Here is a 41,319-nt window from a genome sequence, read left to right as displayed (position 1 = left end):
ACTTAACACCTCATCGGGCACTACTTGATTCTTTTCTTTCATGAGCTTCTTCATTTTGCAAATGTATAAAATAAAAATACGAGACTCTAACTTGAATCCCGTATTTCCATTTACACAAAATATTTTATAGTGCCATTCCTAATCGTATTTTCCATATTTTTTCTATAATACATATTGCAAACTCTTATAAAAAAACAAGCCACCCTCATTTACAATTTAAGGGCAATCCAAAATCTTTGACAAGACTTTCTTTCCATCAACAAATGTCTCTACCAAAATCTTTGATGGTCTTAAAGAATTACCTTCATAAAGCAAACGTCTTGTTGATGTTACTACTTTATTCGCAGCTAAAGCAGTTTCTATTATATCCTCTTCTTGCTTTTCCAAAGTTCTCCAAGCACCACCACTACGTTGCCAAGCATTATCCATTGGAACTAAATTTATTAGCTCATTAATTCCTCCTTTATTCCGCTGAAAAATATGTCCTGCATCATCTACATCTGTTCCACGTCCTTGCTTAAACTGTTGAACATAATTTCGCCTTCCACTATCCAAATTTGTCTTCATCGCCATATCCTTTGTATATACAGCTTTACCAAATGTCGTTCTTTTTAATCCATCCACTTCAAAGACATATTTTCCATCATCTATTACATAAGTTTTATTAGGCAATAGATAATCTAAAAATATATTGGGGGATTGCTGTACAGCATCTTGCGCACAACCTGAATATGCCTTTATCGTATTACCCTTAATAAGTATAGCTGTATTAGAAGCTTCCGGACGTGTATTTCTTATTATAAGCTCTCCTTTATCCCCAATTTCACAAACGAATTTATTCCAATAAGGATCTTGCAAAGGTCCTCCATTCTCCATCATTTCCTTCTTTATCAAATTATAAACATCTGGATGCTTTTGCATCAAATAATTCAAAGCTTCATCTCCTTCTTTACGAGCTATTATTTTCACATTACGATATAAACCTATATTGGTTTTTGAAACCGTCTCCAACGACTTTTTCTCTGCATTATTTCCTCTTAAAGCCTTCTTATATTCAGACTTATCCATCCGCTTTTTTGCCAAACTGAACCTAGTTCGAGATACTTTAGGCATAACTTTCTTATTGCCATATTCAAAAAAAGATTCAATGCCTTCTTTCCCAAAATGTTCCATCATTTTCTCTCGAACTTCTTTTTTAAAAGCATGATTCACAACAGATTGTTCCACAGAATGGCGACCATAATTTTTCATTTCTCTTTTGAAAGCTTTTTCCATACTTTCTTCTGCCACATTCTTGCCTACTGTCTTTACTATTGAACCAACCTGAGAATACACAGGCAAACAAACAAAAGAAAACCATACTACGATTACTACCATTCCTCGAATACTCTTCTTCATAAGGCTAATGCTATTAAATTAAATAAGACTTTATTACTACTATCAATTCTGCTCAGAACATCTTGTTTCATTTTTTGTAGATACGCCGTACCTATATTATGACTCATTTCTTCCACGCAAACAGAAAGCAACAGTTCTTCTGGCTCCACAACTTGGTTTTCTATATCTTTATATATAGTATATACATCATAAGTGGTATTCCCTATTTCATAAAGAATCGCCCCCACACCACCTGTAACTATACCTACAGCAATAGGAGCCGCATAATCTTTTATTAGCTCCGTAGTCATAGCTATCTTCTCTCCAGAGGTAAAAGAATCGACCTGATTCAAAATATTAGTTGATATATTTATGGAGATTTGAGAAACATCCATATTTAATTCTTTCTCCACATTTCGTCCTGTAACGGTATGGAAATACTCTTTTTGAAAAGTACAAATGCTATCTAAATAAGCCTGAACATACTTATTTAAATGCTCATTGTAAGATTGCGGACGAATATTTTCTTTCCACAACTTCTCAAATTTACTACGATCTTTTCCTACAAAAAATTCTAACTTCCTATAATTCAAAAAACCTCCTGCATATTCATCTATCAAGTTTTCTATATCTGCCGTAAGCATGGAATCTAACTCAAACTCTATCAAAGGAAATATCTCATCCTCAAATAATCGCTTTTGCAAAACTGTATAATTCACAATTTCGGCTTGAATATCTTGCAAATATTCATTCCGAACGCCTTGAAAATAAGCTTCCATAACACCTTCTAAAGGGGTTGATCTGAGTGAAGCATTAATATTTTTCAACTCTTTATAGTTACAAGCTGCAATCGCCGGGAATATAGAATCCCTATAAAAAGAATCTAAGAAACTATATGTCTTTCTATTTTGAGCATAGAAATAGGCTCCTCGTTCTGGAGACATATTCAAAAATTTCTGCATTGCATTTTCCCTAGAAAATGAAGGTTCTTGTTCTCTACTCCCACAAGATATCAGTAGCATTGAAACAAACAATAAAAGTAACAACAATTTCCTCATTTTTTTAAACTTCTTCTCAGCACATTTACGTGGTTTTATTACAATTATAATTCTTAGTTTTCGGAGGCAAAAGTAAAACAAAAACATAAGAACAGGACATTCAAAAATGGTTCATTTTGGTTCACGAACAATAAAATAAGTCATACCCACAAGCACCCTAAGCATACTGATTTACCAACATAATCTTCCAGAATACCCAGAAGACAGAAACGGAAACGAACAGCTTCGTACCAACTCCCTACCTGCTCCCTACCTCGTCCAAACACATAGATACGGACCAGGTACGGACGAGGTACGGACAAGATACAAACATAACAAGAACATGCCCTCAACATTTTTCACTACACCAACCTTCCCCTCCTCTTTCTCAAAAGAAGAAAAACAGAAAAGAAAACGAAAGCCATACAAAAAAGTTACCGAAGAAAGCCGTATTTTTGCCGCTACAAAAACTAAAAGCACTTATAAACTATGAAGTTTCACCTCACCCTTTCAACCGACCTCCACTCATGCTGTCCCGAATATCGTGGCGCAGCCGTATATGCAGAAGTTACCAACACACCTTATTCCGAAGGACTTTGGCAGGAGATAGACGCTTTTACTCAAACCTTGCGCGTCTCGGAAACAGCCGACAGCATTAAACAGCATCCTGCCATAGCCGCCACGCGCGAAGCCTATCGTCGCCTGGGAAAAGACCCAAGCCGCTATCGTCCCTCGGCTGAAGCCCTGCGGCGTCGGCTGTTGCGCGGACTGGAACTGTACAGAATTGATACGCTGGTGGACTTGATAAACCTTGTCTCGCTGCGCACTGGTTACAGCATCGGCGGCTTCGATGCGGACAAGATTCAGGGCACGGACCTCTGTCTGGGAGTAGGCCGGGCGGGCGAACCGTTCGAAGGCATCGGGCGGGGGACGCTCAACATCGAGGGATTGCCAGTGTTTCGCGACGCAGTGGGGGGCATAGGCACGCCCACCAGCGATAACGAGCGTACCAAAATGGACGTCGGCACACGGCGCATACTGGCTATCATCAACGGATATGACGGGGATGAGCAGCGGTTGAACGAGGCGGCCGGGATGACGCAGGAGTTGCTAAGGAAGTATGCGGAATCGGACGGGGGGAAGGTGCTGCTATTTGGATAACTATACTTCTATACCGTTCCGGCGCAAGATGTCCAGCAATTCGGCATCGCTGATGTTGTCACGCTCCGACTTGTCATAGATAGTAATCAGCTTGACTTCAGTATTTGCTTGGGCAAGAATAACGGTATAGGTAATTACCCGGGCCCCGCCGCTTTTCCCCTTCCCTTTAGAGGTGATTGCCAAACGGACCTTGCGCAGACGATGGCCTAACTCTGTGCCCAGAAAAGGATTTAAGCGTAGTTCTTCTCCCAGTTTGGTTAAATCTGTCTTCAATGACCTGTAACGCTTAGATAGTCTTTTCAGTTCCCGAAGGAAATCTGGGGTAACAGTAATTTTACAATTCATTGAGCGCTTCTTCTAAGGTCTTAAACTCCAGTTTTCCTTCCAAGTTCAGCTTTAACTCTTTACAAGCCTGGTCGAAGTTGGCCAGGATTTCTTCTTTGGTCATGTAGGGTTCCGCTTCTTCGGAGGCCACGGCAGGGGCTGGCTGGGATGTGGCATACTCCTGCGTCTTGCGTTCTTCGCGGCGCAAGAAGTTCTTCAGTTTTTTCAGGATATGGACGTCGTTGACATTGAGCACGTCGCGGATTACTTCATTTTGCAGGGATTCCAACGTCATGGTAGTCATAGGGCAAGATGCTTAGAGATTGTTTGTATTCCAATGCTTAGTGTTTGCAAAGATAGGAGATGCAATCCTTTTCTCCAAACCTCCGCATAAAAAAACGGGAGGCCTCCGCACGAAGTATGCAAACCTTTCACTACCTTTGCGGAAAATAGCACAGAAAACGAACTGAATGATAGAAAAACTGATTGTACTCGAAGACATAGACCCCGTCATTTTCTACGGCGTAAATAACGCCAACATGCAACTCATCAAGGCACTCTACCCCAAACTGCGCATCGTGGCACGGGGCAACGTCATCAAGGTGCTGGGCGATGAGGAAGAAATGTGCGCCTTCGAGGAGAATATCATCAAACTGGAGAAATATTGCGCTGAATATAACCAACTGAAGGAAGAAGTCATCATCGACATCATCAAAGGCAACGCCCCACAGGCCGAAAAGAGCGGCAATGTCATCGTGTTCAGCGTCACGGGAAAGCCTATCATCCCCCGCAGCGAGAACCAGCAACGCCTGGTGGACGCCTTCCGCGAGCACGACATGGTTTTTGCCATCGGCCCGGCGGGTTCGGGAAAAACATACACCGCCATCGCCCTGGCCGTACGGGCATTGAAGAACAAGGAGATCAAGAAGATTATCCTGAGCCGCCCCGCCGTGGAGGCAGGCGAGAAACTGGGCTTCCTGCCGGGCGACATGAAGGAGAAGATTGACCCCTACCTGCAACCTCTTTACGACGCCTTGCAGGACATGATTCCCGCCGCCAAGCTACAAGAATACATGGACCAGAACGTCATACAGATTGCTCCGCTGGCCTTCATGCGCGGACGGACGCTGAATGACGCCGTGGTCATTCTGGACGAAGCGCAGAACACGACCTCTGCCCAAATCAAGATGTTCCTCACCCGCATGGGCATGAACACCAAGATGATTGTGACGGGCGACATGACACAGATTGACTTGCCGTCGTCGCAGGTGTCGGGGTTGGTACAGGCCATGAAGATATTGAAGGGAGTCAAAGGCATCTCCTTCATCGAACTGAACCAGAAGGATATCGTGCGACATAAATTAGTCACCCGCATCGTTGAGGCCTACGACAAGTACGAGAAGGAGCAGAAGGCGGAACGGGAGCGCAAGAAAGAAGAAACCATAGCTAAAACAACAAGATATGAAAGCATTAACTAAAACAGACTACAACTTCCCCGGACAGCAATCTGTCTACCACGGGAAAGTACGCGACGTGTACAACATCAACGGTGAGAAACTCGTCATGGTGGCTACGGACCGCATCTCGGCCTTTGACGTCATCCTGCCCAAAGGCATCCCCTTCAAGGGACAGATACTGAATCAGATTGCCGCAAAGTTCCTCGACGCCACGACGGACATCTGCCCCAACTGGAAGCTGGCTACGCCCGACCCGATGGTGACCGTAGGCGTGTTCTGTGAGGGATTCCCCCTGGAAATGATTGTGCGCGGCTACCTCTGCGGCTCGGCCTGGCGTGCCTATAAGAGTGGCGTGCGCGAAATCTGCGGCGTGCGTCTGCCGGAGGGCATGAAGGAGAACCAGAAATTCCCCGTACCCATCATCACCCCGACGACGAAGGCCGAAATCGGCGAACACGATGCCGACATCTCCAAAGAGGAAATCCTGGCGCGCGGCCTCTGCACGCCCGAGGAATACGCCGTGCTGGAGGACTACACCCTGCGCCTCTTCGAGCGCGGTACGAAGATTGCCGCCGAGCGAGGACTTATCCTGGTGGATACAAAGTATGAGTTCGGCAAGCACGACGGACAAATCTACCTGATGGATGAGATACACACGCCCGATTCCAGCCGCTACTTCTACAGCGAGGGCTACGAGGAGCGTTTCGCCAAGGGCGAGCCGCAACGCCAGCTCTCGAAGGAATTCGTGCGCGAATGGCTGATGGAGAACGGCTTCCAAGGCAAGGAGGGACAGCAGGTGCCCGAGATGACGGACGACATCGTCCGCGGCATCAGCGACCGCTACGTGGAGCTGTACGAGCACATCACCGGCGAGAAGTTCGTGCCGCAGGACACGGAGGACATCGCCGCGCGCATCGAACGGAATGTAACGAATTATCTCCATCAGTAAGCCCCGGCCGAATCCCACGGACGGGCTGTGACCGACACCCACTCGTGGGGCCACTTTATACCCCACGCGTGGGGTGTGATGGTGCCCCACGAGTGCCCCTTGCTGATACCCCACGCGTGGGGTTTGAACCCCGCTCAGAAGTACTTCTGGAGGGGGGTATGCGGAGAGGTCGGAGGCCTGTACCTCGAATACCGGGATTCATGAGTTTGTAAACAAATATCATTATTGCAATGGACTATCCTCAAGAGAAAGTCAAGCCCTACGGACAGGAGGGCAAGAAGGTGGAGCAGGTGGAGCGTATGTTCGACCACATCGCCCCCGCCTACGACCGCCTGAACCACCTCATGTCGCTGGGCATCGACCGCTCATGGCGGCGCACGGCGCTGAAGTGGTTGCGCCCCCACCGGCCGCAACAGATGATGGACGTAGCTACAGGCACGGGGGACTTCGCCCTGCTGGCCTGCCGGATGCTTCGGCCGCAGTCGCTGGTGGGCACGGACATCTCGGAGGGCATGATGCAGGTGGCACGCCGCAAGGCACGGGAGGCGGGACTGGACGAGCGCATCAGCTTCCGCCGCGAAGACTGTGAGGCGCTGACGTTTGCCGACGCCTCGTTCGATGCCGTCACCGTGGCCTTCGGCATCCGCAACTTCGAGCACCTGGACCGCGGCCTGCGCGAGATGTGCCGCGTGCTTCGTCCCGGCGGTCACCTCGTCATCCTCGAACTCTCCACGCCCGACCGCTTCCCCATGAAGCAACTCTATCGGATTTACTCACGGCTCATCCCGCTGATGGGCCGCCTCGTGTCGCACGACCGCAGCGCCTACACCTACCTGCCGCAGAGCATCCGCGCCTTCCCGCAAGGCGAGGTGATGAGCGAGAGCATCCGCCGCGCGGGCTTTTCGGACGTACGGTTCCGGCGGCTGACGTTCGGGGTCTGCACGCTGTATATGGCGACGAAATAACCCTAAGAATCACACCTTTAACTTTCATCATACACACTATGGACAAATACGGTTTAATCGGCTATCCGCTGGGCCACTCCTTCTCAGTGACCTACTTCAACGAGAAGTTCCAGTCGGAAAACATCGACGCAGAGTATGTCAACTTCGAAATCCCCCGCATCGAGGACTTCCCCGAGGTAGTGACGGAAAACATCAATCTCTGCGGCCTCAACGTCACCATCCCCTACAAGGAACAGGTCATCCCCTACCTGGACGAACTCGACCCGGACACGGCCAAGATAGGTGCCGTGAACGTCATCAAAATCATCCGCCAAGGCAAAGCCAAGGTGAAACTCGTGGGCTACAACTCGGACATCATCGGCTTCACGCAGTCCATCGAACCCTTGCTGCAACCCCATCATAAGAAGGCATTGCTGCTGGGCACGGGCGGCGCCTCGAAAGCCGTCTACCACGGCCTGGCCAACCTGGGCATAGAGAGCACCTATGTCTCGCGCAGCAAGCGGGACAGCGAAACATTGACCTACGCCGACCTGACGCCTGAAGTGATGGCCGAGCACACCATCATCGTCAACTGCACGCCCGTGGGCATGTACCCCAAAGTAGACTTCTGCCCGGACATCCCCTACGAACTGCTGACGCCCCAGCACCTACTCTACGACCTGCTATACAATCCCGACGAAACCCTCTTCATGAAGAAAGGCCGCGCCCAGGGCGCCACGGTGAAGAACGGACTGGAGATGTTACTCTTGCAAGCCTTTGCTGCCTGGGAGATTTGGCACCGCTAACCACAGAGACAGGTATGAAGCACAAAAGACTCCTTGTCGGCATCCTCGCCGGGGTGCTGATACTCATTGTTGTGCTGTTTGCCGCAGGCTACTTCATGGTGGACTACGCCCTGAAGCCCGGCGAACTGACCACCCGCAGCCGTAACATCAACGGTTCGTGGGAGCAGATGCGTCACGACTATCCCGAACTCGGTCCGTGGCTGGACAGCCTGCGCACGGTCGATGCCCTGAAAGAAACCTATATAGAAAATGAACGGGGCGAACGCCTCCACGCATTCTACGTTCCTGCCGCACGCCCCACGCGGCGCACCGCCCTCATCATCCACGGCTATACCGACAATGCCATCCGCATGATGCCCATCGGCTATTTGTACAGCCGCCAACTGGGTTACAATATTCTCCTGCCCGACCTCCATGCCCACGGCCTGAGCGAGGGAGATGCCGTCCAGATGGGATGGCTCGACCGGCTGGACATACAACGCTGGGCCAACGAGGCGCGTCAACTCTTTGGCGACAGCATACGAACTGTGGTACACGGCATCTCGATGGGGGCGGCCACTACGATGATGTTCAGCGGAGACGTGGAGCGGATGAACGTCCAGCCCCCTCAATGCTTCGTGGAAGACTGTGGCTATACCTCCGTGTGGGACGAGTTCAAGGGGGAACTGAAGAACCGGTTCGGCCTGCCCGCCTTCCCTTTGCTCGACATCGCCTCCCTGTTCTGCCAATGGCGATACGGTTGGAATTTCCGTGAGGCATCCGCCTTGGAGCAAGTCAAGCAATGCACCCTGCCCATGCTCTTCATCCACGGCGATGCCGACACCTTTGTACCCACGTGGATGGTACATCCGCTCTACGAGGCCAAGCCCGGCCCAAAAGAACTGTGGCTGGTGCCCGGAGCCGAACACGCCGTGTCCTATAAGGAGAATAAAGAGGAATATACGCGGCGGGTAAGGAATTTTGTGGAAAGATATATCCGATAACTCCCGCAAAAGCCGTATCTTAGCCGCCGAAACATCAAGAAGAGACTGCATGAAACGAATTATACCCCTGCTCATCCTATGGCTGTGCCTGCCTCTCTGTGTGCGGGCACAGCAAACCATCTATACGCCCGACAACTTGCCCAAGGTGCATATCCAGAACAAATACCGCTATCTGTGCGACCCCGCAGGCATCATCAGCCCCGCCGCCACGGACAGCATCGACCGCATGCTCTACCGCCTGGAGCAGCAGACGGGCATCGAGACCGTAGTGGTTGTAGTGCCCTGCATCGGTGACATGGAATGCTTCGACTTCTGCCACGAACTGCTCAATTCGTGGGGCGTAGGCAAGAAGGGAAAGGACAACGGGCTGGTCATCCTGCTCGTCACTGACCAGCGCTGCATACAGTTCTACACAGGTTACGGCCTGGAAGGCGTGCTGCCCGATGCCATCTGCAAGCGCATCCAGACGAAAGACATGATTCCCTACCTGAAAGACGAACGCTGGAGCGAAGGCATGGTAGCGGGTATCCGCGCCACGTGTGCCCGTCTGGATGGTTCGATGGAAAACGACAGCAGTACGTCCGAAGACGGAGACTTGGGAACCGCCGTTGCCATCATCTTTGCCTTCATCCTCTTTGCCATAGCTATCAGCATTGCAGCAGCCCGACGCAAGACACGTTGCCCCCGGTGCAAGAAACATACGCTGAAGCGTGCCAGCAGCCAGGTGGTCTCCTTCCACAACGGCGTGAAGACGGAAGAAGTGACGTATATCTGCCGCAACTGCGGCCACGTCGTCAAGCGCCGCGAGCGCCACGGACAGGACAACAACCGCGGGCGAGGCGGAGGCTGGGGAGGCCCGGTCATCTTCGGCGGAGGATTTGGCGGAGGATTCGGAGGTGGCGGAGGATTCGGAGGCAGCTTTGGCGGCGGAAGCGGAGGAGGCGGAGGAGCAGGCTCCAGGTTCTAAATGAAGAATTAAGGAACGGGAATCTTTCTCTTTTCAGCCATAATGACTACATTTGCAACAGGAGAATAAAAACAATAGCGATATGACAACAGCAGAATTGGACAGCCACAAGATGATTCTTGTACGGGAAATCATCAATCACTTCAATACGGAAGAATCCTTGCAAAAATTGGCTGAGGCTTGCAGCATCATCCGCAAGGAAGAAGAGTCTGAAGCATACCATGCTATACCAGAACCATTATTTCAACAGCTGATGGATATAGCTGAAGAGCAAATCAAAACCGGTCAATATCTCACGGACGAAGAACTCTTAGAAGATATGAAATCATGGTAATATATTGGTTGCAACAGGCAAGAGACAGCTTGCGGGAAATTTACAAATTTTACAAAGCTACCGCAGGAAAGGAAGTAGCGGAAAAAATAAGGACTGAGATTTACCAAGAAACCAGATACCTGCTTATATTTCCTACGATTGGAAGCCGGGAAGAAGGAACACCATACCGATACCTTATCAAAAGACACTGTAAGATTTTCTATTCAATAAGGAAAGAGCGTATTTTCATTGAACTGATATGGGACACCCGACGAAACCCCGAAGTGTTACAGCAATTATTAAACAATAATCCCAATAAATAATAAAGTATGAAGAAGACATCTACCATTATCATCATCGTCGTCATTGCCGTACTGGCCATCTGGGCCGTAACGGGTTACAACGGACTGGTATCAATGGACGAGAAAGTAAGCAACCAGTGGGCCAACGTGGAGACACAGTACCAGCGTCGCGCCGACCTCATCCCCAACCTGGTGAACACCGTCAAGGGCTATGCCGCCCACGAACAGGAGACACTGGAAGGCGTCATCGAAGCCCGCAGCAAGGCCACGCAAATCAAAGTAGACCCCGCCGACCTGACGCCCGAGAAGCTGGCTGAATATCAAGCCGCACAAGGACAACTGGCCTCGGCTCTGGGCAAACTGCTGGCCATCACCGAGAACTATCCCGACCTGAAGGCCAACCAAAACTTCCTGGAACTGCAGGCCCAACTGGAAGGCACGGAGAACCGCATCAACGTGGCACGCAAGAACTTCAATGACGAAGCAAACAAATACAACACCGCCATCCGCCGCTTCCCCCGCAATATCCTCGCCGGATTGTTCGGCTTCGAGAAGCGCGCCTACTTCGAGGCACAAGCCGGAGCGGAGACGGCACCGACGGTGGAATTCTGAACCGCTCCGCATGGATTATCCGGCAAATAACCGTATCTTTGCGTAATGAGAAAAGAATTTGGGAAATGGCTGATGGACATCGCCAAATACGTGCTGACGGCTGTTATTATTTCGACAGCCTTCAGCGGTATGGGTGAAATATGGATGTACGTCATCGCCGGAATTATCGTAACAGCTACCGTCGGTCTGGGCCTATGGCTCATACGGGACAAACAAAAAGAGGAATGAAATATATGAGCAACAATGAAATTGGCTTTCTCATCATGTGCGGCACCATCATGCTGATAGCCATCACAGGCTTCCTTTATTTCTACATCAAAGACAAGAAGGAAGAGCGCCGCCACGCCAACTGACTCCGTCAACAGTCATAAAAGAACCGGAAACCCCGCCATCGGGCGAGCTTCCGGTTTTTTTGCCCTTACCTTACAGAGAATACTCAGCGGATGAAGTTCGTGCGCAACGGTTCCTCCACCCCGCGGGGGAAGTCGATGCCTGCCTTCCGTCCCGCCTCGATGCAGCGCAGGAGCCACGCCATGTTGCGGCCCAGCGTGCGCATGGTCTGCAGGCCTTCGAGGTCTTGGCGTACCTCGTCGGGCGTATTGCCGTGCACCATGTTCCAGTATTGCGAAGATACCACGGGCATGGAGCTGATGGTGAAGTATTTGTTCAGTTGGTCGAAGGTGGCCGTAGCACCTCCGCGCCGACAACTGGCAATGGCCGCAGCCGGCTTCCCGGCAAACACGCCCCGGCGGTTGCCCGCATAGAAAGCACGGTCCATGAAAGAGGTAATGGCACCGCTGGCCGAAGCATAGTGCACGGGCGAGCCGAACACAAAACCGTCCGCCGTGGCCGCCTTGTCCAGAAACTCATTCACCACATCATCGCGGAAGCAGGCTTTCTTCTCCGCACAACTGCCGCAACCGATACACCCGGCCAGGGGCTTCACGCCCAACCACACGATTTCCGTCTCCACACCCGCCTCGCGCAGCGTCGAGGCCACTTCTTCCAAAGCCGTATAAGTGCAACCCGTCTTGTGCGGGCCGCCGTTCACTAAAAGCACTTTCATAATCAGTCAGTCATAAATTGGTTTAGTCCCGCAAAGGTACGGAATATCCGGCAAAGCGTCAAGGGATGGGAAAATCGCTGATTATGCGATACCCCGCAGCCCGGATTTTTTTATGCATCACGCCAGCTTTCCGCCAGCATCACGCGTGTTACCGATTTGCATCACGCCAGCTTTCCGCCTGCATCACGGGTGTTACCAATTTGCATCACGCTAGCTACCTTTCTGACATCACGCGTGAAAGCCTCCGGACATCACGCCTATTAACAAACCAAAACACGCGCGATGTCAGAACCCTTTCACGCGTGATGTCAGACGCTCTCTGCACTGACTCTCCGGCAACAACACAAATCAATCATTTTGATGGATAAACTGCCCAACACTTTATCCATCAAAATAAGAAATGAAATCGTATTTTCCGTACATTTGCACCGAATTAAATAAAAAGACATGCTACACACCCGACAAGAACAAATGGAAGCCTTTGGACGCTTCCTCGATATTCTCGACGAACTGCGCGAGAAATGTCCCTGGGACCGCAAACAGACCAACGAGAGCCTGCGGCCCAACACCATTGAAGAAACCTATGAACTGTGCGACGCCCTGATGCGCGACGACAAGACAGACATCTGCAAAGAACTGGGTGACGTACTGCTCCACGTAGCCTTTTATGCAAAAATAGGTAGCGAAACGGGCGATTTCGACATGAAAGATGTCTGTGACCGACTGTGTGACAAACTTATCTTCCGCCACCCGCACGTCTTTGGCGACGTCAAGGCCGAAACCGCCGGACAGGTGTCTGAGAACTGGGAACAACTGAAACTGAAAGAAAAAGGCGGAAACAAGACCGTGCTGAGCGGAGTGCCCGCCGCCCTACCCTCGCTGATCAAAGCCTACCGCATACAAGACAAGGCACGCAACGTGGGCTTCGACTGGGAAGAACGCGAACAAGTATGGGACAAGGTGAAGGAAGAGATACAAGAGTTCCAGACCGAGGTGGCCCACATGGACAAGGAGAAGGCCGAAGCCGAGTTTGGCGACGTGCTGTTCAGCCTCATCAACGCTGCCCGCCTCTACAAAATCAATCCGGACAATGCTCTGGAACATACCAACCAAAAGTTCATCCGCCGCTTCAACTACGTGGAAGCGCACTCCATCAAAGAAGGCAAAAACCTGCACGACATGTCCTTAGCCGAGATGGACAAGCTTTGGGAAGAAGCCAAAGCACAAGAAAAAGACATATAAACAGACAAGAACTACTCCCCCGACGGGCAACAGAAAAGCCGGAGATGCGTATGCGTCTCCGGCTTTTCTGCTTTATGCCATGCAATCCGTGCCCGGCCCGCCTACTTGACAAGGTTGGCGATGGAGGCAGCCATCGTTCCCAACGAAGCGAAAGATGTGGCGTAGCCCAGGACGTTGGAGAGGACGGCACTGCTCCGCTTCTTCTTGTTCGGCACCACAATCTCGCAACCGGGCTCTATCTGGCCGCGGCCACTACCCTTCACTTGCGCCACCTGACCGTTCATGTAGATAATGAACTTCTTGCTCTTCTTCGCGTGCTGGCTGTAGCCACCGGCCTGACCCAAATAGTACTTCACCCCTTCACCCTCGCTGTACGAGACCGTGTTGGGCATCATCACGGCGCCGCTGATTTTCACCGTGTTCGTATATTCAGGTACCTGGAGCACATCGCCTTCGCGCAGCACCAGGTCGGCGTCACTGCCGGGACTGGCAAGGGCGGCTTCCAGGTCGATGCCAATCGTATAGGTATCTTCCACACGGATGCCCAGGGAGTCGAGCGCTCCTTCACCCAGCTCACGGCCCATCAGGTTGATAACGTCCTGCATGCGGCGCTTCTCTTCGTCATTGGCCACACGGGTCAGCTTGGCACCGCGCACGTAGGCCGAGGGAGTGACACCGCCGGCCTTCTTCACCAGGTCGCTCAGGCGCTCGGCACGGCTCGTCAGCGTGTATGTGCCGCCGAAGACCACTTCGCCCCCTATCGAAACGTTCTGCTGGACCTGGTAGCCGGGGCTCCGGCGGACAAACACCTGGTCGTAAGGCTGGAGCTCGAAACCGGGCTGACCGTCTATCACGAAGCCGTCTTTCAGACCGAACGAGAACATCTGGCCGATGCTGTCCGTCGTATGCAGGCTCTTCGGGTCTTTGATGCGGCGGGAGACGTCCACACGTACCAGAGAGGCGGCTTCACGAAGACCGCCGGCCTGGATAATCAGGTCTTCCAGCGTCATGTGGTCGGCATAAGGATAGGTGTCAGGCTTGGCCACCTCGCCCGTGATGCTCACGCTCCCCAGGTCGCTCAGGTCGTGGATGCTCGGGATGTACAGGATGTCGTTCTTGCGAAGCGGGATATCGGGGATGCGGCCGTCCATCAGGGCCTTCACATCCACGGCAAGCACCTCAGAGGTCATGTCGTCACGCTGGCGTTGCAGCACCGCACGGTTCGTGAAGGCGTCGTCCATCAGGCCCTGCGCCTGGTCGATGAGGGCGCGCACCGTGTTCACCTTGCCGTCCAGCTCGTAGATGTCCGGACGGTAGACGGCACCCTTGATCTCCACCTTGTTCGTGAAGCGGTCCAGGATGGCGCCCACAGTCACCACGTCGCCGTCGCGAAGCTCCGTCACCGGATAATCGGAAGTGCTGACTGTCTTCACCTCGTATTCCTCGCCGTTCTGCCGGACGATGCGAAGCGTCTTCGTATAGGCATCCGCCTCGAAGCCGCCGGCATACTCCAGCAGCGTGGCCAGCGTTTCGTCCTTGCGCATCTCGAACTTCATCGCGCGCTTCACCTTGCCGCTCAGCTTCACCAGCGACTCATAGGCGGGGACGATAACCACGTCGCCTTCCTGAAGGCTGATGTCGTCCGTCATGCGGCCCTCCATGATAAACTCGTAGACATCCACCGAAGCTATCTTCTTGCCGTTGCGCACCAGGCGGACATCGCGGAGGCTGCCGATGGGGTTCACGCCGCCGGCGCGGTACAGGGCGTGGAAGACGGTCGAGAAGGCTGACAGGGCATACGTGCCAGGCTGGACCACCTCGCCCATGATGTTGACCTGGATGGTGCGGGTGTTGCCCAGCGTCACCCGGATCTGGTTCTTCTCGTTGCTGTAAATCTTGCCCAATTCGGCTTTCAGGAAGCGGCCGGCTTCTTCCACCGTCATGCCGCTCAGATAGGCAGGGCCAAGCTCCTGCAAGTTGATGGTGCCGTCCGGCGAGATGGTCTGCCGGATGGTGTTCTGGCTAGCCCCCCAGATGTCTATCACCACCTCGTCACCGGGGCCAAGGCGGTAGTTGGGAGGAGTGGGCAGGTTGTTGTTAGGCTCGAAGGTCAGGTTGCGCGTGTTGAAGATGTTGCGTCCAAAGACCGTGTCCTCCTGCAACAGTTCCTCCGTGGTAGGCTGCTCGTCCAGCATGGCCGACGTCTCGTCCTGCGTCTCCTCACGGAGACGGGCCTCGTTCTGCTCCGTACCTGTCATGGAAGCAGCCTGTGCGCCATTCTGACGCTCATACTGTTCTTTCACACGTGTGGCCTGCTCACGGGTAACACCGCGACGGGCCAACTCTGCCGCAATCTGTTTCTGCTCCTTGCCCTGCTTGACGCTTTCCTGCACGTACTCCAGCACCTGCTGGTCGCTCATAGACTGGGCAACAGCACTGCCGCACCAGCTACACAGCAACAGCACGACAGGGATTATCAAAAGTCGATGTTTCATATTTTTTTAAGAGATAAGTAGATGTTGAAAATTAATTTATATGATGTGTGCCTGTCATGTTGAGCATTGTTCTCCCCCGACAAACGGGGGAGGTAAGAGGGGGTGTGAAGCGAAGTCGAAACATCTCCCGAAAGACACGATTCCCTTGGGCAGTGCATGTAGTGAGATTCTTCGACTACGCTTCAACCCCCTCTTTGCTCCCCCGTTTGTCGGGGGAGAACAACGCTCAGAATGACAGATACATCGATAGTATAAACTAAATAGGAATGATTACTTACTTTGTTTCGTTTTATATTAGTTGGGCCTCCTCCGCCCTCACTCCATAGGCATCAATTCCGAGGCTGATTGAATGTCGCTTCCCGCATCTTTCTCCAGGCATCCTCTCCGAAGAGAATCCAGCCCGCCGTTCCACAGAAAGCCAGGAAAACGATACCCACCAGTATCATCAGCTTACGCGGAGCCGAGGGAGTGATAGGCACCGTAGCCGGATTCACCACCGCAAACACGGGCTTCGCCTCCTGGATCTTGCCGCGCACCAACTGCAACTGCTGGGCCGTCTGGCTGTACACCTGATAAGCCAGGTTCATGTCATTCTGGAGCCGTTCGCCCTCCACCTGCGACCTGCGGGTGTAGAGGCTCTTGTTCTCGTCCACATACGACGCATACGCCTGCTGGGCCGCATAGTATTCCGCTTGACGGTCTTGGTACAACTTCTCCCAGTACTTGCTGTCATCAATAGCCTTGCGCGTACGGTAGTCCGTCACGTAATCCTGTAGCTTGCGCACCACACTGTCGGCCACCGTAGCTGCCACCACCGGGTCCTGCAACGTCACCGTAATGGTCGTCACGCCCGTCTTCTTGTCCACGTTGGCAGTCATGGACGACTTGATAGCACCCAGCTTCAAGCTCTCTCCACGCGTCAGCCGGAACGGGTCAAGCACGCGTTCTCCCGCTTCCTCCTCGTCCTTGAACAGCGAAAGAATCCCCCCAATGGCCTTGCCCGGCAGACTCATGATCCAGCTCCACCACGGACTCTGCTGCGACACGATATACTCATTCAGAGGCATCTGCTTGAGCTCCTCCTCATCCTCCACCGTCACGGGCATCTCATACAGCTCCAAAGCAAATGGGTTGGACGAAAGTATGTCGGGGAAAAGCGTGATATTCAGTGCATCGGCATCATTGCCACCGCCCAGATTCATGCCCATCATCGAAGCGATTCCTCCCAGGCTGCCGCTGCCACTCTCACCCGACTCCGGCGAAAGCGTCACCGTCACCGTGTACTCCTTCGGGATGCTGTAGGCAATGACTAAGGCTACCACTACGGCAATGCCGCACACCTTGTAGAAGGTCTTACGCCTGCGCCATAGCTTCTGCGCAAGTTCCAGCAGGTCGATTTCTTGTTCTTCTGTCTGTTGATATTGATCCATATAAGTAGATGTTGACATTTAGTTTATACATGAATGGGCAGTCATAGGAGGTGCCGCATCCTGCGGCACATTCACTATGCGCGCCACACTACAAGCGTTCAGCAACCATATGATGGTGTGCCGCAAGGATGCGGCACCTCCTACCGATAAAGTATCATTTAATTTTGCATACATACTTAATGTTTTATTGATTTAAAATAATCCAAGTCGATAAACTTAAAGCACAGCAATCTCTTCCGCAGTAAGCCCCGTTGCCTGCTCTATAAACGTCACGTCCATCCCCATTTCCTTCAACTTGCGGGCAGTCTTTTGAACGCCTTCTACCAAGCCTTCAGCATGCCCCTCGGCACGACCCTCAGCACGACCCTCGGCGCGGCCTTCAGCACGTTCCGTGTAAATATTATCCCGCAAAATCACAATATTGTCCAGATGTCGGTAATACGCTTTCAAGTCATCCTTGCTCATGCGGTCCAATTGCAATTGCTTCTTCACCGTTTCAAGTCCTGGGGCTGTCGCATTGTCCGGCACCTCTCCGGTATTCAAATAATAAATCCATTCCTCCAACGGACTCTTGGCAACCCGGTTGAAATCATTTACTTTCAAGATATAATACTCCGGATAGAGCTGGCTTACCTCATCCACCTTGAAAGTCTGACGCTGGAAAGGAGACAGTTCCAACAAATCCCCCTCATGGATGCCACGAAACTCCGTTTTACCATGATACACGAAATCCTTCCCATGCCCCAGCGAGAAATAAATGATATTTACGCTATATACTTTGCGGACTTGCTCGTAACCTTCTCCACGATTAATGTATTCAGTCACCAGTTTAGACGTACCGAAAAGCATACGTTGAAAATAAGCATATTCATTATTATTCTGAACCTCTATCAGCACCAACTCTCCTTTGGAGTTTTCTGCCAACATATCCACCCGATTATACTTATCATACTCATCTTCTTGATTACTCTCACTTTCCAGCAACTTACAAATAGTCACCTTCTCTTTGAGCAGCGTTGTCAACAAGCCTTCCAACACGGCATAATTTGCCTTATTGCGCAACAGCCGCTTCATAGCCCAGTCAAATCGTATATAGCTTGCCATCTGTTTTTTTATTCGATTATCTAGCTGCAAAGATAACATACTTTCTTTCATTTCGCCAAACTCGAGAAAGAGACTTTTAATGAAAATCGAAGCAACTTCTTTCAAACTGTTCCACAGACTCACAAAACAACAAGGCCATAATCATTTAACAACTTCTCAAACGATTTAAACACTCTTGATTAATTTCCTTACGTTTCTTATCAAAAAACCAACCCCATTTATTGAAATATTTGACTATAGAACAGACATGATATTTTAAAAGTTTCTTGCTCTTATACGACCCCTTTGTATATGCATGATAAATAGAAACTCTCGGATAATACATTGTTTTAGAAACAGCTCCTATTCGGCGGCATAAATCCATATCCTCTGCATACATAAAATAGCGCTCATCAAATCCACCCGTTTGCTTTAATACATCTACTCGCATAAACATGAAACATCCAGAAAGAGAGGGCACTTCCATTATCTTATCATATCCTGTAAAATGCAACTCATATTTAGCATCCCTTTTCTCCTGAATACTGCGAAATGGTAGGAAACGCCTTCCAAACAAATCCATAGGAGTCGGCAATAGTTTACATAAATATTGAATCTCACCGTCTGGATACAGCACTTTAGGCATCACCAAACCACATTCCAAATGCTTGTTCATAAAAGAAGCAAGTTCTACTATCACTTCCCCATCCCAATACACATCGGGGTTAATAACAACATGATATTCTGCGCCTTGTTCTATAGACTTTTGAATCCCAATGTTGTGTCCATGGCCATAACCAAGGTTATCACTATAAATATAGATTGCTTTAGAGTACTTACCTACTAACCCACGCAAACTATCATTAGATGAATTATCTATCAAATAAAGAGTATCTATACAAGATTGAACTACGCAATCCAACAAATGCGAAAGTTCATCTATTGGCGTATGATATGCGACTATTGATGCTGTTACCATAACTGAAAATTATCTTATAACGCAATTTTTTCATAAACGAACTATGATACTATTACTTGTCAACTTGACCATTCAACATGACATCATAGTAACATAAATAATTATGAACCATTTTCTCTACAGTGAAATTTTCTTTAGCTCTCAAATAAGCAAGTTTTCCATTTTCTTCTCTATTCTCAAAAGCTAAAAGAATAGCTTCTTTCAAAGAACAAATATTATCTAACTCAAAAAAACGAACCTCATCATTAGAAAAGATCTCATGAAAAGAAGGAATATCTGAGCAAACTATAGATTTATGAGCTAATGCTCCCTCTACCATAGCCAACCCGAAGCCTTCGGAATAAGAAGGCATCACATAAACATCAAAATAAGGCAAATAGTTACACGGATTCTTCTGATATGGGAAAAAAAGGACTCGTTCACTGACCTCTAAATCTTGAACCATTTGTTTTAAAGGTTCAATATCTGGACCTTCTCCTATTATTATAAAAGCATAATCTTTTAACATCTTAAGTGCATGAACCACCTGATTCAATCCTTTACGACGAGTTACATAAGAATATGTGCCTAAAATTTTATATTTAGCTTTCAACTTTTGTATGCTACAAATAATATCTTTATCTGCATTATCGTCAAAAGCAATTGAACATCCGTTATAAATGGTAGTCAGTGAAGATTTAATACGACTTTTATATGTATTTTCTAACTGCTTAGAGATACTTATTACCCCATCAAACTTTGATTGAATATGACACCAATATCTTGTGAACAGATAAGAAAACAGTGGATTATATTGGTAACAAAATGTACGATAGGTATCTTGATGAAGAGTAGAAATAATTCGCGCTTTAGTAATATATCTTCTCCATTTTGCAACATACATATCAGGACGCATACAATGGCTATGGATGATATCATAAGAATTAAAATCGATCTTTTCGCCCATTTTGATACACTTTGTCGGACATTTAAAATTCATTGATGACAAATTATCGAAATAAAAAACATCAACATCATGCCCCCATTCCACCAAAAAAGAGACTAGGTTCCTAACAACAACAATAGGACCCTGATTTTGCAAAGAAGGTACAATATATGCTATTCTCATGAAAAATAGAATTGATATGGAACTATTTTATTGGGTGCCATATTTAACACTAACATTAAATATGTTACACAAATTATTACCAATAAGATTATCCATCTTGATTTATCTGCAAATAGACTTAACAAATAAGAAATCAAAATAGGCTCAACACTAAGTAGAATATTAGACATACGAGCGCCTATAATCGCAAAATCATTAAAAATCATTAGCCAATAAACGCCTAATGCATATATGTAAAATATATAAACGAAATATCTATTCGAAGAATTTAATTTATTATAGAAAAAATACGCTATTAAAAATAGCGCCATAGATTTTACTGTATTCAAATTTGTAAATATCCCCAACTCGCTAGCAAATCCACTATCACCATACATAATATATGCAGATAGACGTTCGTCAATTCCAAAAAGGAACATTTTAATGAACTGTCCTAACGGGCAAACCAATCCAATAAGTAGACATAAAATAAATAGATACTTCAATACTATTCTATTACACCTATATCTATAAAATAGCAATATCAGCAAACATACTATTGCCGAAAAGTGCATAGATATTGCAAGGCATGTAATGAAAATGTATTTCTTATATTCTCTAAGTTCCAAATAACGAATTGCATACAAACAAATAGCACTAGCCAGACCTGCTCTAATTTGTATCATATCCTTCAATACATACAAATGTACAAAATAATACAATACACATATTAAGAACGAAGCAGAATACTTACGAAATGAATTAAGATTCAGAGCAACAGATATACAAGCTACTCCCCAAAATACGGCTATAGGGCTATTAAAAATAGCAAGAATTATCTTACTCAATAAGTTAAATCCAACATCTCCAAACCCTTCTTCTTGATTAAGAGACATTCCCACAAAAGTATCATAATAAACATCCCAATCAGGATTATTTGCCCTAAAGCCAGCAAAAAGAGCTAATAAGCCCCATAATAGGAATAAAAAAAACAACTTCTGTTTCTTCTTTACATGCATAACATCAAAACAAGATAAAGAAGACAGCAAGAAAAATATACAATAATATGGAAGCATCTAAAACTTACTTAACTACAAACAGAATCTATTTTACTCATCAATAAAGCTGTTCACACTAAAGATTTTATTCAGCCAATATCATCTACGATGAGTATAATTCCATAATTTACTAAAGATATGTACTACTGGAGGAAAGAACTCAAATGCAACTTTTAAAAAGAATTTATGTGCAAATGGAATATTCATTTCCGATAAACATGGCTTTAAGTCTCTAAATTTTTCAGTAAAATTATGAGTATAAGGTTTCCCACAAATCAAAACCCATCTTGCCTGACGCCATAACAAATATGGATAAACTTTAGCAAACAAATCACTTGGTAACATACAAACCAATCTCTCATATAACAATTTTTCATGGTTCAAAAGAAAAATAGGCGAACGATGAACCAGTGAAGAAGGATTCACTATTTGGTCATAATGATAAAATGCTTTAGGCAAGTAAGCTACTTTTATATCATTTAATAGCAAACAAACATTCACAAAAAGATCCTCACAATAAGAAAAATCTAAAGGAAAAGTTACATTATACCGATCATAACAAACTCTTCTTACCAACTTATTACAACAACTACCATGTAATTGCTGGAATAACTCGCACATAACGATTTTATAATTTAAAGAAGATGGCTGCTGCACAATATATTTTGTCTCACTTTTTTCATCCACATAATAATCACAAATTACCATGTCAGCATCTTCATCTTTAGCTCTTTTATAGAGTTCCTCCAACATTGTAGACTCCACCCAATCGTCTGGATCGGCATGAATAGTATACTCACCTCGGGCATGATCTATACCATATTGACGCGCCGAACTAACCCCCCCATTTTCCTTATGATATACACATACACGACAATCTTTACGAGCATACTCATCACAAAGCTCTCCCGATTTGTCCGGACTACCATCATCTATCAACAAAATCTCAAAATCAGGAAAAGTCTGTGCCAACAAAGTATCGACGCAACGATGCAAATAGGCTTCCGCCTTATACACTGGCACTATAACTGAAATTTTGGGAGCACTATCCTCTTTCATAACATCCCTATGTCCTAAGCAAATATTATCATGCACGCAATTTTACCAATAATAGTATTAATCGCACAGGCATTTTAAACAACAACATCAAAAGTTCATGTTTCAAACCAAGCCAATAGGTTTTATAAGGCAACAACGGTTCAAATGCTCTTCTAGATTCAGACAACAAGCGAATTTTATCGTTTCGTCCAACAAAAGTATTTGCAACAAGAGAGAGAGTATAGCTATATAAACAATCTAAGCCATAAGTATAAGATATTACATAATTCTTAGATTGGTATTGTTTTAAAATATAAGCATATTTCTCTCTATTTATAAATAACATATCTTCAAAATTCCTCAACTTACGCTGAGACATAATACTACCTGTAGAGCGAACTTTATAAATATATGTATTCTCATAAACAGTCGATATAGATTGAGCTGTTGTTGCTAACTTAAAAGAAAAAAGTTCATCTTCATGCAACAAACCATCTTGAAAAAAGAGATTATTAGCTAACAAATATTCCTTTTTATACAGATGGTTTACAGACATCATATACCATTTATTTGCGACATAATCACGCAAAACATTTTCATTACCTTTTACATAAGAACTACAAGTTAATGGATAATTCCAATCAGCGCCAACTATTTTCACACCTCCTATTACAAAATCTACATCTGGATGTTTTCCCAACTGTACAACCAAAAGTTCTATACATTCTGGAATTATTTCATCGTCAGAATCCAAAAAATAAATCCACTCTGAGGTTGCTGCTTTTATACCAGTATTTCGAGCTGCTGATAGTCCTTGATTATGTGCATGACTTAATACCTTAACTTCATAGCGTTCTTGCAACTTATTAATCAAAATAGCAGCTTGTTCCATCGAATCATCAGGCGTGTCATCATTAACTAAAATCACTTCAATTGCTGGATAAGTCTGAAGCAATACACTTTGTAAACAATCTACAATATAAGAGGCAACATTATAGATAGGAATGATAATAGAAACTTTCACCTGTTCCATTTCTCACTTTTTTACTAAATGATAGATTCGCTTAGCACTCCCTACCACCGCATCATATAGGCAATCTTCTGCCAATATTATTTTCTTTTTACTTTCTGAATATTCTTCGTTCGATTCTACCAATGTTGAATTAAAAAATGATTTGACCTCAGGTTGAAGCCATTCTCCACCGTCTGCCCGCACACGATTGCGAATATCACCATATCTCACATCAGTCAAATGTGGAATACACCCTAAACTTAATAGAGCATGTCCATTATAACAATGCGGCTCCAGACAACGCCCAATAGCTTTAAACGAAATAGGTTTATCTATATTCTTGAATATATTGAAAGGATGTCTTTTTCTATAACACTCACCTGCATTACCGTTCGATAAATCTACTTGCAAAGCCCAATCTCCAGCATAACAAAATTCTTTTCTTTGACAACCAAATATACTTTTCTTAAAATACCAAAAACTTGAATCAAATTGCGACCATATTTTATGGTAATCTTCTATAGACAAATTTGTCAAGAATTCAATATTTTTTGTTTTATCGTTACGTGCAATAGTCAAATGAGGCAATGCTCCAAATTGTTTCATAGAAAAGGCCTTCACTTCATCTATATAAGGTATCAAATCATCAGAAGGAGTTATTTCAATATTAGCAGATGATCCAGCATCCCATATCCGATGCACATTTTCTGCAAATATGTTTAAAAGGTTCTTCTGCTTTAATTGCAAATAATGGAATGAACATTTAAAACTAAGATGCTTTAGCAATTCTTTATCCCATGACAACATCCTTTTTAAGACTGGAGTTATTGTCAAGTTAGTAACGAACTCTATATAATGCCCTTCCTTTAACAATGCATACGTGTACTTATCAATATCTCTTGTCAAAAGGGTCTCACCATCTGCACAAATATTTATATAAGCAATTCCCCCTAAGCGTTCTTTGGATAATGCTTTTGCTACATGTTCCGGAGAATAGCGATATTGAGGTTGCTTATTCTGATAATACTCCTTTCGATGTGTCAAATAACAATAGCTACAACGAAAGTTACAAATAGACATCGGAACAGACATCAAAATAATTCGCTTAATTTTATCCATATCAATCCTATATATTTTCTTTTATGAAATTCTTTAATAATTGGTAGTTACTTTCCAGACCTTTCGTCTCCATAAATGAGAAATCCCCCTTATAATAACTCAATATATTTTTCATAACCTCATCTATATCTGTGCAGAATTTCACACCGTCCAGTTCTGGAACCGTTTCATAAACTCCACTTACTTTCTGACTAATGTTATCTAAAGCTAAACAAGGAGTTCCATTGATAGCTGCAAAAATCATCCCATGCAAACGGTCTGTTATCACCAAACGAACAGAGGCGAACTCTTCCCAAATTTTATTCAATTCTGTAGATCTCGAAAAACGATCTACATCATAATCCTTAACTGTTGAAATCTCAGTAAATAAGATTTTTTGCTGTCGTAAATAGGCTTTTAAACGCTCCACATCCTCTTGTGAAATCAATCGTTCTACATCCTTACGAAAACATAACAAGACTCCTTCCCTTCCAGACAAGGATGTCTGTTTCAATTTTCCAGACAAATATAATACAATATCTGGCACAAGAGAACACCTTTTTCCTGAGAAATGAGTACAACAGAATGTGAAAGACTTCCTATCGCGTAATGTTATCAATAGACGATTGGCTTTGGAATACACTATTCTATTTCTCTTCAATCTATCCATAGCTGCAAAACTATCCTCATAAAAACAAGTTTGAGGAAACAACACTATAGGATTTTGCCAATAAGTATTTATTATTTCTGATATTTTATCATCCTCCCAAGGCCATAGCGTCCCCAAATTTCCCCCACCATCAATTATAACCAAATCTTGATCTGAAACATATTTTCTTATCTGTTTCTTACACAATGCATAGTCAATAGCAGCAATTTCTATAATATTCTCACCAAAACCGATGTCTGTCAAAAGGCATTTTTCTGCATAAACAATGGCATGATCTCCTAAATTACCATGAACTGGAGTTGCCATAATAATAATAGCATGCCCTTTTTGATGAATATATGTTATTTCTCTTTTGAAATTCTGAATAAACAGTTTTTTCTTTTTCGCATAAAAAACAGACTTGAGAAAATCCAATAAAAAATTGGGAAGAATCCTTTTAAGGATATTTTTAAAATTTCCGCTTAAACCGTTCAGCATAACCATGTAATAAGTTAGATGTATAAACACGCATTTTCAAGCGTTCTTCTTTCGATACTCCAAACAATAGCAATACACACACAGACGATAATATAGCCAACAATAATATTAGCACAAAACGTACAAATCCTTCATCCAACTCACTTTGCAAAAAATAAGCCAAAGGAAGTATACATAACAGCAATACAAATGTCAACCTAAATAGTATAAACAGACGAGATAAAGGAAAATGTATTAAACGATGAAGGAGACAAAACCTAAAAATCATTGAAATAATTGATAAGACAACAGCCACGTACATTGATGATATAGGAGAACCTGTCAAACGTATAGCTATATATGAAAAAGGCAAATTTAAAAATAAAATGCTCCCTACAATAATTTGATACCACTTAATTTCTCCTGTAGCTTGAATAGTGGTTCCAACAACATGAGAAAATAGTTCTATCATAATAACAATCAATACATATTGAACAAACTCCACTGTATATTCAGGCACATTTTTCAACCACAAAGACAATACAAAATTCGTTTCAAATAATAAAGGGATAACTAAACAAGCCGCCAAGAAAAAAGTATATTTCATCCCATTAAATAATAATGAAAACATCCGTTCCCGATTTCCTTGTGCATAAGCTTTAATGATAGGAGGATTTATAGCTGTCGTAAAATTTTGTACAAACATCAAAACAGCCGCATTAACCTGTTGGGATATGCCCCAGGCTGCATTAAGTAATGCGCCAAAAAACACATTTAACACAATATTAATCCCTTGATTTTTTGCAATATATGCCACGCTACCAAATAAGCTCCAGGTAGAAAAGGCTGTTAATTTTCTCAATATACTTTTATCCCAAACAAATCTAAAATGACATTCTGAGAATTTGTTAGTGCAATATAATTGATATATCAAACGTATTAATAATGCTACAACAAAAACTAATAACGAATAGAATTTCAATTTATCAAATCCAAAACAATTTAATAAATAAACAATCAGCAACTTTAATACAACTTCAAGAATACTGATATACGCATATACTCCCATTTCCTCATGAGAGACAATCAAAGCATTATATGGTACTGATATGATATTTACTACAAATGCAAAAATTGAGAATTGATATACCCAATTGGCAGCACTCATCCTTGCTGGAGAAATAGATAATTGCGTATTTAGAAACCACAGTCCTATGGATTCTGCTATTAACAGAATAATAGCTGCAATTATTACATGAATAAGAATTGAGCTATTAAATACTTTGTTTAATTGCAAAAGATCACCACGCCCTATTTCATAAGAAAGGAATCGTTGAGTAGCAACACTCATGGCTGTATTCAAAAAACCGAACATAACCACAATGCCACCAACTACATTATAAATTCCAAAATCCTCAATGCCTAAAGTTGCTAGTACAATTCTAGAAGTATAAAGTGACACTGCCATCGTTAATATCATTCGAAAATATAACGATAGCGTATTCTTGGCAATTCGCTTATTACTTGATAAAACTGACAAAATTAAATAAAGAATAATTATACAATAACAAGATCTCTATGACAATGCCTTGATCCTAATAATAAAAACATTTAAAGTTTTTCTATTACATCTACACTCACCCCCGTAGCCTTCGCAATGGTCTCAACGGAAACATCAAATTCTTTAAACTTACGGGCTCTCTCTCGAAGACTTTCCATACGACCTTCTTCGTACCCCTCCATCTTAGCCGTACTCAGCACATCATTCTGAATCATTACAGCGTTCAGATGCTCATCATAAGCATGACGTTCTTCCTTGCTCATGGAGTAATATTGCAATGTTCCACAAGCCTCTTTAAGTCCCGGAACCATGGTATCCAAACGGACAACACCATATCTCAAATAACGCAGCCATTCTTCCAAAGGAGTAACGGGAGACCGATCAAATTCGTTTACACGTATCAGAATATATGTAGGATATATATCTGACGGCATACTGGTTTCTATAATATCGCACTCTTTCGGTCAGAGCTGTAAGCTATTATCTGGATGAACACCGATAAACAGATTTTTCCCGCAATACACATAATCGCTTCCAAAACCAAAGTCACAATAGTTCGTTTAAATTTTAAAGTTTGATATTGAAAGTGTGTTTCTCTTTCCATGAAAATGATTATTTTTAAGTTTCCACACTATAAATAATTATGTATTTAACAGATTTAGAAGAAACACAGTGACAAATTATCAAGAAAATCTTGAATATGTAAGAAAGAAAACAAAAATATAGTTTACGTAAAATATAGAATGCCATTTTCTATCTCATGAATACAGGTTGCCAATGGCGTATGCCCCTTCTCATTCCTCTCTTTGGGAACTGGTTTATTACATTATCGCAAATGGTCTTCCTTGGACGAATTTAACATGTTTTTAAATAACTTGCGTGAGAAAATGCGTGTCAAAAAGGGTCAAAACTCCCGGGTAAGTGTTGTATCATGAACAGCTAAAGCGTACGTTGGGAGGACAGCCGTTCTCTAAATGGCATTGACGAGAATAAAAAGATGAAGAGCTTCAAACATCATGTTGTTGTTGACAAGAATGGTTTCCTGATAGCTGCCATGGTTATAATAGCCTGCATACACAATAGGGAAGCCACTTTCTTGCTGGTCAGATGTTTGAAAGAACTCTGTTGTAATATCAAAGTCATCCTAACAAATACCGAATACAAAGGAGAAGTAACTGCCAAAATAAAAAAAGACTTTCGGATATGCGCTTGAAATCATTGTAAAAGGAGACGAGTCAAACGGCTTTAAGCCGATAGGCAAAAGAAGGATTGTGGAAAGGACTTTCTCTTGATTCGACAATTACAGGAAGCTCTGAGAAACTATGAATTCACGTTCAATTCGGCTAAGGGGATGGTGTAACTTACTGCGATAGAAATGTTGCTGAATAAAATTTAAATAGACTCTAAATTATTAATCAAATTTAGGTTAGTGACAAAATGAATATTTATAGAAGATACCGCATCCAGAGGTACATTCACCACGCCCACACTACAAACATTCAGAACCCATGAATAGTATACTGCAAGGATGCGACACTTTCTACCGCCCAACTATCATTTATTAGAAGTCACTTGCATCCTCAAAACGGAACAAAAAAGCTGTCATCAGTTCCCCTCTTTTTCTTCTTTCCGCTTAATCCTCACATCAAACCACATATTCAGCCCAGTCCAAAGCAGAAGATCCATGATAAACACAAGCGTATTATTCATTCGTCCGGCCAAAAACAGATTCAAAACGCAAAAACAGGCAGACATCAGCAAAATGCTCACCATTGCCATACGGGGAGTGAAACCCATTGCCAGGAACTTATGGTGAATATGAGTCTTGTCGGGAAGGAAAGGATTTTTACCGTTACGCACTCTGCGAAGCACTACACGTACAACGTCCAGCGAAGGAATCAATAACACACTGAAAGCGACCAACACTGGAGATCCGACTACATCCATCGAAACGTCATCGCCTGCGAACATGCAATACTTCACCGTGAAAAGGCTTAACAGATAACCCAACATCAGGCTGCCCGTATCGCCCATAAAGATTTTGCGCCCACGCTCTGCTTTTCCAAAAACATTATACGAGAAAAAAGAGATGAGCACCCCGATAGTTACAAACGAAGTCAAAGCATAAACCCATAAGTTTTCAAGTACAAATAAGATGCCAAACACGACTAACGCCACCATACTCAACCCGGAAGCAAGTCCATCGATACCATCTATCAGATTGATGGCGTTCGTAATAAAGACCACAAGCAGCAGTGTCAGCGGAATCCCCAGAAAGGGGATCACAGTATAAATACCAAAAAGACCATACAAATTGTTAATATAAAGTCCTGAAAGGGGAAGCATCAGCGCAGCCAAAATCTGAACCAGGAATTTCTTGCGATAACGAACACCTACCAGGTCGTCAGCGACACCAATAATATACAATAATGTCAGGCCAGAAGCAAACAGCAGCAGTTCAATGGTGATGTGGCATGGAAACAATGCATCGACATCTCCCCCCCACAACAAACGCAAGGCAATGAACAAGCAGACACAAAACAACACCACAGGAAAGAAACTCACCCCACCCAATCGAGGAACCAGATTGTGGTGAATCTTACGAGCGTCCGGAGCATCGAACAAACGTTTACGAAAAGACACCAGCAAAATATTGGGGATTATGATCCGCCCCAGGATGACCGCCACAACAAAAGCACCGGCTATCAAAAACAGATTTTCCATAAAATTGACTATCAATTCAAATTATTCGATGGTCTATGCAGGAAAAGGCATCAAGCAATTTCCGGTTTTCACACTGCGGAACTCGGAAAAACTCTCTGCCTAGAAAGAAAGCAAAGTTAGCCTTCATAATCTGATCTTCCTAACACTTCTCATACGCATAGTAAAATCTCTCGATCATGCCAAAATGACAGAGAAAAAGAAAAAAATCAAACAGGCTTTAAAGCAATTGCACATATTCCGGAGACACCTCGATGGCAGCAGTCAGCAGGTTCGGAATCTCGACCAGCAAGCGGCGCACACGGGTACCACGAATGGAAAGCAGGCTGCCTTCATAACCGTCGAGGGCACCGCCCACTATGCGGACACTACGTCCATACATCGAGGCATTCAGCTCGCCGGGAAGGTAAAAACGAGGGTTTTCAGAGGAACGGACGGCATGGATGAAACGGGACATCTCGCGCTCGTCCACCGTCATCGGGACACAATAAGCGCCGCGAACATAACGGTACTGAAGCGTTGGTATCAGCTCGACGTAGGCATCCAGACTACTGCGGACACTATGGACGAACAGAAGGTCGGGAAGATATGGGTGCTCTTCACGGATACGACGACCGCCACGGACTGCAAGACGGCTCTTCAACGGGGTGAAAACCTCGAAACCGGCAGATGAAAGCTCCAAATAAGCCGGATGCTTGGCGTTGGGACGCTTCAGGTCACGCATCACGAACCAAGACAAAGGAACAGTCGGCAGCGGACTGATAACCGATTCAAGTTCGGCACATTCCACAAACTTTGTAGAAGGATTTTCCAAAGACATTCAATAAACTTATGATAAATCTTCTAATCCTGAAAGGTACAATAAAATCCTATATCCCAATCAGTTACAAATAATTCTCTCAAAGTATGGACTCCAAAAGCCCATTTTCAGCAGTAGGCATGAAGAGGCTGATTCTGCATATTTTCTTCACATAAGAAGTATTTTGGACGCAAAGTTAAACAAAATAATGTTTATATCAAGCCATTATGGATTTTAAACTTTCCTTCAAGCGCATTTTTCGGATAAAGAAAAAATATGATTTAAAACGACAAGAACTTAACAAACAAAAATATAATAAGTAAGTAGGTAAGTAGCCGTTGATATTTAGTTTATACTAACTAGAGAATGAGGTATCTGTCATTCTGAGCGAAGCCCGTAGGGCGTAGTCGAAGAATCTCCCTAAGGTCTCTGTCCGTCTGGCAGCGCAAGAAGGAGATGTTTCGACTTCGCTCCGCACCCCCTCTTACCTCCCCCGTTTGTCGGGGGAGAACAATGCTCAACATGACAGGCACACATCATATAAACTAATTTTCAACATCTACTTACTGAAATTTAATTTATACATGAATGGGCCGTTATAGGAGGTGCCGCATCCTGCGGCACATTCATTATGCGTGCCACACTATAAGCGTTCAGAACCCATGTGACGGTGTGCCGCAAGGATGCGGCACCTCCTACTGCTAAAGTATCATTTAATTTTGCATACATACTTAACTGTTCATAATTAGTTTATACTATAATGGAGAATGAGGTATCTGTCATTCTGAGCGAAGCCCGTAGGGCGTAGTCGAAGAATCTCACTACATGCACTGCCCAAGGGAATCGTGTCTTTCGGGAGATGTTTCGACTTCGCTTCACACCCCCTCTTACCTTCCCCGTTTGTCGGGGGAGAACAACGCTCGACATGACAGAATGATAGCAACCGAAAGGGCGCCGGACAACCTAAGGAAAGAGGGAGATTCTTCACTTCATTCTGAACAGCAAAGTAAACAAAAAAATAAACAACAGGTTCTAAAAAAACAGGTATAAATTAAACGCAGATTTTGCAGACTAAGTTTAGAACTTATGTCTGTGAAATCTGCGTAATCCGCTTTCGACGCTTATTTTTCAACATTCCTCCGCGGAGCACCTTTCCCACGCATACCTTTCAACAATTCCCGATGAAAGCGCATTTCGGCTTGCTGTACCAAATAAATTTTCTTGCAAGACAGGATATCTCTAAATTTTCTGAAATAACTTTTCTCCAAACGGTCGGCAGAGATACGTGCTTCATACACTCCATTCAAGATTTCCTCGTAACGCTCTTCAGAAACATTATCCTTTTTACCCTCACGAAGCAATGTCCATGCCTCTTCATTCAACTGTTGTTTCTGATCCTGCAGTTCAAAATACAAAGGGAAAAACGCTGTTGCCTCTTCGGACGTCAAACCAGCCTTTTCCGTTATGTAAGCTTGTTGTTTGGCACGAAACTCTTCTTTCGTCAAGTGCTGTTCACAACCTTCAACGGCCCAAAGCAAAGGCATGAATCCACACGCCACAACCCATAAAACAAGTAATTTCTTTATCATCTTTCAGTTTCAAAAAATTAATTCACAGTTACTCATCGTCATTGGTCAGATAGACATACAACGAGTAATCGTCCAACATTGAGTTCTCCATCGCCATATTGATGTATTCCATCTCCTTATCAATGTCTTCATTCCCGGTGGTCTCCTGCCCCGGCACATAATGTGTGGAAGCAATACGAATAATCAACATGGCACCGACAAACATGGCAGCCATATACACCAACGGACGTATTTTCTCCCACATCGTAGGTGTACGGTTGGTAACTACCCGTTCTTTCTCCGGTAGATGTTCCATCAACCCTGAAGTAAAGCCCTCAAAGTAGCCCTCGGGAACGCGGAAAGGATTTTCCGTCCCGATCCTTTTCTTTAATTGTTCTTCCGTCATAAGCTTTCCTCCATTCTTTTATTCAAATATTAGACACTGCTTCTTAGGAAAGGTTTAAAGTCCTTCTTCCAAAAATTTCTCTATTTTCTTTATGGCGTGGTGATAGGATGCTTTCAAGGCGCCTACGGAAGTACCGAAGATTTCGGACATCTCTTCGTATTTCATTTCCTGGAAATATTTCAGATTGAAGACCATCCGTTGCTTCTCGGGCAAAGTAAGCAAGGCTTTCTGCAACAGCATCTGTGCCTTATCGCCGGAGAAATAAGCGTCCCCCTCCAACCTCTGCAACACGTCGGCTTCCGGGTCATCCAAGGGAACGGTGGCTGCAGCCCGCTGCTTGTTCAGAAAGGTCAAGCACTCATTCAAAGCTATGCGATAGAGCCAAGTAGAGAGCTTGGCCTCTGCCCGGAAATAGTCTATATTGACCCATGCCTTGATGAATGTATTTTGCAGCAAATCGTTGGCATCATCGTGCGAAAACACCATCCGGCGGATTTGCCAATACAGTTGCTCGCTATACTGCGCTACAACCATCTCGAATCCTTTCCGTTGCGTACTTTCATCTTGCAAAAGGGCCAAGACTTCACTTTCATTATAAGAAGAACCCATAGTCTGTAAATGATAATTTGGCGGGCTTTGCCCGCAGTGGTTAATGATAAATGGTTAATGGTTAATACGTGACAAAATGGCTCATGTACAGACTATTAACCACTTATCATTAACCATTGTGTGCTCCGCGCACATAAATTCCCATTTTTCAACGGACAAAGATACGGCTTCTCCCCCACACTGCAAAAACACAGGAAGAAAAATCATACCTGCACACAAAGCATTTCGCTGGCTAACAGAGTCTCCGGAAAAATCTCCCGCGCCTCTTCCAACAACACAGATTCATCCTCGTAACGGGCAGAGAAATGGCCAATCAACAACTTCTTTACCTCTGCCGAACGTGCCAGTTCAGCGGCCTGCACTGCCGTAGTATGATAAGTTTCCTTAGCCCGCCCCAAGTTGTCCGAGGCAAAAGTAGCTTCGTGAAACAGCAGATCCACCCCCCGAAGCTGCGCGGCGAGCCCCGGCAGACAGATAGTGTCCGAGCAATAGGCATACCTGCGCGGAGGGTCTGCCGGACGCGTCAACAAACGATTGGGTACAACCTCTCCCTCGGGAGTCACATAATCAGCCCCGTTCTTAATCCGGTTCATTTCAAACAAAGGCACTTTATAAAAATCTACCATCTCACGAACAATATGATTGAGGCCCTGCTTCTCAGCAAAAAGGAAACCGCAACAAGGAATACGATGCCGCAAAGGTATGGTAGTCACCGTCAACGAACGGTCTTCATAAATCAACGCAGGTCTGTCTGTATCAAACTCATGGAACAGCACCCGATAAGTCATCTGCCTGTTGAAAAAGGCCAATGTAGGAAGGAGCAACGCTTCCAGCCCGCGAGGAGAATAGATGTGCAGCTCGGCAGTCCGCCCCAACAGATTCAAGGTAGAAATCAATCCCCACAACCCAAAACAATGGTCGCCGTGCAGGTGTGAGATAAAAATATGATTCAGGCGCGAGAACTTCAAACGCGACTTGCGGAACTGCAACTGCGCACCCTCGCCGCAGTCAATCATATATAATTTATCGCGTACATTAAGCACTTGCGAAGTAGGGAAATGTCTTGTTGTGGGCAAGGCTGAACCACAACCCAAGATATATAGCTCGAATTTCTCCATAACGACACAAACATAATTTCACAAAGGAACACAAATTGTGCAAGAAAAGCAAGCCTGCGCCGCCAAAATCACCCAAAATAAAAAGGCATCCGGGCTTTCATAGCCACAGATGCCTTCTCGCTTATCTTATGGAAACCTATTATTTCTTCTGTTCAGCCTCCATTTGCTCTTTCAGCGCAGCCAAAGCACTGATGTCTCCCAACGTCGTAGAGGCAGCCTGGTTCTGAATGGAAGGCACTTCCTCTTTCTTGCTGTTAGACTTCTTGGCAGCCTTTCTTTCGGCTCTTTCTTCGGCCTTGGCAGCATCTTCGAACACACGGCTGTGAGACAAGATGATGCGCTTGGCTTCTTTGTTGAATTCCAGCACCTTGAAGGGCAGTTTTTCTTCCAACTGAGCCTGCGTGCCATCTTCCTTCACCAGATGCTTCGGAGTAGCAAAGCCCTCTACGCCATACGGCAGAGCGACAACTGCACCCTTCTCCAGCATTTCGATGATGGTACCCTCGTGTACAGAGCCTACCGTGAAGACTGTTTCGAACACATCCCAAGGATTCTCTTCCAACTGCTTGTGACCCAAGCTCAGGCGACGATTCTCCTTGTCGATTTCCAGTACAATGACTTCGATGTCAGCACCAATCTGCGTAAATTCAGACGGATGTTTTACTTTCTTCGTCCAAGACAGGTCAGAAATGTGAATCAAGCCGTCTACGCCTTCCTCACACTCTACAAACACACCAAAGTTCGTGAAGTTGCGCACCTTGGCCGTGTGCTTGCTGCCCACAGGATACTTCTCTTCGATAGTTTCCCAAGGATCCGGTTTCAGTTGCTTGATACCCAAAGACATCTTACGCTCTTCGCGATCCAGTGTCAGGACAACAGCCTCTACCTCGTCGCCCACCTTCATGAAGTCCTGAGCCGAACGCAAGTGCTGCGACCAAGACATCTCGGAAACGTGAATCAAACCTTCTACGCCCGGAGCGATTTCGATAAATGCACCATAGTCTGCCATCACGACAACCTTGCCCTTCACGTGGTCGCCCACCTTCAGGTTCGGGTCGAGAGCATCCCAAGGATGCGGAGTCAGTTGCTTCAGACCCAAGGCAATGCGTTTCTTCTCGTCATCGAAGTCGAGGATAACGACATTCAGCTTCTGGTCGAGCTCAACCACTTCATGCGGATCGCTGACACGGCCCCAAGACAAGTCGGTGATGTGAATCAGACCGTCTACGCCGCCCAAGTCGATGAATACACCGTAAGAAGTGATATTCTTGACAGTACCCTCGAGAACTTGTCCCTTCTCGAGCTTGCTGATAATTTCTTTCTTCTGCTGTTCCAGCTCGGCTTCAATAAGAGCCTTGTGCGAAACAACCACGTTCTTGAACTCCTGGTTGATCTTGACAACCTTGAATTCCATAGTCTTGCCCACGAATACATCGTAATCGCGGATAGGCTTCACATCGATCTGAGAACCCGGCAAGAAAGCTTCGATGCCGAATACGTCTACGATCATGCCACCCTTCGTGCGGCATTTGATGTAACCCTTGATAATCTCTTGGTTCTCCAGCGCAGCATTGACGCGTTCCCACGAACGGGATGCACGAGCTTTGCGGTGCGACAGTACCAACTGTCCCTTCTTGTCTTCCTGATTTTCGATGTACACCTCTACCGTGTCACCCACTTTCAAGTCAGGATTGTAACGGAACTCGCTCATCGGGATGATTCCGTCCGATTTGTAACCGATATTCACAACGACCTCACGCTTGTTCATTGCGATAACGGTACCGTCTACAACTTCGTGATCACCCACCTTGTTCAGTGTGCCGTCATAGGCCTTCTCCTGATCCTCGTGGCTCACAGCGGTTGTAGTTTCGCCATTTTCATACGCTTCCCAGTTGAAATCTTCCATGGGAGCTACATTCTTTAAGTTTTCCATTAATAAAACAAATTGGTTAGTTTCAATTAATTAAGTGAGACATTATATTGGCTCAATAAATCGGCTGCAAAGATAGAAGTATTTTCTTGAATGACAAAAAGTAAGGGCAAAGTTTTCGCAGAGTTTTTAGAGCTTGCTCAAATTTTGCCATCCCGAGCCCAAACAACAAACCCACCTTGGACATGAGAGGTATCAGGAAGTTCATCCCGACTCCACATTGTCACCCAAGCATGACTCAAGCATTTTTTAGACAAGCGCTTGAGAAACGCCAGAGACATCCGCATCAAAAAGTTCTTACATACAGCCAAATATGGCAGAAACATCTGGCCGGAAAACATCCATCCAGACCAAAGTCCGACCAAAGTCGTTCCAAAGTCGTACCAAGTTCGAGTCCTTAGACTCGAACAAAACACGAATAAGAAACGAATAAGGAAGCAATATGAACCTTACCTGAATAGTAAAAAAGATGTATTTGCCGACCGCACATGCTGGTTTGTCCGCACCGGTAACATTTCTCGTACCCGCTGTGTAATTATAAGGAATTTCTGTTGCACAATTCCCTGCTTTCGCTTATCTTTGGGGATAAAAACAGAACCTTATGAAGACCATCCGACCCAATTCAGTTTACGCCTGGCTGCTGGCATCGCGCCCCAAGACGCTGACGGCAGCCCTGATTCCCGTGATGCTGGGCAGCGGGCTTGCCTTTTCCGACGGGAAGTTCCAGACTGCGGAAGCGGTGCTGTGCCTGCTCTTTGCCTGCCTGATGCAAGTGGCAGCCAATTTCATCAACGATTTGTTCGACTACCAGAAAGGGACCGACCGCGAAGACCGGCTGGGGCCGAAGCGTGCCTGTGCCGAAGGGTGGATTTCGCCCCGGAACATGAAGCTGGGCATCGGCGTGACGCTGTTGCTGGCCTGCCTGTGCGGGCTGTCTGTGGTGTATCTGACGTGGAACGAACTGCCACAAGGGGGCTGGGAACTGGTGGTGCTGGGAGTGGTATGCCTGCTCTTTGCTTTCCTGTACACCACCCTGCTCTCCTACCGGGGTTGGGGCGACCTGCTGGTGCTGGTGTTCTTCGGGCTGGTGTCCGTGGGAGGGACGTATTATGTGCAGACGGGGGTGCTGAATGTCGACGTGCTGGTGCTGTCGCTGGTGTCGGGCGTGGTGATAGACACGCTGCTGACCATCAACAACTACCGGGACATAGAGCAAGACAGGGTGAGCGGCAAGATGACGCTGATTGTGCGCTTCGGCGCTTCGTTCGGGCGGCAGTTCTACCTGGCGCTGGGCATAGTGGCCGTGCTGCTCTGCCTGTGGTTCGTGTATAGCGGGAGACTGACGTGGCTGGAGTTCATGTGGGCGCCGTGCATCTATCTGTACATGCACCTGATGACGTGGCGCAGCATGTGCCTCATCCGGCAGGGGGAAAAGCTGAACAGCATATTGGGCGAGACTTCGTGCAATATGCTGTTCTTGGGAATACTGCTGAGCGTGGCGCTCTGTTAGCGGTCGCCATACATGCGCTCGTAGTATTTCTGGTAGTCACCGCTGGTCACTTCTTCCACCCAGTCCTGGTGGTTGAGGTACCACTCGATGGTGCGGACGATGCCTACTTCGAAGGTGGTCTCGGGATACCAACCCAGTTCCTCGCGTATCTTGGTGGGGTCGATGGCATAGCGTTGGTCATGGCCCAGACGGTCTTTGACGAAGGTGATGAGGCTGTCGTTAATCCACGAGATGTCGATGTCGCCGTCGGCTGTCAGCACTTGCTTCTTCAGCACCTTGCGGTATTCGGGGTGCGACTCCATCAGGCGGTGGATGGTGGCGATAGTCAGCTTCACAATCTCCAGGTTAGTCTTTTCGTTGTGTCCGCCCACGTTGTAGACTTCGCCCTCGCGCCCTTGGCGTACGACGAGGTCAATGGCCTTGCAGTGGTCTTCCACATAGAGCCAGTCGCGGACGTTGCTGCCGTTGCCATAGACGGGCAGTTGCTTGCCTTCCAGGATGTTTTTGATGATGAGCGGTATCAGCTTCTCGGGGAAGTGATAGGGGCCGTAGTTGTTGCTGCAGCGGGTGATGCTGACGGGCATGTGGTAGGTGTCGTGGTAGGCCATGACGAAGAGGTCGGCACTGGTCTTCGAGGCGCTGTACGGGCTGTGGGGGCAGAGGGGTGTCTGCTCGGTGAAGTAGCCTTCGTCGCCCAGGGAGCCGTAGACTTCGTCGGTGCTGACCTGGTGGTAGCGCACGCCGGGACGCCAGGTGGGATAGCCCGTCTCGTCCTTGCCAGTGACCCATGCGCGGCGGGCGGCGTCGAGCAGGTTCTGGGTGCCCAGGATATTGGTGATGAGGAAGAGCTGGGGGTTCTCAATGCTGCGGTCGACGTGGCTCTCGGCAGCGAAGTTGACGACGTAGTCGAACTTGTAGCGGGCAAAGAGGTCGTCCACCAGGGCACGGTCGCCGATGTCTCCGCGGACGAAGATGCAGCGGTCGTTGTCGATGTCGGCAGCGATGGTGCCGAGGTTGCCTGCGTAGGTCAGCGCGTCGAGCACGACGATACGGATGTGTTCGTGTATGCGCAGCAGGTACTTGATGTAGTTGGCGCCTATGAATCCGGCGGCGCCGGTTACGAGGTAAGTCTTCATATTAGTAAATGATAATTTAATAGTTGACGAGTTGATAAGTTGACAAGGCAACAAGTTGACGAGTTGACGAGTTGACAAGGCAACAAGGTCTTGCAATAATCTAATTAATGAGTTGGCGAGTTGACGAGTTGGCAAGGGATAAGTTATGCCCTCGTGGCCTTGTTTACTTGTTAACTCGTCAACTCGTCAACTCGTTGCCTTGTCAACTCGTCAACTTGTCAACTTATCTGTGCGAGTCAGCCAGTTCCATCAGGTATTGGCCGTATTCGGTCTTGCCCATCTGCTGGCCCAGGTGGTGGAGCTGGTCGAGGTCTATCCAACCCTTGCGCCAGGCTATCTCTTCGATGCAGGAGACGCGGAAGCCCTGGCGGTTCTGGATGGTGGCCACGAAGTTGGAGGCTTCGAGCAGGCTGTCGCAGTTGCCGGTGTCGAGCCAGGCAAAGCCACGCCCGAAAAGTTCGACGCGCAGGGTGCCTTCCTCCAGGTAGAGGCGGTTGAGGTCGGTGATTTCGTACTCGCCGCGGGCAGAAGGCTTGAGCGCAGCGGCTTTCTCCGTCACGGTGTGGTCGTAGAAGTAGAGGCCGGGTACGGCGTAGTTGCTCTTGGGCTGCTGGGGCTTCTCTTCGAGGGAGAGGACGCGGCCGTCGGGGCCGAACTCGACGACACCGTAGGCGCGGGGGTCTTTGACGTAGTAGCCGAAGATACAGGCGCCCTTCTCCTGCGAGGCGGCGCGGCGCAACATGCCGCTGAAGCCCTGGCCGTAGAACAGGTTATCGCCCAGGATGAGGCAGCCGGGTCCTCCTTCGAGGAAGTCGGCGCCGAGAACGAAGGCTTGCGCCAGGCCGTTGGGTTTCTCCTGCACGATGTAGGAGAACTTCATGCCCAGCTCTTCGCCCGTGCCCAGCAGTTCGCGGAACATGGGCAGGTCGCGGGGAGTGGAGATGACGAGCACCTCGCGGATGCCTGCCAGCATCAGGGTGGACAGGGGGTAGTAAATCATGGGCTTGTCGTAGACGGGCATGATTTGCTTGGAGATGGCTTTACTGAGGGGATAGAGGCGGGTGGCGCTGCCGCCGGCAAGAATAATTCCTTTCATATCTTAGTTCCTTTTAGGGTAATACATTACTCATGGGTCAGCACAAAACTAAGAAGGAGGACGATGCCCCACGGCTCTCGTTGCTTATTCAGGTTGCAAAGATGGGAAAAAGGACGGACATGGCCAAACTTTCGGGGCGGAAAGATGGCTATTGGTCAGCCAATTCGATGACCTCCAGGTCGCTGAACTGCCCTTGGTCGATGCAGAAGCGCACCAGGGTGCGGACGGTGTGGAAGCCCTGGCGGCCGGCAGCGCCGGGGTTGATGTGCAGCAGGCCGAGCGTCTTGTCGTACTTCACCTTGAGGATGTGCGAGTGTCCGCTGACAAACAGCTTGGGCGGGCGTGCCAGCAGGCTGCCGGCAACGGACGGGTCGTAGCGTCCGGGATAGCCGCCGATGTGCTTCATCACGACCTCCGCACCGTCGACAGTGAAGCGCAGGGTCTGTGGAAAGAGGCGGCGTAGTTCCTGCCCGTCGATGTTGCCGTAGACAGCACGCAGGGGGCGGAAGTCGGCCAATCGCTGGGCCACCTCCAAGGAGCCTATGTCGCCGGCGTGCCAGATTTCGTCGCACGGCTCGAAGTATTGCAGGTATCTGTCGTCCCACCACCCGTGGGTGTCCGACAGGAGTCCGATTCGTGTCATAAAGTCATACGTTTGGTTGCCGCAAAGATAAGCATTATTTCGTTACGCTTGCATACCCTGCCGGCAGCATAGGGTGGCAGGTACAGGCTCCCCGGCAGGGGCAGGCAGGTGGGCTTATGCTTACTAAGGCATTATGGCGCCTTAAATATATTATTATTACAGCTAAAATACTTGTCTATGACAGTTTACATATAAAAATATTACAGCTATAATATTTTTGTATGACAGTTGTCATACGGATTTATTTTAGCTGACATTTCTATCTATGCAAGCTAC

The 41,319-nt window shown here is 46.4% G+C and carries 41 protein-coding genes; 13 read left to right on the top strand and 28 right to left on the bottom strand.

Features of this window, described 5'->3' with window-relative positions:
- Nucleotides 1-216: 216 nt before the first annotated feature.
- Together M3090_RS12455 and M3090_RS12450 are read right to left on the bottom strand one after the other, a co-directional pair.
- Nucleotides 217-1,398: a DNA/RNA non-specific endonuclease gene (locus M3090_RS12455; protein WP_249056726.1), complete on the bottom strand. Its 1,182-nt coding sequence runs from the start codon at nt 1,396-1,398 to the stop codon at nt 217-219.
- Nucleotides 1,395-2,435 (bottom strand): hypothetical protein, encoded by a 1,041-nt coding sequence (locus tag M3090_RS12450; RefSeq protein ID WP_249056724.1) that lies wholly within the window; start codon nt 2,433-2,435, stop codon nt 1,395-1,397. The genes M3090_RS12455 and M3090_RS12450 overlap by 4 nt, the downstream gene beginning before the upstream one ends.
- Before the next feature lie 468 nt (nt 2,436-2,903).
- Here M3090_RS12450 and M3090_RS12445 point away from each other — a divergent pair, with 468 nt between their 5' ends.
- Complete coding sequence (locus M3090_RS12445) at nt 2,904-3,575, top strand: B3/4 domain-containing protein (protein WP_249056721.1); 672 nt, start codon at nt 2,904-2,906, stop codon at nt 3,573-3,575.
- Here M3090_RS12445 and M3090_RS12440 read toward each other — a convergent pair whose 3' ends face one another.
- Both M3090_RS12440 and M3090_RS12435 read right to left on the bottom strand, forming a co-directional pair.
- Complete coding sequence (locus tag M3090_RS12440; protein ID WP_249056719.1) at nt 3,576-3,920, bottom strand: type II toxin-antitoxin system RelE/ParE family toxin; 345 nt, start codon at nt 3,918-3,920, stop codon at nt 3,576-3,578.
- Nucleotides 3,910-4,203, bottom strand: coding sequence for a hypothetical protein (locus M3090_RS12435; protein ID WP_249056717.1), 294 nt, complete (start codon nt 4,201-4,203; stop codon nt 3,910-3,912). Before M3090_RS12435 ends, M3090_RS12440 begins: the two co-directional genes overlap by 11 nt.
- Before the next feature lie 166 nt (nt 4,204-4,369).
- Here M3090_RS12435 and M3090_RS12430 point away from each other — a divergent pair, with 166 nt between their 5' ends.
- The 10 genes from M3090_RS12430 to M3090_RS12390 all read left to right on the top strand — a co-directional run bounded on the left by M3090_RS12430 (nt 4,370) and on the right by M3090_RS12390 (nt 11,460).
- The gene (locus tag M3090_RS12430) at nt 4,370-5,377 is read left to right on the top strand and encodes a PhoH family protein (protein WP_249056716.1); all 1,008 of its coding nucleotides are present in this window, start codon (nt 4,370-4,372) and stop codon (nt 5,375-5,377) included.
- A complete protein-coding gene (locus M3090_RS12425) occupies nt 5,361-6,305 on the top strand; it encodes a phosphoribosylaminoimidazolesuccinocarboxamide synthase (RefSeq protein WP_249056715.1) in 945 nt (314 codons plus the stop codon). The genes M3090_RS12430 and M3090_RS12425 overlap by 17 nt, the downstream gene beginning before the upstream one ends.
- Nucleotides 6,306-6,535: 230 nt before the next feature.
- The gene (gene ubiE / locus M3090_RS12420) at nt 6,536-7,270 is read left to right on the top strand and encodes a bifunctional demethylmenaquinone methyltransferase/2-methoxy-6-polyprenyl-1,4-benzoquinol methylase UbiE (protein ID WP_249056713.1); all 735 of its coding nucleotides are present in this window, start codon (nt 6,536-6,538) and stop codon (nt 7,268-7,270) included.
- Nucleotides 7,271-7,308: 38 nt separating this feature from the next.
- On the top strand, nt 7,309-8,055 hold the full coding sequence (locus tag M3090_RS12415) for a shikimate dehydrogenase family protein (RefSeq protein WP_249056712.1): 747 nt from the start codon (nt 7,309-7,311) through the stop codon (nt 8,053-8,055).
- Between the two features lie 14 nt (nt 8,056-8,069).
- Nucleotides 8,070-9,038 (top strand): alpha/beta hydrolase, encoded by a 969-nt coding sequence (locus M3090_RS12410; RefSeq protein WP_249056711.1) that lies wholly within the window; start codon nt 8,070-8,072, stop codon nt 9,036-9,038.
- A 49-nt stretch (nt 9,039-9,087) separates the two neighbouring features.
- The gene (locus tag M3090_RS12405) at nt 9,088-10,005 is read left to right on the top strand and encodes a TPM domain-containing protein (RefSeq protein ID WP_249056710.1); all 918 of its coding nucleotides are present in this window, start codon (nt 9,088-9,090) and stop codon (nt 10,003-10,005) included.
- Between the two features lie 82 nt (nt 10,006-10,087).
- Entirely contained in the window at nt 10,088-10,339 is a 252-nt protein-coding gene (locus M3090_RS12400) for a hypothetical protein (RefSeq protein WP_249056709.1), read from the top strand.
- Entirely contained in the window at nt 10,333-10,641 is a 309-nt protein-coding gene (locus tag M3090_RS15995) for a type II toxin-antitoxin system RelE/ParE family toxin (protein WP_410553250.1), read from the top strand. The genes M3090_RS12400 and M3090_RS15995 overlap by 7 nt, the downstream gene beginning before the upstream one ends.
- A 6-nt stretch (nt 10,642-10,647) precedes the next feature.
- On the top strand, nt 10,648-11,232 hold the full coding sequence (locus M3090_RS12395; RefSeq protein ID WP_249056708.1) for a LemA family protein: 585 nt from the start codon (nt 10,648-10,650) through the stop codon (nt 11,230-11,232).
- Nucleotides 11,233-11,277: 45 nt separating this feature from the next.
- Nucleotides 11,278-11,460 carry a DUF6722 family protein gene (locus M3090_RS12390; protein ID WP_249056707.1) on the top strand — a complete coding sequence of 61 codons (183 nt, stop codon included), beginning with the start codon at nt 11,278-11,280 and terminating at the stop codon, nt 11,458-11,460.
- A gap of 208 nt (nt 11,461-11,668) precedes the next feature.
- Here the strand turns inward: M3090_RS12390 and M3090_RS12385 are convergent, their stop codons facing one another.
- On the bottom strand, nt 11,669-12,298 hold the full coding sequence (locus M3090_RS12385) for a flavodoxin family protein (protein WP_249056706.1): 630 nt from the start codon (nt 12,296-12,298) through the stop codon (nt 11,669-11,671).
- Between the two features lie 447 nt (nt 12,299-12,745).
- Here M3090_RS12385 and mazG point away from each other — a divergent pair, with 447 nt between their 5' ends.
- The gene (gene mazG / locus M3090_RS12380; RefSeq protein ID WP_249056705.1) at nt 12,746-13,540 is read left to right on the top strand and encodes a nucleoside triphosphate pyrophosphohydrolase; all 795 of its coding nucleotides are present in this window, start codon (nt 12,746-12,748) and stop codon (nt 13,538-13,540) included.
- A gap of 101 nt (nt 13,541-13,641) precedes the next feature.
- On the opposite strand, the gene M3090_RS12375 is transcribed toward mazG, so the two are convergent.
- The 20 genes from M3090_RS12375 to rpsA form a co-directional block, all read right to left on the bottom strand.
- On the bottom strand, nt 13,642-16,035 hold the full coding sequence (locus M3090_RS12375; protein ID WP_249056704.1) for an SLBB domain-containing protein: 2,394 nt from the start codon (nt 16,033-16,035) through the stop codon (nt 13,642-13,644).
- Between the two features lie 329 nt (nt 16,036-16,364).
- The gene (locus M3090_RS12370; RefSeq protein ID WP_249056703.1) at nt 16,365-17,465 is read right to left on the bottom strand and encodes a Wzz/FepE/Etk N-terminal domain-containing protein; all 1,101 of its coding nucleotides are present in this window, start codon (nt 17,463-17,465) and stop codon (nt 16,365-16,367) included.
- Nucleotides 17,466-17,483: 18 nt separating this feature from the next.
- Nucleotides 17,484-17,639, bottom strand: a complete 156-nt coding sequence (locus M3090_RS12365) for a hypothetical protein (RefSeq protein WP_249056701.1) — start codon at nt 17,637-17,639, stop codon at nt 17,484-17,486.
- A gap of 42 nt (nt 17,640-17,681) precedes the next feature.
- Nucleotides 17,682-18,569: a PD-(D/E)XK nuclease family transposase gene (locus M3090_RS12360; protein WP_249056699.1), complete on the bottom strand. Its 888-nt coding sequence runs from the start codon at nt 18,567-18,569 to the stop codon at nt 17,682-17,684.
- Nucleotides 18,570-18,714: 145 nt separating this feature from the next.
- On the bottom strand, nt 18,715-19,527 hold the full coding sequence (locus M3090_RS12355) for a glycosyltransferase (protein WP_249056697.1): 813 nt from the start codon (nt 19,525-19,527) through the stop codon (nt 18,715-18,717).
- A gap of 52 nt (nt 19,528-19,579) precedes the next feature.
- Entirely contained in the window at nt 19,580-20,635 is a 1,056-nt protein-coding gene (locus M3090_RS12350; RefSeq protein WP_249056695.1) for a glycosyltransferase family 4 protein, read from the bottom strand.
- The gene (locus M3090_RS12345) at nt 20,632-21,690 is read right to left on the bottom strand and encodes an EpsG family protein (RefSeq protein WP_249056693.1); all 1,059 of its coding nucleotides are present in this window, start codon (nt 21,688-21,690) and stop codon (nt 20,632-20,634) included. Before M3090_RS12345 ends, M3090_RS12350 begins: the two co-directional genes overlap by 4 nt.
- Before the next feature lie 81 nt (nt 21,691-21,771).
- A complete protein-coding gene (locus tag M3090_RS12340) occupies nt 21,772-22,731 on the bottom strand; it encodes a glycosyltransferase family 2 protein (RefSeq protein ID WP_249056692.1) in 960 nt (319 codons plus the stop codon).
- Between the two features lie 28 nt (nt 22,732-22,759).
- On the bottom strand, nt 22,760-23,743 hold the full coding sequence (locus M3090_RS12335) for a glycosyltransferase family 2 protein (RefSeq protein ID WP_249056690.1): 984 nt from the start codon (nt 23,741-23,743) through the stop codon (nt 22,760-22,762).
- A 3-nt stretch (nt 23,744-23,746) separates the two neighbouring features.
- Nucleotides 23,747-24,841, bottom strand: coding sequence for a radical SAM protein (locus tag M3090_RS12330; protein WP_249056688.1), 1,095 nt, complete (start codon nt 24,839-24,841; stop codon nt 23,747-23,749).
- A 7-nt stretch (nt 24,842-24,848) separates the two neighbouring features.
- Nucleotides 24,849-25,967 carry a polysaccharide pyruvyl transferase family protein gene (locus M3090_RS12325; protein WP_249056686.1) on the bottom strand — a complete coding sequence of 373 codons (1,119 nt, stop codon included), beginning with the start codon at nt 25,965-25,967 and terminating at the stop codon, nt 24,849-24,851.
- Nucleotides 25,939-27,414 (bottom strand): MATE family efflux transporter, encoded by a 1,476-nt coding sequence (locus M3090_RS12320; protein WP_249056684.1) that lies wholly within the window; start codon nt 27,412-27,414, stop codon nt 25,939-25,941. Before M3090_RS12320 ends, M3090_RS12325 begins: the two co-directional genes overlap by 29 nt.
- A 143-nt stretch (nt 27,415-27,557) precedes the next feature.
- Nucleotides 27,558-27,941, bottom strand: a complete 384-nt coding sequence (locus tag M3090_RS12315; RefSeq protein ID WP_249056682.1) for a hypothetical protein — start codon at nt 27,939-27,941, stop codon at nt 27,558-27,560.
- Between the two features lie 1,171 nt (nt 27,942-29,112).
- The gene (locus M3090_RS12310; RefSeq protein WP_249056679.1) at nt 29,113-30,231 is read right to left on the bottom strand and encodes an MraY family glycosyltransferase; all 1,119 of its coding nucleotides are present in this window, start codon (nt 30,229-30,231) and stop codon (nt 29,113-29,115) included.
- 217 nt (nt 30,232-30,448) lie between these two features.
- Nucleotides 30,449-30,952 carry a UpxY family transcription antiterminator gene (locus M3090_RS12305; protein ID WP_249056730.1) on the bottom strand — a complete coding sequence of 168 codons (504 nt, stop codon included), beginning with the start codon at nt 30,950-30,952 and terminating at the stop codon, nt 30,449-30,451.
- 1,196 nt (nt 30,953-32,148) lie between these two features.
- On the bottom strand, nt 32,149-32,613 hold the full coding sequence (locus M3090_RS12300; protein WP_249056728.1) for a hypothetical protein: 465 nt from the start codon (nt 32,611-32,613) through the stop codon (nt 32,149-32,151).
- Nucleotides 32,614-32,644: 31 nt separating this feature from the next.
- On the bottom strand, nt 32,645-33,001 hold the full coding sequence (locus M3090_RS12295; RefSeq protein WP_249056678.1) for a hypothetical protein: 357 nt from the start codon (nt 32,999-33,001) through the stop codon (nt 32,645-32,647).
- A 54-nt stretch (nt 33,002-33,055) separates the two neighbouring features.
- Nucleotides 33,056-33,610 (bottom strand): RNA polymerase sigma factor, encoded by a 555-nt coding sequence (locus M3090_RS12290; protein WP_249056676.1) that lies wholly within the window; start codon nt 33,608-33,610, stop codon nt 33,056-33,058.
- Between the two features lie 203 nt (nt 33,611-33,813).
- Complete coding sequence (locus tag M3090_RS12285) at nt 33,814-34,728, bottom strand: ribonuclease Z (protein WP_249056673.1); 915 nt, start codon at nt 34,726-34,728, stop codon at nt 33,814-33,816.
- Between the two features lie 139 nt (nt 34,729-34,867).
- Nucleotides 34,868-36,661, bottom strand: coding sequence for a 30S ribosomal protein S1 (gene rpsA / locus M3090_RS12280; RefSeq protein WP_249056671.1), 1,794 nt, complete (start codon nt 36,659-36,661; stop codon nt 34,868-34,870).
- 598 nt (nt 36,662-37,259) lie between these two features.
- Here rpsA and menA point away from each other — a divergent pair.
- Nucleotides 37,260-38,168 carry a 1,4-dihydroxy-2-naphthoate octaprenyltransferase gene (menA, locus tag M3090_RS12275; RefSeq protein ID WP_249056668.1) on the top strand — a complete coding sequence of 303 codons (909 nt, stop codon included), beginning with the start codon at nt 37,260-37,262 and terminating at the stop codon, nt 38,166-38,168.
- On the opposite strand, the gene rfbB is transcribed toward menA, so the two are convergent.
- The 3 genes from rfbB to M3090_RS12260 all read right to left on the bottom strand — a co-directional run bounded on the left by rfbB (nt 38,165) and on the right by M3090_RS12260 (nt 41,043).
- Nucleotides 38,165-39,304 (bottom strand): dTDP-glucose 4,6-dehydratase, encoded by a 1,140-nt coding sequence (rfbB, locus tag M3090_RS12270; protein ID WP_249056666.1) that lies wholly within the window; start codon nt 39,302-39,304, stop codon nt 38,165-38,167. The two genes, menA and rfbB, sit on opposite strands and share 4 nt — an antisense overlap.
- A 223-nt stretch (nt 39,305-39,527) precedes the next feature.
- Complete coding sequence (rfbA, locus tag M3090_RS12265) at nt 39,528-40,400, bottom strand: glucose-1-phosphate thymidylyltransferase RfbA (protein ID WP_249056665.1); 873 nt, start codon at nt 40,398-40,400, stop codon at nt 39,528-39,530.
- A 148-nt stretch (nt 40,401-40,548) separates the two neighbouring features.
- A complete protein-coding gene (locus M3090_RS12260) occupies nt 40,549-41,043 on the bottom strand; it encodes a metallophosphoesterase family protein (RefSeq protein WP_249056663.1) in 495 nt (164 codons plus the stop codon).
- Nucleotides 41,044-41,319: the final 276 nt, after the last annotated feature.

Origin of the sequence: Bacteroides sp. ET71 (assembly GCF_023336905.1) — a bacterium.
GTDB lineage: Bacteria > Bacteroidota > Bacteroidia > Bacteroidales > Bacteroidaceae > Bacteroides.
Note: the sequence above shows the minus strand (reverse complement) of the source record. Positions and strands in the feature narration are given on the sequence as shown.

Bases quoted from the DNA above. Each gene is read 5' to 3' on its own strand.
- rpsA (WP_249056671.1), bottom strand. From the start codon at position 36,661: ATGGAAAACTTAAAGAATGTAGCTCCCATGGAAGATTTCAACTGGGAA.
- M3090_RS12360 (WP_249056699.1), bottom strand. From the start codon at position 18,569: ATGGCAAGCTATATACGATTTGACTGGGCTATGAAGCGGCTGTTGCGC.
- M3090_RS12325 (WP_249056686.1), bottom strand. From the start codon at position 25,967: ATGCTGAACGGTTTAAGCGGAAATTTTAAAAATATCCTTAAAAGGATT.
- M3090_RS12320 (WP_249056684.1), bottom strand. From the start codon at position 27,414: ATGGCAGTGTCACTTTATACTTCTAGAATTGTACTAGCAACTTTAGGC.
- M3090_RS12450 (WP_249056724.1), bottom strand. From the start codon at position 2,435: ATGAGGAAATTGTTGTTACTTTTATTGTTTGTTTCAATGCTACTGATA.
- M3090_RS12385 (WP_249056706.1), bottom strand. From the start codon at position 12,298: ATGAAAGTGCTTTTAGTGAACGGCGGCCCGCACAAGACGGGTTGCACT.
- M3090_RS12345 (WP_249056693.1), bottom strand. From the start codon at position 21,690: ATGCTTCCATATTATTGTATATTTTTCTTGCTGTCTTCTTTATCTTGT.
- M3090_RS12365 (WP_249056701.1), bottom strand. From the start codon at position 17,639: ATGTATGCAAAATTAAATGATACTTTATCGGTAGGAGGTGCCGCATCC.
- M3090_RS12405 (WP_249056710.1), top strand. From the start codon at position 9,088: ATGAAACGAATTATACCCCTGCTCATCCTATGGCTGTGCCTGCCTCTC.
- M3090_RS12315 (WP_249056682.1), bottom strand. From the start codon at position 27,941: ATGCCGTCAGATATATATCCTACATATATTCTGATACGTGTAAACGAA.
- M3090_RS12290 (WP_249056676.1), bottom strand. From the start codon at position 33,610: ATGGGTTCTTCTTATAATGAAAGTGAAGTCTTGGCCCTTTTGCAAGAT.
- M3090_RS12410 (WP_249056711.1), top strand. From the start codon at position 8,070: ATGAAGCACAAAAGACTCCTTGTCGGCATCCTCGCCGGGGTGCTGATA.
- menA (WP_249056668.1), top strand. From the start codon at position 37,260: ATGAAGACCATCCGACCCAATTCAGTTTACGCCTGGCTGCTGGCATCG.
- M3090_RS12435 (WP_249056717.1), bottom strand. From the start codon at position 4,203: ATGACTACCATGACGTTGGAATCCCTGCAAAATGAAGTAATCCGCGAC.
- rfbA (WP_249056665.1), bottom strand. From the start codon at position 40,400: ATGAAAGGAATTATTCTTGCCGGCGGCAGCGCCACCCGCCTCTATCCC.
- M3090_RS12260 (WP_249056663.1), bottom strand. From the start codon at position 41,043: ATGACACGAATCGGACTCCTGTCGGACACCCACGGGTGGTGGGACGAC.
- M3090_RS12375 (WP_249056704.1), bottom strand. From the start codon at position 16,035: ATGAAACATCGACTTTTGATAATCCCTGTCGTGCTGTTGCTGTGTAGC.
- ubiE (WP_249056713.1), top strand. From the start codon at position 6,536: ATGGACTATCCTCAAGAGAAAGTCAAGCCCTACGGACAGGAGGGCAAG.
- M3090_RS12395 (WP_249056708.1), top strand. From the start codon at position 10,648: ATGAAGAAGACATCTACCATTATCATCATCGTCGTCATTGCCGTACTG.
- M3090_RS15995 (WP_410553250.1), top strand. From the start codon at position 10,333: ATGGTAATATATTGGTTGCAACAGGCAAGAGACAGCTTGCGGGAAATT.
- M3090_RS12350 (WP_249056695.1), bottom strand. From the start codon at position 20,635: ATGAGAATAGCATATATTGTACCTTCTTTGCAAAATCAGGGTCCTATT.
- rfbB (WP_249056666.1), bottom strand. From the start codon at position 39,304: ATGAAGACTTACCTCGTAACCGGCGCCGCCGGATTCATAGGCGCCAAC.
- M3090_RS12285 (WP_249056673.1), bottom strand. From the start codon at position 34,728: ATGGAGAAATTCGAGCTATATATCTTGGGTTGTGGTTCAGCCTTGCCC.
- M3090_RS12400 (WP_249056709.1), top strand. From the start codon at position 10,088: ATGACAACAGCAGAATTGGACAGCCACAAGATGATTCTTGTACGGGAA.
- M3090_RS12335 (WP_249056690.1), bottom strand. From the start codon at position 23,743: ATGGAACAGGTGAAAGTTTCTATTATCATTCCTATCTATAATGTTGCC.
- M3090_RS12295 (WP_249056678.1), bottom strand. From the start codon at position 33,001: ATGACGGAAGAACAATTAAAGAAAAGGATCGGGACGGAAAATCCTTTC.
- M3090_RS12415 (WP_249056712.1), top strand. From the start codon at position 7,309: ATGGACAAATACGGTTTAATCGGCTATCCGCTGGGCCACTCCTTCTCA.
- M3090_RS12370 (WP_249056703.1), bottom strand. From the start codon at position 17,465: ATGGATCAATATCAACAGACAGAAGAACAAGAAATCGACCTGCTGGAA.
- M3090_RS12430 (WP_249056716.1), top strand. From the start codon at position 4,370: ATGATAGAAAAACTGATTGTACTCGAAGACATAGACCCCGTCATTTTC.
- M3090_RS12310 (WP_249056679.1), bottom strand. From the start codon at position 30,231: ATGGAAAATCTGTTTTTGATAGCCGGTGCTTTTGTTGTGGCGGTCATC.
- M3090_RS12390 (WP_249056707.1), top strand. From the start codon at position 11,278: ATGAGAAAAGAATTTGGGAAATGGCTGATGGACATCGCCAAATACGTG.
- M3090_RS12330 (WP_249056688.1), bottom strand. From the start codon at position 24,841: ATGGATAAAATTAAGCGAATTATTTTGATGTCTGTTCCGATGTCTATT.
- M3090_RS12455 (WP_249056726.1), bottom strand. From the start codon at position 1,398: ATGAAGAAGAGTATTCGAGGAATGGTAGTAATCGTAGTATGGTTTTCT.
- M3090_RS12440 (WP_249056719.1), bottom strand. From the start codon at position 3,920: ATGAATTGTAAAATTACTGTTACCCCAGATTTCCTTCGGGAACTGAAA.
- M3090_RS12445 (WP_249056721.1), top strand. From the start codon at position 2,904: ATGAAGTTTCACCTCACCCTTTCAACCGACCTCCACTCATGCTGTCCC.
- M3090_RS12305 (WP_249056730.1), bottom strand. From the start codon at position 30,952: ATGCGTGACCTGAAGCGTCCCAACGCCAAGCATCCGGCTTATTTGGAG.
- M3090_RS12425 (WP_249056715.1), top strand. From the start codon at position 5,361: ATGAAAGCATTAACTAAAACAGACTACAACTTCCCCGGACAGCAATCT.
- M3090_RS12355 (WP_249056697.1), bottom strand. From the start codon at position 19,527: ATGGTAACAGCATCAATAGTCGCATATCATACGCCAATAGATGAACTT.
- mazG (WP_249056705.1), top strand. From the start codon at position 12,746: ATGCTACACACCCGACAAGAACAAATGGAAGCCTTTGGACGCTTCCTC.
- M3090_RS12340 (WP_249056692.1), bottom strand. From the start codon at position 22,731: ATGAAAGAGGATAGTGCTCCCAAAATTTCAGTTATAGTGCCAGTGTAT.